Genomic DNA, 55,730 nt, shown 5'->3' on the forward strand with positions numbered 1-55,730 from the left:
ACGACGGGCTCGATGCCGCGCTCGACGAGGTGGGCGGCGGCGGCGAGCCCGACGGGGCCGGCTCCGACGACGACGACAGGGAGCTGCTGGGTGCTCATGATGCTCGGTCTCCTTGAGGGGCCGGGGGGCGGGCGGTGCGACGGGTTCGAGCCGCGGTGAGCACGGAACGGAGGGTGGCCACGACGACTCCTTGCTTCGACATCTGTCGATATCCGTCCACGCCTCGGAGCTTGCCACTCGTATCGACAAGCGTCAACATAGACGCATGTCGAAATCGAAGGTCGCGGAACTCCCCGTCCTGCGGGACGGGGAGGCCGTGCCGTGCTGCCCGCCGATCACCGCCGGCGAGCTGTCCCAGGCTGACGCGGAGAAGATGGCCGCCATGTTCAAGGCGCTGTCGGACCCGGTGCGCCTGCGCCTGTTCTCCAAGATCGCCTCGCATCCGGGCGGAGAGGCGTGCGTGTGCGACATCGCCGACGTCGGCGTGTCCCAGCCGACCGTGTCCCACCACCTGAAGAAACTGCGCGAGGCCGGTCTGCTGACCTCCGAGCGGCGTGGCACCTGGGTCTACTACCAGGTCGCCCCGTCCGTAGTGGCGGCCATGGCCACGATGCTCGATCTGCGCGCCTGACCGCCGCCCACCTCGCCGCAGCCGGGGCGGCAGGCCCGGCATCCGGTTCCCGGTAGCCGTGCGGGCCGGGCCACGGAGTCCAGGCCCCGGCTACGCAGGGGGTGGCCGGCTGCGAGCCCTGCCCGGCCGCTGCCGGCCACCACCACATCCGTGTACTGCGTCAGGACGCCGTCGTCACCGCGCCGACGGCGAACTTCCTTCGCCAGGCGAGCGCAACGTGGACCAGGCCGATCAACACGGGCACCTCGATGAGCGGGCCGACGACACCTGAGAGGGCCTGCCCGGAGGTGACGCCGAAGGTGGCGATGGCGACCGCGATGGCCAGTTCGAAGTTGTTGCCCGCCGCCGTGAACGCCAGGGTCGTGGTGCGGTCGTAGGCGAGCCCCAGGCCCTTGCCGAGCAGGAAGGTGCCGAAGAACATGACCGCGAAGTACATCAGCAGCGGCAGCGCGATCCGCGCAACATCCAAGGGCTGCGAGGTGATGGTCTTCCCCTGGAGGGCGAAGAGGATGACGATCGTGAACAGCAGCCCGTACAGCGCCCACGGCCCGATCTTCGGCAGGAAGCGCTGCTCGTAGCCCTCCCGGCCCATCTTCTTCTCACCGATCCGGCGGGTCAGGAAGCCGGCCAGCAGCGGGACGCCAAGGAAGATGACGACGTTCAGCGCGATCTCCCACATCGAGATGTCCAGGTGCTCGCCGTCGCCCAGGCCCAGCCGGCCAGGCAGCAGATCGAGGTAGAACCAACCCAGCAGACCGAACGCCAGGACCTGGAAGACCGAGTTCAGCGCGACGAGCACGGCCGCGGCCTCGCGGTCGCCGCAGGCGAGGTCGTTCCAGATGATCACCATGGCGATGCAGCGGGCCAGGCCCACGATGATCAGGCCGGTGCGGTACTCGGGCAGGTCCGGCAGGAAGATCCATGCCAGGGCGAACATCACCGCGGGTCCGAGGATCCAGTTGACGACCAGGGAGGAGATCATCAGCTTCCGGTCGCCGGTGACGGCGTCGAGCCGGTCGTAGCGGACCTTGGCCAGGACCGGGTACATCATGATCAGCAGACCGAGGGCGATCGGCAGGGAGATACCGCCGAGTTCCACCTTCGCCAGCGTGTCGTTCAGCCCTGGAACGGCCCGCCCGAGCCCGAGGCCCACGGCCATGGCGATGAGTATCCAGACCGCCAGGTAGCGGTCGAGGGTGGAGAGCTTCCTGACGACCGAGTCGTCGCCGCCCCCGGTCCGCGCGGAGGTGGTGGGCTCGGCGGAGGTCACGGGCAGGCCCTCTTGTTCCCGGCGGCGGTGCGGGCGGAGGCGGCGAGTTCGGCGAACTGCTCGGACAGGCCCTCCAGGACCTCGGGCCGGAGCTTGTAGTAGGTGTAGCGGCCGCAGGGCTCGGTCTCCACGAGCCCTGCTTCGCGCAGCACCTTCATGTGGTTGGAGAGGTTGGTCTGCTTGGCTCCGGTCTCCTCGACCAGGTGCGTCGTGCAGAGCGTCTCGCGCGCCAGCAAGGTCACGATCTTCAGGCGGAGCGGATCGCCCAGCGCCCGGATCAGGTCAGGATCGACTGAAGTCAGCATGCGCTGATATTTTCACATCACCATTCGCTGATATCAGCGAAGGCTGAAGTCACGGGCGGCTGGGTTCCACCGTGCGACGAGAGAGAACGATCATCATGGCCGACAAGCCGTCCGTCCTGTTCGTCTGTGTCCACAACGCCGGCCGCTCCCAGATGGCCGCCGCCTGGCTGACCCACTTGGCCGGCGACCGCGTCGAGGTCCGCTCCGCCGGCTCCGCCCCCGGCGACCAGGTCAACCGGGCCGCCGTCGAGGCCATGGCCGAGGTCGGCATCGACATCTCCAAGGAGACGCCGAAGATCCTCACCGTCGACGCGGTCCGCGAGTCGGACGTCTGCATCACCATGGGCTGCGGTGACACCTGCCCCGTCTTCCCCGGCAAGCGCTACCTGGACTGGCAGCTGGAGGACCCGGCCGGCCAGGGCATCGAGGCCGTCCGCCCCATCCGCGACGAGATCAGGGCCCTGGTCGAGGGCCTGATCACCGAAATCGCCCCGGTGAAGCAGGAGGGGACGGCGTGAACGAGACACGCGAGGTCGCTCGTCATCGCCGGCTCCGGTCCTGCCGGACACACCACCGCCCTCCGCACCGCCCACCTTCGGCTCGGGCGCGCTGTCTCACCGCACACCACGGCAACAGCGCCAAGGCCACCTTCGCCCACTCGGCCCGCTGAGCCGCCATCACCGGATCTGCTGCTGCTCCCCGCCTTCGTCCTCCTCGTCGGGGAGCTTCACGTCGGCGACCGTGATGTTGACTTCGACGACTTCCCTGCTCGCCAACCGCTCCACCGCGGAGATCACGCCTTCCACTGCCCCGTCGGCCGAGGAAGCGCGTCGGCCGATGGTTCAGCTCCTCCGGGCCGGCGAGGGGGGCGGGTGGTGGGTGGCTCCGCGCAGTCGCGCGCCTCGGCCAGGTACGACGCCACCGGGCCCAGGGTGAGCAGGCCGGAGGCGGCGCCCGCGTGTTCCGGGCGGGCGGGCGCGAGCGCCTCGGCGGCGCGGGCCGCGGTGGTGCGGTCGCCCAGGCGGGCGGCGGCGCGGGCGGTGAGGCACCACAGGGCTTCCTGGAGGTGGTCGGGCGGTGGTGCGGGCGCCGCGGCGAGGGCGGCGCGGGCCTCGCCGGTGCGGCCCGCGTCGAGGAGGAGCAGGGGCTCCGCCCAGGGGCGGTACGGGCCCCAGTCGAGGCGGGGTGCGGCGGGCGCGGGCCGGCCGTGCAGCAGGCGCAGGCCCAGCAGGGCGAGCGGGAGCAGGCCGCGGTGCAGCCCCGGCATCCCCGCCGTCCGCAGGACCTCGTCGGCGTCCCGGTACCGCGCGGCGACCGTGGCGGCGGACGGTCCGCCCGGCTGGGTGCTGCGGGTGGCCGCGGCCCGGGCACGGAACCAGCGGGTGAGGACGGGCACGAGGGGCGCCTCGGTGGTCGCGGCGAGCCGTTCGGCCTCCTCGGCGTGCGTGAGCGCGGCGGCCAGGTCACCGAGGGCCGAGGCGGACTGCAGCCGTACGAGCCGTCCGAGCACGGCGAAGGCCGGCAGCCCGTGCCGGGTGGACAGGCCGAGGATCTCGGCGCCGACACCGTCCCGTTCCGCCGCGCCTCCGGGGCGGGTGAAGGACTGCAGGAACACCCCGTTGAGGGCGAACACCAGCAGGGCGGGGTCGTCCAGGTCACGGGCCAGCGCCTCGGCCCGCCGTGCCGCGTCCCGCGCCCGTTCCCGTTCCGGCGCGGACACGTCCGCGCTGCGGCTCTCGACCGCGACCGTGGCCAGGAGGCGGGCCGTCAGGTCGGCGGGGCCGTCGGGGCCGAACGCGGCGAGGGTGCGCTCGGCGGCCGCGACGACCTCCCGGGACTGCGCGGGGTCGTCGGCCCGGCTCCACAGGGCGGGCACGTCGTAGGCGCCGATGATCCGCGCGGTGAGGGTGAGGTCGCCGGTGCGTTCCGCCGCGCGGACGGCCGCGAGGCGGTCGTGCCGGGCGCGGACCAGCGCGTCGCCGCCCGCCAGGGCGAGGGTGCGGGCCAGGTCCACGGTGGTGCGCGGGCCGAGCCGCACTCCGGGGCCGGTCCAGGTGGTGGCGGTGGCGCCGGACGGGGCGGCACCGCCCAGGATGTCCGTCTCCAGCCGCCGGAGCTCGTCGCCGGGGTCGAGTCCGAGCCGGTCGGCGAGCATCACGCGGGCGCGGCGCAGGGTGTCCAGGGCGTCGGCCCGGCGGCCCGCGCGGTGCAGCGCGCGGGCGAGGAGCGTCCAGGCGGGCTCGCGCCACGGGTGCGCGGCGGCATGGTCGCCCAGCTCGGCGACGAGGCCCGCGCCCTCGCCGCGGTCGAGGAGGGCGCGGGCGCGCAGTTCCACCGCCTCCGCCCGCAGTTCCTCCAGCCGTACGCGCTCGCGCTCCGCCCACGCGGCGCCCGTCACGTCGGCGTAGGCGGGCCCGCGCCAGGCCGTGAGCGCCTCGCCGAGTGCGGTCACCGCGCCCGGGGTGTGCCGGGCGCGGGCCAGGGCGTCCTCGAAACGGTGGACGTCCACGTCCTCACGCGGCAGGCGCAGCGCGTAGCCGGGACCTTCGGTGACCAGGACGCGCGACGGGGTGCGGGGCGTGCGGGCGGGTTCGAGGGCCCGGCGCAGCGCGGCGACGAACGTGCGCAGGGCGCCCACGGCACGGGCCGGCGGCTCGTCGCCCCACAGGTCGTCGACGAGGGTGCCGGTGGTGACCATCCGGCCCTCGGCGGCGACGAGCCGGGCCAGGACCTCGCGGTGGCGGGGCCCGCCCAGGGCGGCCGGGGCGCCGTCGTCGCCGAAGGCCCGTACGGCACCCAGCACGTCGATTCGCATGCCCCCATCCTCGCGGCCCGGGCCGGTCCGGCCCAGCCGTACTGATCGGCTGCTGATCGCGCCGGCCGACGCTTCCCGGGTCAGTGCCCCACCAGGAAAGACGGCCCCCTCATGACCCTCTCCCTCCCCGGCTTCGACCATGTCCGCCTGCCCGGCGCGCACGGCGTGGAACTGGCCGCCGCCGTCGGCGGCGCCGGCAGCCCGGTCGTGCTCCTGCACGGTTTCCCCCAGACGCACCTGATGTGGCGGCACGTCGCCGAGCGGCTGGCCGCCGAGCACACGGTGATCTGCCCCGACCTGCGGGGCTACGGCGCCAGCGGCAAGCCGGCCGCGGACACCTCCGACGTCTACGCCAAGCGCACCATGGCGGCGGACGTCGTCGCCGTGGCGGCGGCGCTCGGTCACGACCGCTTCGCCCTCGTCGGCCACGACCGGGGCGCCCTGGTGGCCTTCCGGGCCGGTCTCGACCACCCGGACACCGTCACGCACCTGGGCATCCTCGACGTCGTACCGACGCTCGACATGTGGAACGTCCTGCACGGCGTCTCGGCGGCGGTCGGCTACCACCTCTTCCTCATGGCCCAGCCGCCCGGCCTGCCGGAGGCGATGATCGCGGGCAGCGCGGACGCGTTCTTCGGTTCGTTCCTCGACGCCTGGGCGGCCGACCCCGCCGCCCTGCCGCCGGAGGTGCGGGCCGAGTACCTGCGGGCGAGCGCGGCGGCGGTGCCGTCGATCGTCGCGGACTACCGTGCCTCGGCGGGCATCGACATCGCGCACGACCGGGCCGACCTGGACGCGGGGTCGCAGCTCGCCATGCCCGTCACGGTCGTCCAGCAGGACTGGGGCGCGCAGCTGGGCTACGACGCGGCCGAGGTGTGGCGGGCCTGGGCACCCGACCTGGACCACCGGCTGACCCGGGCGGGCCACTTCATGGCCGAGGAGGCGCCCGACGAGGTCACGTCGGCGGTCCGGGACCTGCTGGCCCGCTGAGTTCCCCGGAAAACCCCCACGAGGGAATACCCCGGGGGGGTATGCTGTTCCGGCGTGGGGGCACACGGCCCCCGCGGCAGCACCTCGAAGGGGGATGAGGTTCATGGACCACGCCATGCACCACCCGGGGCACCACTCCGGCACCGCGCACGGCGCCACCTGGTCGACGGCGGTGCGGGCCACGCTGCACTGCCTGCTCGGGTGCGCCCTCGGTGAGATCCTCGGCATGGCCATCGGCACGTCGCTGATGTGGGGGAACGTCCCGACGATGGTCCTGGCCATCGCCCTGGCCTTCGTCTTCGGTTACTCCTTCACCCTCTTCGCCGTGGTGCGCGCCGGGGTGTCGCCGAGGGCGGCGGTCAGGATCGCGCTGGCCGCCGACACCGTCTCCATCGCGGTGATGGAGCTGGTCGACAACGCGATCATCGCGCTCACCCCGGGCGCGATGGACGCACAGCTGTCCGAGGGGCTGTTCTGGTACGCGCTGCTCGGCGGGTTCGCCGTCGCGTTCCTGATCACCACCCCGGTCAACAAGTGGATGATCGGCCGGGGCAAGGGCCACGCGGTGGTCCACGCCCACCACTGAGCGGTCGGGCGCCCGCGCCGGACCGGGCGCCCGTGCTTGTGGGGGCGCCCGGTGGGTTCGGGCCGCCGGTTCGCACGGCGGCCGGCCGTGGGCGGGCCGAGGGTAAAGTGGGCGGGTCTGCCGGGTCGGGGCCGACGAAGCCCCCGGCCATCGGCCCCGTACGGGACTGCCGCGCCCAGCCCCCTCCGCGAGCCCGCCCGAACAGGGCGCGCCCGAGCACGACAGGTTGCCCTTCTCTTGTCCACGCCCTTCGTTCCGTCCCCGTCCGCCTGGCTGCGCGGCTCCCGGCGCCCGTCCTGGCTGTCCGACCCGAAGGTGCTGCGCACCGAGGTGCTCGGCGGCCTGGTCGTCGCGCTGGCGCTGATCCCCGAGGCGATCTCCTTCTCGATCATCGCCGGGGTCGACCCCGCGGTCGGTCTGTTCGCCTCGTTCACGATGGCGGTGACCATCGCGGTCGTCGGCGGCCGGCCCGCCATGATCTCCGCGGCGACCGGCGCCGTCGCGCTCGTCATCGCGCCGCTCAACCGGGAGCACGGCTTCGGGTATCTGGTCGCCGCGGTGATCCTCGCCGGGGTGTTCCAGATCGTGCTCGGCGCGATCGGCGTGGCCAAGCTGATGCGGTTCGTGCCGCGCAGCGTGATGGTCGGGTTCGTGAACTCGCTGGCGATCCTGATCTTCATGGCGCAGGTGCCGGAGATGACGGACGTGCCCTGGCCGGTCTACCCGATGATCGCCGCCGGACTGGCGCTGATGGTGTTCTTCCCCAAGCTCACCACCGTGGTCCCGGCGCCGCTGGTGTCGATCGTGATCCTCACCGTGATCACGGTCGCGGCCGGGATCGCCGTGCCCACCGTGGGCGACAAGGGCGACCTGCCGTCCTCGCTGCCGGTGCCGGGGCTGCCGGACGTGCCGTTCACGCTGGACACGCTCACCACCGTCGCGCCGTACGCCTTCGCCATGGCGCTGGTCGGGCTGATGGAGTCGCTGATGACGGCCAAGCTGGTCGACGACATCACCGACACCCGCTCCTCCAAGACCCGCGAGTCGCTGGGCCAGGGCGTCGCCAACATCGTCACCGGCTTCTTCGGGGGCATGGGCGGCTGCGCGATGATCGGCCAGACGATGATCAACGTGCGGGTGTCGGGCGCCCGGACGCGGCTTTCGACGTTCCTGGCGGGCGCGTTCCTGATGGTGCTGTGCATCGTGTTCGGGCCGGTCGTCTCCGACATCCCGATGGCGGCGCTGGTCGCGGTCATGGTGATGGTGTCGGTGGCCACGTTCGACTGGCACTCGATCGCCCCGAGGACGCTCCGGCGGATGCCGCTCGGGGAGACGGTCGTCATGCTGGTGACGGTCGCCTGCGTGGTCGCCACCCACAACCTCGCCATCGGTGTCGTCGTCGGCTCGGTCGCCGCGATGGTCGTCTTCGCGCGCCGCGTCGCCCACCTGGCCGAGGTCACCGCGGTCACCGACCCCGACGGCGGCACGGTGGTCTACCGGGTCACCGGCGAGCTGTTCTTCGCCTCCTCCAACGACCTGGTCGGCCGGTTCTCCTACGCCACCGACCCCGGCCGGGTGGTGATCGACCTGTCCGCCGCCCACATCTGGGACGCCTCGTCGGTGGCCGCGCTCGACGCCATCGAGACCAAGTACGCCCAGCGCGGCACGACCGTCGAGATCGTCGGGCTGAACGAGCCCAGCGCCCGCATCCACAAGACACTCAGCGGCGAACTCACCGGCGGTCACTGAGTCGGCGCCGGGGCGGCCGGAGGGACGTCCCGGCACCGGTCGGCGGGGCGTCGGCACGGGTCGGCGGGGCGTCGGCACCGGTCAGTTTCCGAGAAGCGCCGGCGGCCGGTGCGCCCCTACCGTCGTGGGCATGAACTCCATCGACTCCGTCACGCTGGAAGTGGACGACCCGACGGCCGCCGCCCGCTTCCACTCCGACGCCTTCGGCCTCGACGGGGACCGGGTGCGCCTGCGCGCGTCCACCGAGCCCACGAGCGGCTTCCGCGGTTTCACCCTGTCCCTGATCACGTCCCAGCCCGGTGACGTGGACGCGCTGCACCGGGCCGCCCTCGACGCGGGCGCCACCCAGCTGAAGCCCGCCGAGAAGTCGCTGTGGGGCTACGGAGGCGTCGTCCAGGCCCCCGACGGCACGGTCTGGCAGCTCGCGACGTCGTCGAAGAAGGACACCGGCCCCGTCACCCGGACCGTCGACGAGATCGTGCTGCTGATCGGCGTCGAGGACGTGAAGGCGGCCAAGCGGTTCTACGTCGAGCGCGGCCTCACCGTCGGCAGGAGCTTCGGCGGCCGGTACGTCGAGTTCGCCTCCGACCCCGGCACCGTCAAGCTGTCGCTCTACAAGCGCCGGGCGCTGGCGAAGGTGGCGGGGGTGTCCGCCGACGGCACCGGTTCCCACCGCGTCGTCCTGAGCAGCCCCGCCGGCCCCTTCACCGACCCGGACGGCTTCGTCTGGGAGGCGCCCGGTGAGTGGCCGAGGGGACACGGCGCCCGGTGAGTGGCCGAGGACGACCCGCCCGGTCAGAAGCCGAAGACCTGGGTCCAGGTCCAGTCGCTGCTGACCACGCCGACGCCCAGGCTGGTCAGCGAGCAGTTCAGGATGTTGGCGCGGTGACCGGGCGAGTTCATCCAGGCCTCCATGACGCTCGCCGCGGAGCCCTGGCCGCGGGCGATGTTCTCCGCACCCGGGCTCGGATGTCCCTGCGCCCGGGCGCGGTCCACGAACGTGCTGCCGTCGCGTCCGGTGTGGGAGAAGTAGCCGTTCGCCGACATGTCCTCGCTGTGCGCCTGGGCCGCCCTGGCGAGCCGGTCGTCGAGTGTCACGGGAGCGCAGCCCGCCTGGGCCCGCTGCGCGTTGGTCAGGGCCAGCACCTGCGCGGCGGGGCCCGCGGGCGGGGCCGGCGGATCCGGCTCCCGCCTCGGCTGTGCCGGCTGCCGCGGGGGCGTGGACGTGGTCCGCGCGGGTGAGGGACGCGCCTCGGACTTCGTGAGGCGGGGCGTGGCGGAGGGCTTCGGCGTGCGGGACGTCCCGGCGGACGGCGAGGCCTGTGTGGCCCGGGACGCCGAGGCGGTGGCGTCGGTCGGGACGGACGCCTCGGCGGTGGGCGCGGCGGAGACCGGGCCGTTCGTCGGCGCCGTCCGCACCCGGTCCGCGCCGTCGTCCGGCGTGAGGAGCACGGCACCCGATATCACCCCGCCGACGACCAGCAGCGCCGCGGCCGTGACGGCCTGGCCGCGCCGCCGCCGCTCCCGGTTCCGCGTGCGACGGCTGGTACGGGGCCCGGCCGCCCGATCCGTCGCTCCCGGACCGCCGTGCCCCTCGGCCGGACCGGGCGCCCTGTCACCGCGCGGGCTTTCCGCCCCACGGTCCGTCGACGACCACCCCCCGACGACCTCGTCGGCCCCATCACCCGGCGCCGCCGCACCGTCGGCCCACTCCCCCGGCCCGGTCGCACCGTCGGCCCACCCCTGCGGCCAGGACGTCATCGGGCCGTCGGAAGGAGCCTGGGGCCAGGACACCACCGGCTCGCCGGAAGAGGGCTCAGACCACGACACCGCCGCGCCGTCGGGGCCGGGTGTCGCCGTCGGCTCTTCGGCGGCGAAGGCCGCCGGTGTCGCCTCCGCGGTCCCCGCACCGAAGGCGGTGAGCACGGCGGTCGCGGCGAGCAGCCCCGCGCCCACCGGGACCAGGCCCAGCCCCACGAGCAGGCCCTCCGCCGGGACCAGCCCGGACTGGAATCCCGCGCAGACCGTGCAGTCCCGGGCGTGGCGGGCGATCCGTTTGCGCCACAGGGCCGAGGGGGTCAGGTCCCAGCCCGCCACCACGTCGTCCAGCAGGACGCAGCGCGGACGGGCGGACAGTGCCCGCACCACCAGACGAGCCGTCTCCAGCTGAGCCTTCATCCGCTGCACGCGCACCGCCGCGTGCTGCGGCGACAGCTCCAGTGCGGCCGCCACCTCCGCCCGCGTCAGCTCGCCCGCCGCCTCCAGCCACCACAGGGACAGCAGGGCCTGGTCGTCGGGGTTCAGCCAGCGGGTGGCCTCCGCCACCTCCCTGCGCTGTCCCTCGAGACCCAGCCGCACGATCGTCAGGTCGACGAAGTCGGCGCCCGGGTCGGCGAGTTCGCGGGCGTCGTGCAGCCCGGAGCGGGGCGGCTCCGTACGGTGGTCACGCCAGTGGTGGCCGAGCTGGTTCATGGTGACGGCGACCAGCCAGGACCTGAAGCGGGCCGGATCGTCCAGCGACCCGAGGGAGCCCAGGACGCGCAGCATGGTCTCCTGCACCACGTCGTCGACGTCGGGGTGTCCGTTGAGCGCCCGGCCGACGACGTTGTAGACCAACGGCAGGCAGACGGCGACCAGTTCGTCCTGCGCCCGCTGGTCACCGCGCCGTGCCGCCTCGACCGTCCCGCGGCTCGGGTCGCCGCCCCGTCCCCCACCGGGTCCTGTGCTCGCTGCCACGCTCGTCCACGCTCCTTCTCGGTCCCGGGCCGTCCGCCCGTCATGACAGGAGAGCCACCGCCCGGGTCCGGATAACGGAAAGTCCGGCGCTCAGTCCAGGACGTGCCGGAGGTAGGCGGCCGGGTCGGCGAGGTAGCGGCGCCAGTGGTCGACCAGGGCGAGGTCCTGCCAGGCGGTGCGCCGCAGTCCGTGGTCGCCGACCTCGACGATGTCCGCGCCGGGGAGGGCGGTCAGCAGCGGGGAGTGGGTGGCGCATACGACCTGCGCGCCGGCCCGGGTCAACTGGTCGATGTGGCCGAGGAGTTCCAGGCAGGAGGAGAAGGACAGAGCGGCCTCCGGCTCGTCCAGGACGTACAGGCCGGGCCGCAGGAACTTGTCGCGGAACGCCGCGAGGAATCCCTCACCGTGGCTGCGCTCCCCGGGGGCGAGCCCTTCCCGGCCGAGGGCGTCCAGGGCGGTCTCGGCGCGCAGGAAGAAGCCCTGCCGGGCGGACCAGGAGGCGAGCATCCGGCGGCCGCCGGGGGCCGCGTCGAAGCGGATGTGCTCGCCCAGCACCGACTTGGCGCGGTGGCTCGCGTAACGCCACTCGTGGGAGCCGCCCCACGAGTCCAGGCCGAAGCCCTCGGCGAGCGCCTCGACCAGGGTCGACTTGCCGGAGCCGTTCTCACCGACGACGAAGGTCACCGGCGCGGTGAAGCGCAGACCGCCGTCGAGGAGCGCGCGGACGCAGGGCACCGACCACGGCCACTCCCCCGCGTCGTACACGCCCATGTGTGCGTACGCACGTTCGATGATCACGGGTCGAGTGTGTCACGCCCTCCCCGCGCGGGCAGCCCGGCGGCTCACTTCGTCCCCACCGTCCGCAGCACCGTCAGCACGAGGGTCCGCGCGGCCTCCACCACCTCCCGCACGCTCACGTGCTCCCGCTCGCTGTGGGCCACCGCGATGTCGCCCGGGCCGTACTGCAGGGCCGGTATCCCGGCGCCGGTGTAGTGCCTGAGGTCGCTGCCGTACGTCGCCCCGCGCCGCCGGGGCGCCGGGCCGCCCGTCGCGTCGGTGTGCGCGGCGGCGACCGCGTCGGCGAGCGGGTGACCCTCCGGCAGCATGCCGCTCGCGAACTGCCCGCCCGGCCAGGTCACCGTGGCCGGATGCCCGCGCAGCCAGGGGTCGGCGGCGCACGCCTCGGCCACGCAGCGCTCCAGCGCGGCCCGTGCCCGCGCCGGGTCCTCGCCGAGCCGTACGCCGAACCTCCCCTCGGCGACCAGCAGGTCGGGCACGCTGCTGGCCCAGTCCCCGGCCCGCAGCGTGCCCACCGACAGGCCGTACGGGATCGGGTACTCGGCGAGCAGCGGGTCCGGGTCCCGGTTCCGTTCGGCCTCCAGCGCGGCCAGCGCCCGGTGCAGCGGCAGGTAGGCGTCCACGGCGCTCACCCCCTGCTCCCGGGAGCTGCCGTGCGCGGCCTTCCCGGGTACGGCGATCCGGAACGTCAGCGCGCCCGCGTTGGCGGTGATCAGCGTGCCGGCGGTGGGCTCGGCGATGACGCAGGCGTCGCCGGTGTGGCCGCGCCGCAGCGTGCCGAACGCGCCGAGACCGCCGTCCTCCTCGCCGACGACGAAGTGCGCGGCGACGCGGCCGCGCAGCCGGATCCCCGCCGCCCGTATCGCGGCGAGCGCGCCGAGGTGTGCCGCGAGCCCGGCCTTCATGTCGCACGCGCCCCGCCCGTGCACCACGTCCCCCGTCACCCGTGGCACGAACGGGTCCCCGGCCCACGCGGCCAGGTCCCCCGGCGGTACGACGTCGACGTGCCCCTGGAGGATCAGTGTGGGCCCGTCGCCCCCGTCGGGCGTGGTGCCGACCAGGCCCCAGGCCTCCTCGCGCGGCGCCTCCGTGCCGGGGAACTCCGGGTCGGCGCGCAGCGCGGGCAGGTCCATCGACCACAGGTCGACCTCCATCCCCAGCCACTCCAGCCGCCCGGCGAGCTGATGCTGCAGCTCGGACTCGGCGGCGCTCCCCGTGACGCTCGGTACGGAGATCAGTTCCTTCAGCGTCCGCGCCGTGGCCGCCTCGTCGACCGCCGACAGTGCCGCGGCCTCGTCGTCCGTGAGCATGCGCCCCTCCCCTTCCTCCCCGGGGCGACCCGTCACCGCCCCCGCATCCATACCTGCGCCGGGCGCGGACCGGCTACGCCTGCGAGTCCGCCCGGTCCGCCGTCGCCCCGGCGACCGTGAACCCGGTGACCGTGCCGCCGCCCTCCCGCCGGAAGGCGTACGGCGCGCCGCCGTGGGCGAGGGCGATTTCGCGGACGATGGACAGGCCGAGGCCCGAGCCGGGCAGGGAACGGGCGTCGGCGGCGCGGTAGAAGCGGTCGAAGACGCGGGTCAGGTCGTCGTCGGCGATGCCCGGCCCCCGGTCGCGCACCTCCACCCGGACCGTGCCCGGGCGGGCCGGGCCCGCGATGTGGATCTCGACCGGGGCGTGGCCCTCCCGGTCGAACTTCACCGCGTTCTCGACCAGGTTGGACAGCGCCCGGGTGAGCATCCCGGGCCGCCCGTCGGTCGTGGTGTCGCCGCTGGCGTGCACCACGACCTCCCGGCCCATGCGCCGCCGCGCGGTGCCCGCCACGTCCTCGGCGACGTCCGCCAGGTCGACCCGCTGCGGCGGCTCGGTGTCGGACTGCCCGGCGGCGAGGTCGACCAGCTCGTTGACCAGGTCGGTCAGCTCGCGGGCCTCCTCGGCGAGGTCCGTGACGAGTTCCTCGCGGCTGTCCGGCGGGAGTTCGTCGATGCGGCGCAGCAGCGAGATGTTGGTGCGCAGCGAGGTGAGCGGGGTGCGCAGCTCGTGCCCCGCGTCCTGGACCAGCCGGCGCTGGTCCTCCTCGGACTGGGCGAGCCGGCCCAGCATCCGGTCGAAGGCGCGGCCGAGGCGCCCCACCTCGTCGTAGCCGGCCACCGGCACCTGGATGCCGAGCCGACGGGTGCGGGCGACGGCCTCGGCGGTGTGGGTGAGCACCACCAGGCGGCGGGTGATGCGCCGGGCCAGCCACCAGCCGAACAGGCCCGCGCCGATCACCACGGCCGCCATCAGCAGCAGCGTGCGCCGCTGCAGCGCCCGCAGCAGGTCCTCGGTGTCGCTGAACTCCTGTGCGACCTGCACCGCGCCCCTGCCGCCGCCCAGGGAGACGGTCGCGACCCGGTAGACGTCGTCGCCGACGTCGACACCCGCGTGCACGACCACGCTCCCGGCGTCGGCCGAGCCCGCGATCCGGCGGTCGGCGTCGACCACCGGCAGTCCGGGGTCGCCCGGGTCGACGATCCCGCCGTCCGGCCCGAGCACCTGCACGTCGGTCCGTGCCGGGCGCACCAGGTCGTGGCCGGGCGCGGCGGAGGAGAAGTCGTGCGGCGACATCAGGTTCGTCCGGACCTCGCCCCGCAGGTCCCGCACCACCTCGTCGAACACGGACTGCTGGTCCACCCGCACCAGCCGCGCGGCCGCGTTGTACGACAGGAAGCCGATGAGCAGCGTGACGGTGGCGGTCACCGCGGCGAACGCCACCGCGAAGGTGGTGCCGAGCGACAGCAGGCGCAGCCGGTGGCGCGGGACGGCCGGTCCGCGCGCACCGCCGACGGTCACTCAGCCCTCCCGCAGGACGTAGCCCACGCCGCGGACCGTGTGGATCAGCTGGGGGGCGCCGGGCTCGTCGAGCTTGCGGCGCAGGTAGCCGACGTAGACGGCGAGGTTCTTGGAGCCGGGGCCGAAGTCGTAGCCCCAGATGCGGTCGTAGATGGTGGAGTGCTCGAGGACGACGCCGGCGTTGCGGATCAGCAGCTCCAGCAGCTCGAACTCGGTGCGGGTCAGCTCCAGCTCGCGGTCGCCGCGCCAGGCCCGGCGCGCCTGCGGGTCCATGCGCAGCCCGGCCGCCTCCAGGCAGCGCCCGGAGGCGGCCGGTCCGGGGACCTCCGGCTGCTCCGGCTCCGCGGTCACGGGCGCCGCGCGGCGCAGCAGGGCGCGCAGCCGGGCGAAGACCTCCTCGACGTCGAACGGCTTGACGACATAGTCGTCGGCGCCCGCGTCGAGTCCGGCGATCCGGTCGGCGGTCTCCACCAGCGCGGTCAGTATCAGCACCGGGGTGCGGTCGCCCTCGGCGCGCAGCACCCGGCACACCTGGAGGCCGTCGATGCCGGGCATCATCACGTCGAGCACCAGCACGTCCGGCCGGGAGCGGTGGGCCTGCGCGAGGGCCTCGACGCCGTCGGCGACGGCCGTGACGTGGTAGCCCTCCAGGGTCAGCGCGCGCTCCAGCGCGTTGCGGATGGCGCGGTCGTCTTCGGCGAGCAGAACGGTGTGCGGCACCCGCACAGTGTGCCAAGCCGCCGGGGCCGGGCGGCCCCGGCGGCGGCCGGGTGGCGTGCTTCTTACCGCTGTCTCACCCGCCGGGACGCAACGCGGCGAGCCGCTCCTCGAAGGGGGTCACGCTCTCGAACGTGTCCTTCTTGGGCAGGGGCGCACCCGGGGCGGTCCGCCCCGGCCCCCGGCCGGCGGGCGCCTGCCGGGTCCCCGCGTCGCCGGGGCCGGGCGACGGACGGACGGCAGCCGTCCCGTGCCCGGCCGGCACCTGGCCGGCGGCGGCCCCCGCCGACGGGTGACCACCGGCGGTTTCCGTCCCGGCCGGGACCCGGTCGGTCGGCGCCTGCCGGGGCTCCGGGTGGCCAGGCACGCGCGCGGACCCCGGCCGGGAACGACCGTTCACCCCGCCCGGGCCACGGCCCGCCGGGCCGCCGGGCCACGGCTCCGCGTCACCGGGCACGGCGGCGGCCCCCGCCGACGGGTGACCGTCGGCGGTTTCCGTCCCGGCCGGGACCTGGCCCACCGGCGCCTGCCGGAACTCCGGGCCGCCCGGCTCGCGCGCGGACCCCGACGCCGCATGACCGTTCACCCCGCCCGGACCACGGCCCCCCGGCCCGCCGGGCCGCAGCTCCGGGCCGCCCGGGCCGGGCGTAAGGCGGCCCGCCGCAGGCGTCTGGCGTGGGAAGGAGCGGGCCGCCGAGGTGGCCGCCATCAGCGCGGCCAGTTCACCCGCCGCCCGTGCGATCCGCCCGTCGAGGCCCTCGGCGCCCCAGTCCTCGGAGGCCGCGTAGACCCCGGTCGGAACGACGACGGCCCGCAGGTAGGCGAAGAGCGGCCGCAGCGCGTGGTCCAGCACCAGCGAGTGCCGTGCGCTGCCGCCGGTCGCCGCGATCAGCACCGGCGTGCCCGCCAGGGCGTCGGGGTCGGTGGAGCTCAGCGCGTCGAAGAAGGACTTGAACAGCCCGCTGTACGACGCGGAGAACACCGGGGTGACCACGACCAGCCCGTCCGCCCCGGTCACCGCGTCGAACGCCTCCGCGAGCGCCGGGCCGGGGAAGCCGTTGGTGAAGGTGTGCGCGATCTCCACGGCGAGGTCCCGCAGCTCGATCACGCGGACGTCGGCGCGGCCCGGCTCGGGGGCGGTCGCGGCCGGGGCGGCGACCGCGGCGAGCCGGTCGCCGAGCAGCCGTGTGGAGGACGGCACGCTCAGCCCGGCCGACACGACGACGATCCTCATGTCCGCGCTCCTTCCGGGTCCTTCGCGGTGTCCTCGGCGGTGTTCCTCCCGCCGGCGAGCAGCGAGGCGTGGGTGGGCGCCTCGGGCACGTCCGCCGGGCGGTTCTTCGCGAACTCCTTCCGCAGCACCGGCACGACCTCCTCGCCGAGCAGGTCGAGCTGTTCCAGCACCGTCTTCAGCGGCAGACCGGCGTGGTCCATCAGGAACAGCTGGCGCTGGTAGTCGCCGGCGTAGTCGCGGAAGGACAGCGTCTTCTCGATGACCTGCTGCGGGGAGCCCACGGTCAGCGGGGTCTGCGCGGTGAACTCCTCCAGCGACGGCCCGTGCCCGTAGACCGGGGCGACGTCGAAGTAGGGGCGGAACTCGCGTACCGCGTCCTGGGAGTTCTTCCGCATGAACACCTGACCGCCGAGGCCGACGATCGCCTGCTCGGGGGTGCCGTGCCCGTAGTGGGCGTAGCGGGCCCGGTACAGCTCGACCATGCGCTTGGTGTGGTCGGCCGGCCAGAAGATGTTGTTGTGGAAGAAGCCGTCACCGTAGTACGCGGCCTGCTCGGCGATCTCCGGCGAGCGGATGGAGCCGTGCCAGACGAACGGCGGCACGCCGTCCAGCGGGCGGGGCGTGGAGGTGAAGCCCTGCAGCGGGGTGCGGAAGCGTCCCTCCCAGTCGACGACGTCCTCGCGCCACAGGCGGTGCAGCAGGGCGTAGTTCTCGACGGCGAGGTTGATGCCCTGGCGGATGTCCTGGCCGAACCAGGGGTAGACCGGGCCGGTGTTGCCGCGGCCCATCATCAGGTCCACCCGGCCGTCGGCCAGGTGCTGGAGCATCGCGAAGTCCTCGGCGATCTTCACCGGGTCGTTGGTGGTGATCAGCGTGGTGGAGGTGGACAGCACCAGCCGCTCGGTGCGGGCCGCGATGTAGCCGAGCATGGTGGTCGGCGACGACGGCACGAACGGCGGGTTGTGGTGCTCACCGGTGGCGAACACGTCCAGGCCCACCTCCTCGGCCTTCAGCGCGATGGCGACCATGGCCTTGATCCGCTCGCGCTCCGTCGGCGTGCGCCCCGTCGTCGGGTCGGGGGTGACGTCCCCGACGCTGAAGATCCCGAACTGCATGGCCGCTCACCTTCCAGGTTGTTGACGCTTCAACTATACCCCTGGAACGACACCCCGCCCCGTCCTATTCCATCCCTCAGGTCTCCCCCGCCCGCAGCCGGGCCGCCTGCTCGGCGCCGTACTCCGTCGTGCGCCGCATGTGCTCGACGAACCGCTCCAGCTCACCGTCGTCCAGGTCGTCGAACAGCGCGAACCAGCCGCCACCGACCCGCTCCCACATCCGCCCCACCTCGGCGGCCCGCTCCGGCACCGGCGCGACCAGCACCAGCCGCCGGTCCGCCGCGTCCCGCTCCCGGACCACGTACCCCGCCCGCACCAGCCGGTCCACCAGCCGCGTCGCCGACCCGGTCGTCAGACCCGTCAGCTCCGCGATCCGGCCCGTGGTCACCGGCCCGCGCTCCAGGGTGAGCAGGTTCAGACACTGCAGGTCCGTCGGATGCAGCCCCAGACGGTCGGCGAGCGCCTGGTTGAACAAGGCGTACGACGCCATGTACCGCCGGGCCACCACACCGAGCTCCGCCATCAGCCGCGACCGCGCGTCCGTGGGCGACCCCGTCCCCATGACACCCCTCACCCGTCCGTCCGGTCCGTCCGTCACGGGGCATGTATCCCCGGCGCACCCGGCCGCAGGCGCCCTCCAACAGGTGACACGGCCCGGACGTGCGAGGCTGCGGCCATGCTGATCCTCCGCTCCGCCGCCCTGTTCGTCCTCGCCGCGATCCTGGAGATCGGCGGCGCCTGGCTGGTCTGGCAGGGCGTCCGCGAACACCGCGGGTGGATGTGGGCGGCCGGCGGGGTCCTCGCCCTCGGCGCCTACGGCTTCGTGGCCACCTTCCAGCCCGACGGGCAGTTCGGCCGGGTGCTCGCCGCGTACGGCGGCATCTTCGTCGCCGGGTCGATCCTGTGGGGCGTGGTCGCCGACGGCTACCGCCCGGACCGCTGGGACATCACCGGCGCCCTGGTCTGCCTCGCCGGGATGGCCGTCATCATGTGGGCCCCGCGAAGCGGCTGAACCGGCTCACGCACGGGCTCCGCACACCGCCCCCGAGGGCTCCCACACACCCGCTTTATGCTGGCCGGGCGACGGCCCCGCACGCGCCCGGAGCGCGCCCGCGCCGGCCGACCGCCCGCCCGCCCTCACCACCGCCCGCCCGAGGAGCACCCCATGGCCACCGCCGTACCGCCCGCCGCGTCCCGTATCGCCGTCGTCACGGGAGCGAGCAGCGGGATCGGTGCCGCCACGGCGCGCCGGCTCGCCGAGGCCGGGTACCGCGTCGTCCTCACCGCCCGCCGCAAGGACCGCATCGAGGCGCTCGCCGAGGAGCTGACCTCGGCCGGCCACTCGGCGACGGCATACCCCCTCGACGTCACCGACCGCGCCGCCGTCGACGAGTTCGCCACCGCCTTCAGGACCGTCGGCGTGCTGGTCAACAACGCGGGCGGCGCCCTCGGCGCGGACCCGGTCGCCACCGGCGACCCGCAGGACTGGCGCACGATGTACGAGACCAACGTCATCGGCACCCTCAACCTCACCCAGGCCCTGCTGCCCAAGCTCGACGCGAGCGGCGACGGCACGGTCGTGGTCGTCTCCTCCACCGCCGGCCACGCCACCTACGAGGGCGGCGCGGGCTACGTCGCCGCCAAGCACGGCGCCCACGTCCTCGCCGAGACCCTGCGCCTGGAGATCGTCGGCCGCCCGGTGCGCGTCATCGAGATCGCGCCCGGCATGGTGAAGACCGAGGAGTTCGCCCTGACCCGGTTCGGCGGCGACGCCGAGAAGGCCGCCAAGGTCTACCAGGGGGTCGCCGAGCCCCTCACCGCGGACGACGTGGCCGAGACCGTCACCTGGGCGGTGACCCGCCCGCCGCACGTCAACATCGACCTGCTGGTCGTCCGCCCGCGCGCCCAGGCGTCCAACACCAAGGTCCACCGGGAGGCGTGATGACCACGGACGGCGAGCGCCGCCGCCTCGCCCTGGAGAAGAAGCGTGAGCGCTACGTCTGGTACTACCTCGCCTATTTCCTCTTCGGCATCCACATCGTCGCGTTCGTCATGATCTACGCGGTGGCGCACGCCAAGTAGGGCCATCCTGTACGGGTACGGGGACCCCTACCCGAGGAGGACGTGCCATGCGGGACGTGACCTATGCGATGGGCATCTCGCTCGACGGCTACATCACCGGACCGGACGGCGGCCTCGACTGGTCGGCGCCCGACCCGGACGTCTTCCGCTTCTGGATCGACGAGACCCGGAAGCTCGGCGTCCATCTGCTCGGCCGACGGCTCTACGAGACGATGCTCTACTGGGAGACCGCCGCCGACGACCCCTCGCTCGGTGACGCGGAGCGCGAGTGGACCGACGTGTGGAACCCCCTTCCCAAGGTGGTCTTCTCCCGCACGCTGACAGAAGTGAGGGGCAACGCCCGCCTGGCCTCCGGCAGCGTCGCCGAGGAGATCGCACGACTGCGGAAGGAGCCGGGCGAGGGCGAGATCGCGGTCGGCGGACCGACCCTCGCCGCCGAGGCCGCCGCGGCGGACCTGATCGACGAGTACCGCACGGTCGTCCACCCGGTCCTGGTCGGCGGGGGCACCCGCTACTTCCCCCACGACGAGCGCCGCGTCCACCTGGACCTCGTGGAATCCCGCATGCTCACCCCGGACGTGGCATACCTCCGCCACCGCGTACGGAGGTGACCCCGCACGCGGCGGACGCTCAGCCCTTCACGCAGACGACCTGCTTCAGCTTCGCGACGACCTCCACGAGGTCCCGCTGCTGGTCGATGACCTGCTCGATCGGCTTGTACGCGGCCGGGATCTCGTCGACCACGCCGGAGTCCTTGCGGCACTCCACGCCCCGCGTCTGCTCCTCCAGGTCCTTCGCGGTGAAGCGCCGCTTGGCCGCGTTCCGGCTCATGCGCCGGCCCGCGCCGTGCGAGGCGGAGTTGAAGGCCTTGTCGTTCCCCAGACCCTTCACGATGTACGAGCCCGTGCCCATCGAGCCCGGGATGATCCCGTACTCGCCGGACCCCGCGCGGATCGCGCCCTTGCGGGTGACGAGCAGGTCCATGCCGTCGTAGCGCTCCTCGGCCACGTAGTTGTGGTGCGCGCTGATCTCCTGCTCGAAGGTGGGCTTCGCCTTCTTGAACTCCTTGCGGACCACGTCCTTCAGGAGCGCCATCATGATGGAGCGGTTGTACTTCGCGTACTCCTGGGCCCAGAACAGGTCGTTGCGGTACGCCGCCATCTGCGGGGTGTCCGCGACGAAGACCGCCAGGTCGCGGTCGACGAGGTTGTGGTTGTGCGGGAGGTTCTGGGCGACGCCGATGTGGTGCTCGGCCAGTTCCTTGCCGATGTTGCGGGATCCGGAGTGCAGCATCAGCCAGACGGAACCCTCCGTATCAGTACAAACTTCCACAAAGTGGTTCCCGCCCCCCAGCGTCCCCATCTGCTTCGTCGCCCGCTCCTCGCGGAACTTCACCGCGTCCGCGACCCCGCCGAAGCGGGTCCAGAAGTCGTCCCAGCCGCCCGTCGCGAAGCCGTGCAGCCGGCCCGGGTCGACCGGGTCGTCGTGCATGCCCCGGCCGACCGGGATCGCCTGCTCGATCCGCGAACGCAGCCGGGACAGGTCGCCGGGCAGGTCGTTCGCCGTCAGGGAGGTCTTCACCGCGGACATCCCGCAGCCGATGTCGACGCCCACCGCCGCCGGGCACACCGCGCCCCGCATCGCGATGACCGAGCCCACCGTCGCGCCCTTGCCGTAGTGCACGTCCGGCATGACGGCCAGGCCCTTGATCCAGGGCAGGGTGGCGACGTTGCGCAGCTGCTGGAGCGCGCCCTCCTCCACCGTCGCCGGGTCCGTCCACATGCGGATCGGCACCTTCGCACCCGGCAGTTCCACGTACGACATGAGGTCCCCATTCCCCCGGAAAAAGTACAGAAGTCGAATACCGCAAAACCGGCGCCAAGGTCGACGAAAAGGGATGACGGACCGGCGTCCACGGCAGTGCGTGCGATACATATTGTCTGCGAACGGCGCCCCCCTGCGGCAAGCGATTAACCAGCGGGGACACTGGACAGACCCGGCGGGCCGCGGCCCGCACCCACCGTCGAGAGGACCCGACCGTGCAGCGGAAGGCGTACGTACCCGGCGTCGCCGCGCTCCTGGTGGCCGTACTGGCCGGCTGCACCGGAGGCTCCGACAGCGGGGGGCAGTCGGACGACTCCAACCCCGGCAGCGCCGGTACGGCGTCGCCGGCGGCGCAGCCCGGCAGGTACGCCACCCTCCCCGAGCCGTGCGGCGCGGTCGACGCCCGGACGCTGGAGGAACTCCTGCCCGGTCTGGCGGAGTTGACGGACGAGCAGCAGCGGGAGAAGGCGTACGGGGGTGAGGCGACGCTCACCTACGACACCGACCGCAAGGTGGGCTGCCGTTGGAAGGTGGAGTCGACGGCGGCGACCGACCGGCTGCTGGTCGACCTCGAGCGGGTCGTGTCCTACGACAACGCGGTGAGCGACGACGCCCAGGCCGAGGAGCTGTTCGCGCGGAAGCAGACGGCGGCGCGGCTGCCCGTGTCGACGGTGACGGGGTCGGGCTCGCCCTCCCCGTCGGCGACCGGTCCGACGGACCCGGCCGCCACCGGCACTCCCGCAGCGCCCGGTTCGTCCCCGTCCTCCTCGACCGCCTCGCCGTCCGTCGCGCCGTCCGATCTGCAGCCGCGGGTCCTGGAGGACCTGGGCGACGAGGCGTTCCTCGACGACGCTCTCGACAGCTCCGGTTCGACCGCTCAGGAGCGCACCGTGACTGTGGCGTTCCGCACGTCCAACGTCATCGTCACCATCGAGTACGCGGAGCAGCCGGTGACCGTCGGCGCGGTCCCGGACAGCAAGGAAATGCAGGACAGGGCCCGGAAACTGGCCGCCGAGCTGTCCGACGCGCTGGGCGACTGAGCCTCGTTCACCGCCCCTTCACCCTCTGCGCGAAGCCCCCGAAGTACGGCCGTACGGGTGACGGGGCGCGTACCGTGACCCCTCGGACACCGTTCCGACCGCAGGGAACACGAGCGTCATGAGTGAAGGAACCATGCAGCGACGAGCACAGCGAGAGCAGCCCGAGCGAGCCAAGCGCCTGACCCGCGTCCTTGTCTGCGCGGCAGCCGTCCCCGTGATGCTGATCGCCTCCGGCTGCTCCTCGGACTCCGGCTCCGACGGCGGCGGAGACAAGGCCACGAGCACCTCCGCGTCGGCGAGCCCGTCCCCGACCGTGCAGGCGGCGGCGTACCGGACGCTGCCCGAGGCGTGCGGCGTGCTGACGAAGAAGACCCTGAAGGACCTGGCGCCGAAGGCCAAGTCGGGCAAGGAGGGCGGCTCCGACGACGTGGCCTCGCGGGCCAGCTGCTCCTGGAGCAGCCTGGACAACAACGGGGTCAAGGGGTCGCAGTTCCGCTGGCTGAACGTGTCGCTGATGCGTTTCGAGTCGGACACCACGCGCGGCCCGGGCGAGAAGCTGGCCGAGGAGTACTACGACAAGCAGGTGCGTGCCGCCCGGGTGGTGGAGGGCGCGAAGGGCGTTCGTGCGGTGCCGGTGGCCGGCACCGGGGACGAGGCGACCTCGGTGAGCTACGACCTGAAGAAGAAGGAAGGCACCTTCAAGCAGCAGACGGTCGTGGCGCGCGTGGAGAACGTGGTCGTCACCCTCGACTACAACGGCGCGGGTCTGGCCGGCGACAAGACGCCGGACGCGGCCGCGCTGCTGTCGGACGCCAAGAAGGCCGCCAGGGAGGCCGTCCTCTCGGTGACGAGGGCGAACGGCTCGGCGTCGGCGAGCGGTTCGCCGTCCGCGCCGACGTCGGGGAAGCCGTCCGCGCCGGCCTCCGGGTCGGCCTCGGCGTCGACCGCCGGCAAGGGCTGAGCCTCCTCATCCGGAACCGGCCACCCGTTCCCCGCACACATGTGCCACTCTGTTGCGCGCAACAACATGCACTGGGAGGGGAGTACGGGTGGCCGCGCCACTGCAGCTGACACGGATGCACCGGGTTCTCATAGGCGTGGTCGTCTCCGGTGCCGTCGTCATCGCCGGGATCGGCTTCGCCGGTTCGTACGCGGCGGTCCGTGAACTGGCCCTGCAAAAGGGCTTCGGCAACTTCAGCTACGTCTTTCCGATCGGCATCGACGCGGGTATCTGCGTGCTGCTGGCGCTGGATCTGCTGCTGACGTGGATCCGCATCCCGTTCCCGCTGCTGCGGCAGACGGCGTGGCTGCTGACGGCCGCGACGATCGCGTTCAACGGTGCCGCCGCCTGGCCGGATCCGCTCGGTGTGGGCATGCACGGTGTGATCCCGGTGCTGTTCGTGGTCTCCGTGGAGGCGGCCCGGCACGCGATCGGCCGGATCGCCGACATCACCGCCGACAAGCACATGGAGGGCGTCCGGCTGACCCGCTGGCTGCTCTCGCCCGTGCCGACGTTCCTGTTGTGGCGCCGTATGAAGCTGTGGGAGCTGCGCTCGTACGAGCAGGTGATCAAGCTGGAGCAGGAGCGGCTGGTGTACCAGGCCCGGCTGCGGTCCCGGTTCGGCCGCGCCTGGCGGCGCAAGGCACCGGTCGAGTCCCTGATGCCGCTGCGCCTGGCGAAGTACGGCGTCCCCCTGGCCGAGACGGCCCCGGCGGGCCTGGCGGCGGCGGGCATCGAGCCGGCGCTGCTGCCCCCGGCGCCCGAGCGGTCCGAGCAGGCCCGGCCCGGCGTTCCCGCCGAGGCCGGCCGTGCGGCGGCGCCATCCGGCGAGCAGCGCCTGGAGCTGGAGGGGAGCCAGGGCCCCGGGGGCGAGGAGGAGGCCCCCAACAATCCGTGGCTGCACGCCCGCGATCCGCAGACGGTCGAGTACCACGGCGGCTACGACCCCTCGTACGACCCGGACGAGGAGTACGCCCGCTGGATGGCGGAGCAGCAGCAGGCCGAGCAGTACGTGGACCAGTACCGGGAGGAGCCGCCGCTCCAGGAGCCCGCTCCGGAGGAGACCGGCACCTTCCCGATCCCGGTGATCCCGGGCGGCCGCACCCGGGAGCTCGGGGAGGGCGGGAACCCGTCCGCCGATCCGGACGAGGAGGAGTACTACCAGGTGTTCCGCCAGTCCATAGACGGCAGTTACCCCACGCCCCGCGTCCTCGGTGACAACATCCAGGCCACCTACGGCACGTCGCTGGCCCCCGGCGTCCTGAAGGATCTGGTGGACCGTTTCCAGAAGCGCCACATGGCGGAGCTGGAGGAGGACCACATCGCCTGAGGCTCCCGTCAGACGCCTCTGCCCGGCGCACGTGGACGTGAGCCGGGCAGAGGGACGGGCGGAGGAGGGTGCCGGAGCACGTCCTCCGTTACTGCGTGACGCTGTACCAGTCGCGCTGGGGAGCGGTCATCCCGGTCCCGGTGCTGGTGAAGTTCCACAGGCCGTGGCGCGAGCGGCCGTCGGCGCCCGGAGTGGCCTCGTACCAGACGGCGATGTCCGTCCTGCCGTCACCGGTGAGGTCAGCCGGGACCGGGGTGCTGAGGTTCCAGTTCCAGCTGCTGCCGGTGGTGGAGCTGTCCCACGTGGTCTGGGGCGCCGCGAAGGACGCGCCGTTGCCGGTGAACGTGTACAGCCGCGTGCGGTACACAGCGCCCGACGCCCCGAGGTCGTAGAGCACGCCGATGTCGGCCTTGCCGTCACCGTTGAAGTCGCCGGAGACAACCTTGCTGCGGCCCCAGGCCCAACTGCCGAAGGACGAGCTGTCCCAGGCGGTCTTCGGTGCGGCGAAGGAGGTGCCGGTGCTGGTGAAGGTGTACAGCCGCGTGCGGAAACCGCCGTCGGCGGAGCCCAGGTCGTACATCACGCCGATGTCGGCCTTGCCGTCACCGTCGTAGTCGCCGGAGACGACCTTGCTGCGCTCCCAGTTCCAGCTGCCGAAGGAGGAGCTGTCCCAGGCGACCTTGGGTGCCTCGAAGGCGGCGCCGTTGCTGGTGAACGTCCACAGGCGCGTGCGGAAGACGCTGTCGACCGTGCCCAGGTCGTAGAGCACACCGATGTCGGCCTTGCCGTCACCGTCGTAGTCGCCGGAGACGACCTTGCTGCGCTCCCAGTTCCAGCTCACCGAACCGGCGCTGTCCCAAACGAGCTTGGGAGCGGAGAAGGAGGTGCCGGTGCTGGTGAAGGTGTACAGCCGCGTGCGGAAACCGCCGTCGGCGGAGCCCATGTTGTACATCACGCCGATGTCGGCCTTGCCGTCACCGTCGAAGTCGCCCGAGACGACCTTGCTGCGCTCCCAGCCCCAGCTGCCGAAGGACGAGCTGTCCCAGGCCACCCGCGGCGAGCCGTACGCGGTGCCGTTGCTGTCGAAGACCCACAGACCGCTCTGGGAGCGGCCCTGCGCGTCCTTGCCGTAGTCGTAGAAGGCGGCCAGGTCGGCGTCGCCGTCGCCGTCGAAGTCACCGCTGACCGTCTGCGCCTGCTGCGGCAGCGAACGGGTGCGGTCGATCCAGGCGTTGAGGTCGTCGACGCGGGCCGCCACGGCGCCCGTGCGCGTCTCCGCCTCGTCGACGCCCCAGCAGCCGCCCTGCCAGGACCTGCTGCTGATGCCGACGAGCTCGGCGGTGCCGCCGCGCTCGACGAGCATCGGGCCGCCCGTGTCGCCCGGGCATACGGCGTCGCCGTCCTGGCCGGTGACGGCGAGGGTCCCACCTTCGACGGCGTCGACACCGAAGGTGCCGGCGTGCTGCCGGGTCGGGGCCCACTCCGTCGTGGTCCGGCCGAAGCCCACGGCCTGCAGCGTGTCGCCGGCGGCGGCCGGCGTCTTGGCGACCGCCACCGGGGCCACGCCGGTGACCGGCTGGCCGAGGCGCGCCATGACCACGTCGCGCCCCTGGTAGGGAACGAGTTCGACGACCTCGCGCGAGACACCGTCGGGGGCGGCGTCGGTGTGCCCAACGGTCGCGGTCGTCTTCTGCTGCGGGGCGCCGGCCGGCACGGTGAGGTCGGCGGCCGGGTTCGCCGCGAAGCAGCTGGCCGCGGTGAGCAGCCACTGGGGATCGACCAGGACTCCCGAGCAGCCGCGGTCGTGCTCACCGACGACGATCTTCGCGGTGTAGGCGTGCGTGGTTCCCCCGGCCGCGGGCCCGGTGACGGCACCGGCAGGCGCGGCCGTCAGCACGGCCCCCGCAATCAGGGAAGCCGCCGCCAGCGCACCGAGGCGCAGGGGTCTGTCATGTCGCATAAATCGTTTCCTCGCTGGCGAGTTCGACAAGGGCAGGGCAGCAGGGCCCTTCGAGCGGGGTCTTGCCACAGGGCGGTGGCGACGTTCCGCTGGAACGACGGCTCACGACCCCTGTGCGCAAGCCGCTCGATCCCCATGCAATCCACCCCCTTCACCAGCTGTCCATGACAACAACTACTCGAAACGGAACGTAAGACGCAGACCCAATGTGATTCCGGTCACCTACAGAGAAGGTTGTGACGAATGACATGGAGACTTTGTGAAGATCGGTCCGGAGCAACGTACGACGACGAAGAGGGGCGCCCGGTGGATTCCACCGGGCGCCCCTCTTCGTCGTCGTACGCGTTACGCGCCGAGCAGGTGCCGCACCCTCTCTTGCCCCACCGCCAGCAGCAGGGTCGGCAGACGCGGGCCGGTCTCGCGGCTCACCAGGAGCTGGTAGAGCAGCGCGAAGAAGGACCGCTGGGCGGTCTTGATCTCCGGCGGCAGCTCCTTGGGCGTGGCGTCGGCGGAGAAGCCCGCCTGGACCTTCGGGACGCCGTAGACGAGGTGGGTCAGGCCGTCCAGGGACCAGTTGGCGGCGAGGCCGTCGAGCAGCAGCCGCAGGGACTGCTGCGCCTGCTCGTCGAGCGACTTCAGCAGTTCGGCGTCGGGCTCGTCGCGGACGATGGTGCGCTGGTCGGCGGGGACGTGGGTGTTGATCCACGCCTCGGCCTTGTCGTAGCGCGGGCGGGCCTCGTCGAGCGAGCCGAGGGGGTTCGCCGGGTCGAGGTCGCTGAGGATGCGCAGCGCCTGGTCCTCGTGTCCGGCGGTGATGTCGGCCACCGAGGCCAGCGTGCGGTACGGCAGCGGCCGGGGCGTGCGCGGCAGCTCACCGCTCGCCGTCCGCACCGCGCGGGAGTGCGCGGCGGCGTCGGCGGGCAGCGCGGAGCCGTCGGCGACCTTGGCGTCCAGGCGGTCCCACTCGTCGTAGAGGCGCTGGATCTCCTGGTCGAAGGCGATCTTGAAGGACTGGTTCGGCCGGCGGCGGGCGTACAGCCAGCGCAGCAGCTGCGGCTCCATGATCTTCAGGGCGTCGGCCGGGGTGGGCACACCGCCCTTGGACGACGACATCTTCGCCATGCCGCTGATGCCGACGAAGGCGTACATCGGGCCGATCGGCTGCTTGCCGCCGAAGATCCCGACGATCTGCCCGCCCACCTGGAAGGACGAGCCCGGCGAGGAGTGGTCCACGCCGCTGGGCTCGAAGATCACGCCCTCGTAGGCCCAGCGCATCGGCCAGTCGACCTTCCAGACGAGCTTGCCGCGGTTGAACTCGCTCAGCCGGACCGTCTCCGAGAAGCCGCAGGCGGTGCAGGAGTAGGTCAGCTCGGTGGAGTCGTCGTCGTAGGAGGTGACGGTGGTGAGGTCCTTCTCGCAGTTGCCGCAGTACGGCTTGTACGGGAAGTACCCGGCGGAGCCGGAGCTGCCGTCGTCCTCGGCGGCGGCGCCGGAGCCCTCGGCGGCCTCCAGCTCGGCCTCGTCGACCGGCTTCTGCTGCTGCTTCTTCGCCGGCGCCTTCTTGGTGCGGTACTGGGCGAGGATCGCGTCGATGTCGGCGCGGTGCCGCATGGCGTGCAGGATCTGCTCGCGGTAGGTGCCGGAGGTGTACTGCTCGGTCTGGCTGATCCCGTCGAACTCCACGCCCAGCGCGGCCAGCGACTCGACCATCGCGGCCTTGAAGTGCTCGGCCCAGTTCGGGTGCGGGGAGCCCTTCGGGGCGGGAACGGAGGTCAGCGGCTTGCCGATGTGCTCGGCCCACGACTCGTCGACGCCGGGGACGCCCGCCGGGACCTTGCGGTAGCGGTCGTAGTCGTCCCAGGAGATCAGGTGGCGGACCTGGTGGCCGCGGCGGCGGATCTCGTCGGCGACCAGGTGCGGGGTCATGACCTCGCGGAGGTTGCCCAGGTGGATGGGGCCGGAGGGGGACAGCCCGGACGCGACGACGACCACCGGCGCGTCAGCGCCCGACGTTTTCGCGCCCGGGGCCCGACGCTCCGACTCCTCGATGACCTCATCCGCGAAACGGGAGACCCAGTCGGTGGTCTCGGTGCTCTGAGCCACGATCGGCACGTCCTTCTTTCTGCTCGGGCAGCCGGTACGGTCGCACGGCTGACCGTGCCATTCTCCCAGCTCCCCCGGCCACCGCGAAAACGCCATTTCACCGGCCCGCGCGGCGCCCTCGCGGGGCACCGCGCCGCGCGGCACCCCCGGTCGGCGCCCTCGCGCACGGAAAAACCGCTTTACCCCCCATGGGATACTGGCCGTGTCTATCTGAACCCACGAGGAGAACGGCACCCACTCCATGGCCTCGGTCACATCGCTCACCGATCTCGTCAGCGAGCAGCTCACGTCCGCCCTCTCCGCCACCCGGCCGGAGGCGTCCGCGGACCCGCTGCTGCGACGCAGCGACAGGGCGGACTTCCAGGCCAACGGCATCCTCGCGCTGGCGAAGAAGGCGAAGGCGAACCCGCGGGAGCTGGCGACCGAGGTCGTCTCGCACCTCACCACCGGCGACGTGCTCAAGGACGTCGAGGTCTCCGGCCCCGGCTTCCTCAACATCACGATCGCCGACCGGGCCATCACCGGGAACCTGGCCGCGCGGTACACGGACGACACCGGCCGCCTCGGTGTGCCCCTCGCCGCCGAGCCGGGTACCACGGTGATCGACTACGCCCAGCCGAACGTGGCCAAGGAGATGCACGTCGGCCACCTGCGCTCCGCGGTGATCGGCGACGCCCTGCGCGGCATGCTCGACTTCACCGGTGAGAAGACGATCGGCCGGCACCACATCGGCGACTGGGGCACCCAGTTCGGCATGCTCATCCAGTACCTGCTGGAGCACCCGGGCGAGCTGAAGCCGGCGTCCGAGGTCGACGGCGAGCAGGCCATGTCGAACCTCAACCGGGTCTACAAGGCCTCGCGGGCGCTGTTCGACGCCGACGAGGAGTTCAAGGAGCGGGCACGCAAGCGGGTCGTCGCGCTGCAGTCCGGCGACAAGGAGACCCTCGAACTGTGGCAGCAGTTCGTGGACGAGTCGAAGGTCTACTTCTACTCCGTCTTCGAGAAGCTGGACATGGAGATCCGCGACGACGAGATCGTCGGCGAGTCCGCGTACAACGAAGGCATGCCTCAGACCGCGCGGATGCTGGAGGAGATGGGCGTCGCGGTCCGTTCCGAGGGCGCGCTGGTGGTGTTCTTCGACGACATCCGCGGCAAGGACGACCAGCCGGTGCCGCTGATCGTGCAGAAGGCCGACGGCGGCTTCGGCTACGCGGCCTCCGACCTCACCGCGATCCGCAACCGGGTCTTCGACCTGCGCGCGACGACCCTGCTGTACGTGGTCGACGTGCGGCAGTCGCTGCACTTCAAGATGGTCTTCGAGACCGCCCGCCGGGCCGGCTGGCTGGGTGACGACGTCACCGCGCACAACATGGGCTACGGCACGGTGCTGGGCGCGGACGGCAAGCCGTTCAAGACCCGTGAGGGCGAGACCGTACGGCTGGAGGACCTGCTGGACGAGGCCGTGCAGCGGGCCGCCGAGGTCGTGCGGGAGAAGGCCAGGGACCTCACCGAGGACGAGATCCAGGAGCGGGCCGCGCAGGTCGGCATCGGCGCCGTGAAGTACGCGGACCTGTCGACGTCGCCGAACCGCGACTACAAGTTCGACCTGGACCAGATGGTCTCGCTGAACGGCGACACCTCGGTGTACCTCCAGTACGCCTACGCCCGTATCCAGTCGATCCTGCGCAAGGCCGGGGACGTGCGGCCCGCGGCCCACGAGGAGCTCGAACTGCACGAGGCGGAGCGGGCGCTGGGGCTGCACCTGGACGCGTTCGGGGACACGGTGTTCGAGGCCGCCGGGGAGTACGCGCCGCACAAGCTGACGGCGTACCTGTACCAGCTGGCGTCGCTGTACACGTCGTTCTACGACAAGTGCCCGGTGCTGAAGGCCGATTCGCCGGCGCAGGTGGAGAACCGCCTGTTCCTGTGCGACCTCACGGCCCGCACGCTGACCAAGGGCATGGCCCTGCTGGGCATCAGGACGCCCGAGCGCCTCTGACGCTCCTCGGCCCCACCGGCACACGGCCCGTCCACTCCCTCGGGGGGAGTGGACGGGCCGCGGCCGTCGCCGACGTCAGATCCGGGCCTGCACCGTCGTCCCCGAGACGTCACCGCGGGCGGCCCGGTCCGGGAAGAACGATCGTGGACGGCGCCGACGCGGATGCCTACGTGTGCACCGGGATGAAGCGGGCGCGGCTGGCCAGGCAGTGTCATCCGCACCTGCTTCCGGCCCACGGGCGCCGGGCCACGCGAGTGATTCGACGCCCCGGTCCGGCCGGACGGACCACGGGCCGACTAGGTCCTGTCCGGCCCTGCCATGGCCGGACCGATGCCGAAGAGGGAGGCGGCGTTGGCCGAGCGGACCTTGTGCCGGTCGGTGTCGGTGGAGAGGTGACCGAAGAAGGTGTCGATGTCGTCGCGGGTGGGCTGCTGGAACGGATAGTCGGTGGAGAAGATCAGCCGGTCGGTGGTCGTCACGGTCAGCGCGTGCCGCAGGAGGGCCGGGTTGAGCATGCCGGACATGGTGAGGAAGACATTGGTGCGGAGGTAGCCGGAGACGGGTCGTTCGAGGCCGGCCAGGCGGGCGAGGCTGTCGGCGCGGTCGAGCCAGAAGGGCAGCAGTTCGCCCCAGTGGCCCAGCACGATCTGGAGTTCGGGGTGGCGGTCGAAGGTGCCGCGCAGGATGAGCCTCAGGGCGGCGGTGGCCGCCTCGATGTGCCAGCCCCAGCCGAAGGTGGCCAGGCCCAGACCGGTCAGGGGGTCGAACCCGCGGTAGGCGGCGTCACGCAGGGCGTCGGACGGGATCTGCGGATGGATGAAGACCGGCTGGCGCAGACGGGCGGCCGCGGCGAAGAAGTCGTCGTAGGCCGGATCGTCGAGGAAGCGGTCGCCGGAGCGGCCGTAGACCATGGTTCCCACATGGCCCAGGGCGGCTGCGCGTTCGAGTTCGTCGGCCACGTGCTGCGGGGACGACAACGGCAGGCTGGACAGCGACCGCAAGCGCGTGGGATGGGCTCGGACCGCCGTGATGGCGGTGTCGTTGGCCAGGCGGCTGAGCGCGACGGCCTCCTCGGCCGGCAGCGCCTGCGTGCCCGGCGGAGTGAGGGCGAGCACGGCCAGGTCGATGCCCTGGGCGTCCATGGTGGCGAGCCGTCCGGCCCCGAGGTCTTCGAGGCGCTGCGTGGTGTCGCCGCGCTCGTTGAGAAGAAGGCTTTCGTCCGGCTGCCGGGCCGCCTTGAGCGCGGAGGTCAGCTCCGGCAGCATCCAGTGCTCTTCGATGCCGATGAGGGTCATGAGCGGGAGTCCTCTGGTGCGGTGACGGTGCGCGAGTGCGCTTCGGTGGTGGGCCACGAAGCTAGGCACACCCGCTTTGCCTGTCAAATGATACCTATCATCGGTTAGGTAGATTAGAGTAAGGATGTGGACGAGAAGCACGAGGCCAGACTGTTCGAGCTCGCCGATCTGATCCTGGCGATCAGCCGCCATCTGCATGCCGCCAAGGCGGACGCGGCGGAGTCGTGGACGCCGATCGAGGCAGCGGTGATGCGCTACATCGATCACCGGCCCGGCGCCACCCCGACGCAGGCGGCCCGGGCGACTCAGATGATCTCCAGCAACTTCAGCCGGGCCTTGCGCAAGCTGGAGCACAAGGGTCTGGTGCGCCGCGTGGCCGACCCCGGCGACGCCCGCCGTGTACGCCTCTACCCGACCGAGAAGGCGGGCGAGAACCTGAGGTACCTCCAGGAGACATGGAGCCGGCTGCTGGACGAGGCCGTTCCCGACCCTGCCGACGCGGACGCGGTGATCACCGTGCTCCGGCGTATCGAGTCACAACTCCTCGGCGGAGCCGACAGCGGTCCCTGACCTCGGTGCTCTCCACCCGGCCGGCCGCGTCGAACCCCTCAGGCCGAAGCAGCAGGCGGCTACCGCCGTCCCCGCAGCGCCGCCCCCAGCCTCCGCAGTCCCTCCGCGATCTCCTCCGGGGTCTGGGTCACGAAGCACAGGCGGAGGGTGGAGCGGTCGGGTTCGCCCGTGTGGAAGGGGGCGCCCGGGACGTACGCCACGTCGTGCCGGACCACCTCGGGGAGCAGGGCCGTGGTGTCGTACGCCTGCGGGAGCCGCACCCAGAGGAACATGCCGCCCTCCGGGCGGGTCCAGGACGAGCCGTCGGGGAGGGCGTCCGCGAGGCCGGCCAGCATCGCGTCCCTGCGCTCGCCGTACACGGCCGCCACCCGCCGGACATGGGCGTCCAGGTCGCGGTCCGCGAGGTAGCGGGCCGCGGCGAGCTGGTTGACGGTCGGGGTGTGCAGGTCGGCGGCCTGCTTGGCGACGGCGCAGGCGCGGCGCAGCCCCTCCGGCGCACGCAGCCAGCCCAGCCGCAGTCCGGGCGCCATGATCTTGGAAAGGCTGCTCAGCAGCACCGTGCGGTCCCCGGCCCCCGGGTGGGCGGCGATCCACGGCACCCGTTCGCCCTCGTACCGCAGTTCGCCGTAGGGGTCGTCCTCCACGATCCACAGTCCGCGGCGGGCGGCGACCTCGGCGACGGCGGCCCGGCGGGCGGCGGGCATGGTGCGGCCGGTGGGGTTCTGGAAGGTGGGCACGGTGTAGAGCAGCTTGGGCCGCTCCCGCACCACCAGCTCCTCCAACGCCTCGGGGTCCAGGCCGTGTTCGTCGCCGGGCACCGCGACCACCCGCGCCCCGGCCAGCCCGAACGCCTGAAGTGCCGCAAGATAGCAGGGGTCTTCGACGAGGACCGTGTCGCCCGGTTCGAGCAGCGCGGTGGCGAGCAGGGACAGCGCCTGCTGCGAGCCGGTGGTGACGAGCAGGTCGTCCGGGTCGGTGGGCAGCCCGCGCTCGGTGGTGCGTCCGGCGAGGGCGGCCCGCAGCACCGGTTCGCCCTCGGTCGTGGAGTACTGCAGGGCCCGCGCGGGCGTCTCGGCGAGCACCGCCCGGTACGCGGCCGCGATGCCGTCGGCGTCGAACAGCTCCGGTGCCGGGAGACCGCCCGCGAAGTTGATCACCTCGGGGCGGGCGGTGACCGCCAGGATGTCCCGTACGGGTGAGCCGCCGACCGCGGAGGCCCGGGCGGCGAGCCGCGGGGTGGGGGCGAGGGCGGGCTCGGTGAGGGACATGACACGGCTCCTTCGGCTGGGACGGCGCGTGCCCGCAGCCTAGGAAAAAGCGTGCGGTTGACATGCGCCTTTCCGCGATCCGGACGTGCCGCCCTGCCGTCGCGCTACTCGAGCTTGGTGGTCCCCTCCGGCACCCATCCGTCGCCGCCGATCGGGAACTCGTACGCCGGGCGGCCCTTGTTGCCGCTGGTGCGGAACGGGCGGCCCTCGTCGTCCACGGTCAGTGTGCCGCTGCGGTCGCCGCTGGACCACTTCAGCTCCAGGTACCAGTCGACGTCGTACGCGGAGACCGAGGCGGTGATGTAGTACACCTCCGGGTCGGACTCGCTCACCTTGAACGGGAAGTCCTCGTTCCCCGGCTCCGGGGTGAGGGACGGCCGCGCCGAGTCCAGCGAGACGCCGAACGCCCGCGTCCGGACGCCGCCTCCGCAGCCCACGCCGGGATAAGCCATGGTGTAGTCGTTCCAGGCGAGCGGCGCCCGCTTGCCCGCCACCCGCACGGTGAGGCCGTCGACGACCACCGTCTCGGGGCCGGCGCCCTGCACGGTGAGCCGCAGGTACTGCTGCCCCGAGGACACCGCGCCGTGCGCCGCCACCCAGCCCGCGGCACCCTCCTCGACCGGCGGGGGCTTCATCCCGCCCGCCGGCTTGTCGACCAGGTACCGCTGCGAGCAGGGGCTCTCCCAGGCGTACGGGTCCGCCCGCACGGTGACCGGCACCCCGCTCCTCTCCTCGCCCTTGCCCTCCGCCTCGGGGGGCGCGGAGGCGGCGGGCGTCCTCGCCGAGTCCTTGTCCTTGTCCTTGCCCGAGGGGGACGCGGAGGCGGTCGCCCCGGAGGAGGAGGGAGAGGACGACGCGGGGGCGGTCTCCTCGGCGGTCACCCCGGCCGCGCCGACCGGGCGGTGCCGGCCACCGTCGCCGCCCCCGTCCTGGCCGCCGCCCGGGAGCCCGACGGCGAGGGTGACCCCTGCCGCCACGGCGGCCACCGCGATCCCGGCGAGGACGGCCGTACGGGTACTACGGCGCCGGGCGGGGGCCACGGTCACCGTGCCGGGCGCATCGGCGCCTGTAGGGGCGCTCGACGGCGCCCCTGCTCCGGAGGGGCTGGTATGCGTGGGGCCGACCGGGGCGGCGGGGGGCGCATCCGCTGAGTGCGCATCAGCCGAGTGCGTACCGGCTGAAGGGGCCTCAGCCGGGCGGGTCTCCAGCGGAGGACGCGCCTCCCCCGAGGGTGTCTCGGTGGCAGCCGCCCCCGTCGCCCCCTTCCGTCCTCGCGCTGCGTCCGCCAGCACCCACCGCCGGTGCAGCTCGACCAGTTCCTCGGGGCGTGCCTTGCACAGCCGGGCCAGCCGCTCCACCGGCGCGTAGTCGGCCGGCACCGCGTCGCCGTTGCAGTACCGGTGCAGGGTGGACGTACTCATGTGGAGCCGCTTGGCGAGGACGCCGTAACTGAGCCCCGACCGGTCCTTCAACTCCCGCAGAAACGCCGCGAACTCCCCCGCCGCCGTCTCTTCCGCCACCGTTCCTCCATCCCCCGTGTCCCGTTCCACCGTTCCAGGGCAGGTCCGTTTCCCCTGGTCACAGCGCTGTGAGCGTTCCAGCGTCCCGCGTTGCCCGTCGGCTGTGGCGGCCGGGACGGATCACGCCGCACGCTTCTGTCATCCAAGCACGCCGCTCCCGCCGACCGGTCGAGCGGCGGCGTCAGATCCCTTTCGACGACAAGGAATTCGCCATGCGCACGTCTCGCCTTCACCTGCTCGCCGCGGCCGGAGTCACCGTCGCCACGCTCGCCCTGACGGCCTGCCAGGACGGCACCGGCACCCGTGACGAGGGGGCCTCGGCCTCGCAGCCCGCCGCGACCGCGAGCACGGGCACCTCCTCGCAGTCGCCCGCCGGGTCGTCCACGGAGGGCTCCGGCAGCGACGTGAACGGCGGCTCCGCGAACGAGGTGTCCGCGAACGGCGGCTCCGGGGCCGGCGCCGACACGTCCGGGAAGGGGGACTCCGGCGGCGGCAGGAGCGGCCAGGGCGCGAAGGACGAGAAGGGCTCCGGCGACGCCCCCGCGACCTTCACCTCCTGCAACGGCTCCAACACCGCCGTCTCCGCCCAGCCGCTCCCCCGCCCCGTCAACCACATGCTGATCACGGTGGAGAACACCGGTTCCAAGAACTGCAACCTCACCTACTACCCGGTGCTGCGGTTCGACGAGATGCAGTGGGTGCCGCAGCCGATCGAGGAGTCCAAGCCGCAGGCCGTGGTCACCCTGGCGCCGGGCGAGTCGGCGTACGCGGGGGTCGTGCTGTCGGCCGCCGACGGCAGCGGCTCGGGCGGCGCCACCGGCAAGAAGCTCGCCGTCGGCTTCCAGGGCCGCACGCCGAACTCCAGCGGCGGCCCCTCCGCGATCCCCGGCCTGCCGGCCAAGGGCGTGTACTACGACAGCAGCCTGACGGTGACGTACTGGCAGTACTCGATGGACGACGCCCTCACCTACTGAGCGACGGCCGGCGTCACCGTGCGGCGCTCAGCTTCTGGGCCACTTCGGTGGCCCAGTAGGTGAGCACGGTGCGCGCGCCGGCCCGGCGGATGCCGGTCAGCGACTCGATGATCGCCCGGTCCCGGTCGATCCAGCCCTTCTCGGCGGCGGCCTCGATCATCGAGTACTCGCCGGAGATCTGGTAGGCGACCACGGGCACGTCCACCGCGTCCGCGACCTTGGCGAGGACGTCCAGGTAGGGGCCGGCCGGCTTGACCATGACCATGTCGGCGCCCTCCTCCAGGTCGAGCGCCAGCTCGCGCATCGACTCGCGGAGGTTGGCCGGGTCCTGCTGGTAGGTGCGGCGGTCGCCCTGGAGCGAGGAGCCGACGGCCTCCCGGAACGGCCCGTAGAAGGCGGACGCGTACTTCGCGGTGTAGGCGAGGATCGCGACGTCGTCCCGGCCGATCTGGTCGAGGGCGTCGCGGATGACGCCGATCTGCCCGTCCATCATTCCGCTCGGCCCGACCACGTGGGCGCCCGCGTCGGCCTGGACCTGCGCCATCTCGGCGTACCGCTCCAGGGTGGCGTCGTTGTCGACCCGGCCCTGCGCGTCGAGGACCCCGCAGTGTCCGTGGTCGGTGAACTCGTCGAGGCACAGGTCGGACATGACGAGCAGGTCGTCGCCGACCTCGGCCCGTACGTCCCTCAGGGCGACCTGGAGGATGCCGTCCGGGTCGGTGCCCGCGGTGCCCGCACCGTCCTTCTTCGCGTCCTCGGGCACGCCGAACAGCATGATCCCGGAGACCCCGGCGGCGGCGGCCTCGGCCGCGGCCTTCTTCAGACTGTCGCGGGTGTGCTGCACGACCCCCGGCATCGCCGAGATCGGCACCGGTTCCGCCGCGCCCTCCCGCACGAAGGCCGGGAGGATGAAGTCGGCGGGGTGCAGCCGGGTCTCGGCGACCATGCGCCGCATCACCGGGGAGGTACGCAGACGCCGCGGGCGCGTGCCGGGGAAGGATCCGTACGTCGTCATACCACCTACGCTACGCCCGCCCCACCCGTGCCTTTGCCGACGCCCAGTCGGCGCCCAGTCGGCGCCCGGCGGGCGCCCGGCCCGCGCCCGGCCGGCCGCCGTCAACGGCCCGCCGTGCGGGTCCCGCACCCCGGGACCATGCTGGAGACAGGACCCGGCGAGGGGCCGCGGGCCATCGAGGTCCGGCGGCGCCGCCGCCGTCCCTCCGTACGCGCGCCGCGGAGGCCGTGATGACCACCCTGCACCACACGCCCGACCTGTTCGCCCTGTCGGAGATCCGCGGACCCGTGCTGCGCCCCGGCGACGACGGTTACACCGAGGAGGTCACCGGCTTCAACCTGGCCGCCCTCCACACTCCCGACGTGGTCGTGGGGGTGACCGGCGCCGACGACGTGGTGGCCGCGCTGCGCTGGGCGACGGCCACCGGAACGCCCGTGGCCGTCCAGGCGACCGGCCACGGCGCCAACTTCCCCATGGACCACGGGCTGTTGATCAGCACCAGGCGGATGACCGGTGTGCGGGTCGACCCGGAGCGGGGCACCGCGACCGTGGCCGCCGGTGCCCGGTGGCGGGACGTGCTGGCGGCGGCCGCGCCGCACGGCCTGGCGGGGCTGTGCGGCACCTCCACGAACGTGGGCGCGGTCGGCTACACCGTGGGCGGCGGCCTGCCCGTCCTCGGCCGCGCCCACGGGTACGCCGCCGACCTGGTCCGTTCCTTCCACGTGGTCACCCCGGACGGCACGCTGCACGAGACCGGTCCGGACCGCGAACCGGACCTGTTCCGGGCACTGCGCGGCGGCAAGCACGCCGTCGGCGTGGTGACGTCGATGGTCACGGAGCTGCTGCCGCTGCGCACCCTGCTGGGCGGCGGGCTCTGGTTCCCCGGCGAGCACGCGGAGGCGGTGCTGTCCGCCTGGTGCGGGTGGATCCGTACGGTGCCGGAGGAGATGTGCACGTCGTTCGCGCTGCTGCGGCTGCCGCCGATCCCGCAGATCCCCGAGGCGCTCCGCGGCGGCTTCTGGGCCCGGGTCGCGGTCGCGTGGACCGGTGACCCGGCCGAGGGCGAGGAATGGCTGGCGCCGGTCAGGGCGGCCGCCCCGGTGGCCGTCGACGAGGTGGAGGAGATGCCGTACACGGACCTGGACCGCGTCCACATGGAGCCGCAGGACCCGCTGCCCGTCCGGGAGTCCTGTCTGCTGCTGCACGAGCTGACGCCGGTGGCCGTCCGGACGTTCCTGGACCAGGTCGGCCCCGACGTCCCCGACTGCCCGCTGCTGCTCACCGAGCTACGGCACATGGGCGGTGCCCTGTCCCGTCCCGCGCACACCCCGGACGCGATCTGCGCCCGCGACGCGGCCCACCTCCTGCAGTCGGTGGCGGTCGTCGCCACCCCGCCCGACGCGGAGGCCGTCGAACGCGCCACGGCCGCCCTGCACACCGCGATGTCGCCGTACGGCACGGGCCGCACGATGGTCAACATCCACGGCACCCCGGGCGGGCCCGCCGACCGCGCCCGCGCCTGGACCCCGGAGGTCCACGACGACCTGAGGCGCCTCAAGGACACCTACGACCCCGACGGGCTCCTGCGTTTCGGCCACACCCCCTGAGCCGCGCCGTCCCCGTCACGCTCACGCTCCCGTGCCGGACAATTCCCTGGTGTCCGCCCGAGGGGGGCGGGGACGCCGGATCCACGGGAAAGGACCGTCATGCGACTGCGCTGTGCCGTGCTCGACGACTTCCAGGACGTCGCCACCACGATCGCCGACTGGAGCCCCGTACGGGACCGGGTGGACGTCACCTCCTTCACCGAGCACTTCACCACCGAGGACGAACTGGCGGCGGCCATAGCAGACTTCGACATCGTCGTGACCCTGCGCGAACGCGTGCCGTTCCCCGCCTCGCTGCTGGCCCGGCTGCCCCGGCTGAAGCTGGTCGTCGCGTCCGGCATGCGCAACTCGGTCGTCGACTACGCCGCCGCCGAACGCAACGGCGTCACCGTCTGCGGCACCCGCAGCTTCCCCACCCCGCCGGTGGAGCTGACCTGGGCGCTGCTGCTCGGGCTCGCCCGCGGCCTGGTCACCGAGAACAACTCCCTGCGTGAGGGCGGCGCTTGGCAGTCGACGGTCGGTGCCGACCTGCACGGCCGTCGCCTCGGGCTGCTCGGTCTGGGCAAGATCGGCAGCCGGGTGGCGCGGGTGGGTCTCGCCTTCGGCATGGCGGTCACGGCGTGGAGCCCGCACCTCACCGACGAACGCACGGACGAGGTGGGTGTGGAACGCGCGGCGTCCAAGGAGGAGTTGCTGCGCGACAGTGACTACGTCTCCCTGCACCTCGTCCTCGGCGACACCACCCGGGGCCTGCTCGGCGCGCCCGAGCTGGCTCTGATGAAGCCCGGCGCCTACCTGGTCAACACCTCCCGCGCGGGACTCGTCGACCAGGACGCCCTGCTCACGGCACTGCGCGAGGGCCGTATCGCGGGGGCGGCGGTGGACGTCTTCGACACCGAGCCGCTGCCCGCCGGCCACCCGCTGCGCACGGCCCCCCGCCTGCTGGCCACCCCGCACCTCGGGTACGTCTCCGAGCTCAACTACCGCACGTACTACGCCGACGCGGTCGAGGACATCGCCGCCTACCTGTCCGGCGCGCCGGTCCGCCGCCTCCACTGAACACGGGTTGTGGACCTCTCGGCCCGGCTCTCTTTGGCTCTGTCCACCGGACCATGACGACACCAGGCTGGGAGAACCGACGATCTCCCGGAGGTTCCCTTGAGTGTCGCGTTCCTGCTGGCCGCCCTGGTCGTGGTGGTCACCCCCGGCACCGGCGTGGTCTACACGCTCGCCGCCGGGCTGTCCCACGGCCGGCGCGCGGGCCTGGTGGCCGCCTTCGGCTGCACGCTCGCCGTCGTCCCCCACCTGCTGGCCACCGTCACCGGTCTCGCCGCGCTGCTGCACTCCAGTTCCGTCGCCTACGCGGTGGTGAAGTACCTGGGCGCGGCCTATCTGCTGTACATGGCGTGGGCGATGCTGCGCGACAAGGAGGCGTTCTCCGTCCGGGCGGAGTCCGCGCCGCGCCCGGCGCTGCGGGTGATCACCTCCGCGGTTCTGATCAACGTGCTGAACCCGAAACCGGCGCTGTTCTTCGTCGCGTTCCTGCCGCAGTTCGTGCCCGCCGGGTCGTCCGGCTCCGTCGGTCTGATGCTGCGGCTCGGGGCGGTCTTCATGGCACTGACCTTCGTGGTCTTCGCCGCGTACGGGGTGTGCGCCGCGGCCGTACGGGACCGGCTGCTGACCAGTCCGAGGCTCACCACCGGCCTGCGCGGGCTGTTCACCGCCTGCTTCGTCGGGCTGAGCATCCGGATGGCGGTGGCGTGATGCGTTTCCGGCACGCCGACGCGATCTGGTCCGCCCACCCGCTGCTCGCGGCGGGCGCCCTCCACGCCGACGGCATCGACCGGACGGCGGACGTGCGGGCGCGGGTGGAGGAGTACACCGCCCGTGCGCGGGAGCGGCTCACCGGCGGCCCCGAGAGCCAGTTTCCCGAAGTGCTGGCCTGGCGGCGGGCGTTCGCGCGGATGGGGCTGCGGCCGACGCGGTACCGGTGCGCCTCCGAGTCGCTGCTGCGCCGGTTGCGCAAGGAGGGCACGCTGCCGTGCATCCACCCGGTCGTCGACCTGTGCAACGCGATCTCCGTCGCGTACGCCGTTCCCGTCGCCGTGCTCGACGCCGACCGGATCACCGGCCCGCTGCTCGAAGTACGGCCCGCCCACGGCGACGAGACGTACACGACGTTCGACGGCCGCACCGAGCACCCGGCGCCGGACGAGGTGACGTACGCCGACTCCGCGGGACGCGCGCACGCCCGCCGCTGGACCAGCCGGCAGAGCGGCCACTCCGCGGTCGGCGACCGTACCCGCCGCGTCCTCGTGGTGACGGAGGCCCTGCACGACGGCGCGGCGGACACCGTCGCACGGACCCTGGAGACGATCGCCCGGGAGCTGGCCGCGCACTGGCCGGTCGCGCCCGAGACCGCGCTGATCGACGCTCTCGACAGGGAGTTCACCCTCGAAGCTCTCTAGGGTCTCTCGTTTGGATCAGGCCGGATCAGGGAGCGGAGTCCGGTGCCGTGCATCGCAAGGCGGAGGAGGGCGGCAGGGCGGAGCCCTGACAACCGACGACAACGCAGCGAGGCACGGTGCCAGACCCCGCGAGCCCGGCCTGATCCGAACGAAAGGCCCTAGGTCAGGCGCCCGGTCCGGGGTCCGGCTCCACCGGCGTACGGATGCCCGCCCGGGCCGCCTCCAACTGGGCCGAGAACGCGATGCCGAGGAAGAGCGCCACGGCGGTCAGGTTGGCCCACAGCAGCAGGGCGATGAAGGCCGTGAGCGGGCCGTACACGGCGCCGAAGGCCCCGCTCCGTCCGACGTACAGCGCGAGCAGCCAGGTAGCCGAGACCCACAGCACCAGGTGGACCGCCGAGCCGAAGGCCAGCCAGGTGTAACCGGGCTGGCCTCGGCGGGGCGACCAGCGCAGGATCACCGCCGACGCGACCCAGGCCAGCAGCAGTCCGGCCGGCACGTCCAGCACGGCCCACCACGCGGCCCCGCCCGTCCCGTGGCCGAGGGTACGGGCCACGGCGTCGCCGACCGTCTCACCCGCGACGAGCACCAGGAACCCCAGGACCATCGGCAGGCCGGCCGTGCACGCGAGCGCCAGGGCCCGGCCGTACTTGCGGACGAAGGGGCGGTCGCGCTCGATGCCGTAGATGCGGTTGGCGCCCCGCTCGATCTGCGCCATGGCGGAGGCGAGGTTCAGCACCGCGAACCCGAGGCCCAGCCAGAGCGCGACCGTGCTCCACACGTCGCTGCCGGCGCTGCGCCGGGTGCCCTCGAAGGCCTTCTCGACGACGTCCGCGCTGGCGCCCGGCACGATCCGGCCGAGGGTCAGCTCGATGACCCGGCCCACGCTCTCCGTGTGCACCGACGTGGCGAGACCCACGAGCACGACGGTGAAGGGGACCAGGCCGAGCACGACCTGGAAGGCGAGGGCCCGGGCGTTGGTGAAGCCGTCCGCGTAGCGGAACCGGGTGAAGGAGTCGGCCAGCAGCCTGAGGCCCCCGTACCGCCGCAGGGCGGTGAGGGCTTCGTCGCCGGAGAGTTCGTCTCCGAGCATGTCCCGGGTCTGCGGAACGTGGACGGCGGTTCCCACGATGCGGCTGCTCCTCGTGTCGGGGCGTGCGAGGACGTCGTCCTCCACCCGTGCGCATGCCCCGTGAACGAGACCGCAGTGCGCAGGGGGACGGCCTCGTGAGCCGGGGCGGCGCGGGCCGGGCAGTGCGACGCCACGCTGTCGCACCGGATGCGACACATGCAGGAGCGAGTCGACGTGCCGGGGCACACGCGACTGGAACGCCCACTTCCTGCATGCCCAGGCACAGGGCCGGCGGATCGAAGGCCGTTCGTTCTGCAGCCGCGACCAGCTCCGTAAGGCCGGCAGCCTCGGAAGTCCCGGCCACAAGGCGAACGTCGAACGTGTAGCCCGAGAGAGCCCCTAGCGGTACATGGCAGCATGAGTGCGGTGACCGACAGGGACGAGACGGCGCACGGCCCGGCCGCCGCTCCGCACGGCTCGGACTTCCTCCAGCTGCGGGCCGACGACGTACCCGCCGACGGCAAGGCCGACTGGCTCGCGCGGCGGCTGCGGCAGGCGATCACCGACCGCCGGCTGACCGTGGGCAGCAGACTGCCGGCCACCCGGCTGCTCGCCGCCGAACTGCGCGTCTCCCGGGGCGTGGTCACCGAGGCGTACCGGCGGCTCGCGGAGGACGGCCATGTCGAGGGCCGCAGGCGTGGCGGCACGGTGGTGGTCGCGGCGCCCCCGCCTCCCCCACCGCCCCGTGCCCAACGAGCCGTCGTGGACTCCCCGTTCGCGCACGCGCCCGACCCCCGCGTCTTCGACGCGCTGCGCGCCGCCGACGCCCGCATCGACCTCACCCCGGGCCGTCCGGACCTCTCCGCCTTCCCCCGCACGGCCTGGCTGCGCGCCGAGCGGGCCGTGCTCGCCGAACTGTCCAGCGCCGACCTCGGATACGGCGACCCCCGCGGTGCCCCCCGGCTGCGCCGGGCCGTCGCCGGCTGGCTGGCGCGCAGCCGGGGGATCGCCGTGGAGCCGGACGGCATCCTGATCGTGGCCGGCATCGCCCAGGCGCTCGCCCTGCTGCATCCGGTGCTGCGGGCGGACGGCGTCACGGCCGTCGCGGTGGAGGAACCCGGCTCGCTCGGCACCCGCCAGCACCTGGCGAGCGGCGGGCTGGCCACCCCGCCGGTGCCGGTCGACGCGTACGGCCCGGACGTCGGCGCGCTGCGCGCCTGCGGCGCCCCCGCGGTGCTGCTCACCCCCGCCCACCAGTTCCCCACCGGCGTGGTGACCAGCGGGGAGCGCCGCCGCGAGCTGGTGCGGTGGGCGGCGGACGGCGGACTGATCCTGGAGGACGACTACGACGCGGAGCACCGCTACGACCGCCCGCCGGTGCCCGCGCTGCGCTCCCTGCTCGCCGACCGGCTGTGCTACATGGGCAGCGTCTCGAAACTGCTCGCCCCCGCCCTGCGGATCGGCTGGATGATCCCGCCGCACCGCCACCTGCGGGCGCTGACCGACGCCAAACGCTTCACCGACCTGGGCAGTGCCGTACTTCCCCAACTGGTCCTCGCCCATCTGATGGAGTCGGGCCACCTGGAGCGCCACCTGCGGCTGCTGCGCGCCCGCCACGTCCGCCGCCGGGACGCGATGATCGCGGCGCTCACCGCCCATCTTCCGGGCGCGGTGGTCCACGGCGCGGCGGCGGGCCTGCACCTGACGGTGACGTACGACGCCCCGGACGTCCCCGACACCGAACTGGCCGCCGCCGCACTCTCCTTGGGCGTCAAGTGCCACCCCCTGTCCTGGCACCGCCAACTCTCCGGCCACCCCGGCCTGGTCCTCGGCTACGCCGCCGACCCCCCGGACACCCTCACAGAAGGAGTCACCCTCCTCGCCCAGGCCCTACGGTCCCTGACCTGAGCCCCGGGACACATGGCGAGCCGCCCGACGCTCATCCGGACGAAGGCTCTGATTCTCCTCAAGGTCCTTCACTCGGCTACTGACAGGTAGCTACGGTCGTTGCGACCACAGAGGTGGACATCACCTCACAACTGAACAGAAGTACGGGGACTCTGGCATGACCACCAGACTCAGTACGAACACCGAGCGACGCGGTGCCAGGCGCCTGACGAGCGCCATGATCGTCGCCACCGTCACCGCCGGTGCCCTCTTCGCTGCCACGAGCGCGCAGGCCACGGCACAGCAGCCCGTCATGGGAAGCACCGCCTCCTCGGTCGGCGACTCGGACCTCACGCCGACCGACGAGGCCCAGGGCGCGGCACTTGCGCAGGGGATGGCCGAACTCGGAGTGACTGAGGCCCAGTTCGCAGCAGCGCTCGAGATCGCCCTCACCAGGCCGGCTCCGGACGCGGACTCCCTCCGCGCACGCCTCGGGGCGCTCCCCTCCCAGCCGACCGCGGAACAGGTCGCACAAGCTGCCTATCCGGACGACCACCAGGCCCAGGCCGCGCTGCTGCCCGTCCTCGCCAGGAAGGACGTACGGACAGCCGTCCTGACCCAGTTCGGTGCGTCTCCCGCAGTGCATCCGACCGGCGCGAAGATGCCGATGGCCGCGGCGATGGGCTGGTGGGACGAGACGAAGTTCGTCGTGAAGTGCAGTGCGGCTGTCGCGGCCGTGCTGATCAGCTTCGCCCCGGCCGGTTCCAGCATCAAGGTGGCCCGGGCCGTCGCGTTGTTCAAGCGGTACGGCGCCAAGAAGACGGCGAACATCATCTGGCGCTTCGTGAACGGCAAGCGCGTCGGATCCACGGAGCGTGAAGCCGTGAAGGCGTTCATCGGTATCTCCGCCATCTCGTCCGCGTGCAGCAAGTGAGGGGGAAGCTGTGACGATCGAGCACATCGCGGTGATCGCCCTGGCGGTCGAAGTGATCATCATGGTCTCGGCGCGGGTCGGCACCGAGCGCCGGCACTGGAAACACGCCAAGGGCCGCGGTACCGCTCCGTCCAGGACCGACGACGTCACCGTCGTGTCGGGAGCGTTGTACGCGATCGCCGCGACGGCGATGGCGGTGGGTGCCGTCACGGCATCCGTCGAACCGACATTGAAGGCGCTCGGCACCTTCGCCCTGTTCGGCATCCTGCTCCCCGCGTTCGCCGCGAACGCGGTACTGGTGCTGACGACGCGGGGCAACCCGGCAACGGCCACCACGGGGCGGCGCGGGCTCGCCTTCGCGGTCGCGGCGTGCGGCGGCATCCTGTCCGTCGGCTTGATCTGACGATCCCGCCTTCGGGCCAGGGAACGGCCCCCGTCCCATGCAGGGGGGGCCGTTCTCCGGTGCACCCGCCCCGCCGCCCCGAACCCGCTATGATCCCTCCGTCAGCCTTCGGCGCCCCCAACAGGGCAGCACGAAGGCTTTTTTCATGCCCGACGACAACGCCATCGACACCCCCGACCCCACGCCCGGCTACCGCGCCCTCCTCCGCAACAGGGAGTTCGCCGGTCTGTACGCCGGCTTCACGCTCACCGTCGCCGCGAGCACCCTCTCCGGCTTCGCGCTCGGCACACTCGTCGACCGGTCGACCGGCTCGCCGTTCCTGACCGCCGTCAGCATGTACGGCGCGACCTTCGCGACCGTGCTCGGCGCGACGACGCTGATGTCGGTCGCGGACGGCGACCGCCCCCGCCGCACCCTCGTCGCGCTCCAGTTCGTCGCGCTGGCGGGCGCCTGCGCGCAGGCGGTCCCCGGGCTGCCGCTGGCCGCCCGCTTCGGCCTGCTCCTGCTGCTCGGCTTCTTCCAGTCCCTGAACACCGGCACGCGCATGGGCCTGCTCGCCGAGGTGGTGCCCGCCTCGGCGTACGTCCCGGCGCGGTCGCTGATGAACATCACCGCGGGCGGCACCGCCGTCCTCGGCTTCACCCTCGGCGCGGTGCTGCTGCGCCATCTCACCCCGCAGGGCCTGTTCCTCGCGGCGGCCTCCCTGACCGCGGCCGCTCTGGTGGTCACCGCGGTGACCGTCCGCGAACGCTCCATCCGCCCGCCCCGCCGCCCAGGCCTGCGCGAGACGTGGACGACCAATGCGGCCCTCCTCTCCCGCTCCGGCCCTCGCGCCCTGCTGCTCAACCTGTGGGTCCCGAACGGCCTGATCGTCGGCTGCGAGGCCCTGTTCATCCCCTACGCCCAGGGCCACGCCGGTGTCCTGCTGGCCGCCGCGTCGGCGGGGATGCTGCTCGGCGACCTGACCGTCGGCCGGCTGCTCACCGCGACGTGGCGGCGCCGCAGCGCGTTCGCCCTGCGTCTGCTGCTCGCCGCGCCGTACCTCCTCTTCGCCCTGCACCCGTCGACCCCCGTGGCGGCGGTCGCGGTGTTCCTCGCCAGTGCCGGTTTCGCCGCCACGCTGCCCCTCCAGGAACGGCTCCTCGCCCTCACCCCGGAGCAGGTGCGTGGCCAGGTGCAGGGCGTCGAGTCCGCCGGCCGCATGACGTGGCAGGGCATCGGGGCCGCGCTCGCGGGCGCCACCGCCCACTTCCTCTCCCCCGCCACGACGATCACCGCCCTGGCCGCGCTCTCCCTCACCGTGACGGTCCTTTCCCGCCCCTACGTGGACCGCACCGGCCCTCTCTCCTTCGCGCCACGGCCACCGCGACGATGACCGTGCGACGGAGCGTCGCCGTCGTCGTCGGCGCGTGCGGCTAGGTTGCGCGCATGAACGACATCACCGGTGACGACCGCCGCCTGCCGCCCGCCCTCGCCGAACTGGCCCGCACACGGATCGACTACGCCGACGGCGAGGGCATCGACTTCGAGCCCTACGACGCCTTCGACTCGGCCGAGGCGACCACCGAGTGGCTGCGCCAGTGGACGGGGAACCCTGAGCTGAACGGCGATGCCTTCCGAGTGTTCGGCCAGGACGGCACCGGCGGTCTCGCCGCCCTCTGGCGGGTGCGCGCCGGCCGGCCCCTCACCGAGCAGCCCGTGGTCTTCTTGAGCTCGGAGGGCGAACGCGGGGTCGTCGCCGGCAGCCTGTCCGACTTCCTGTGGGTGCTGGCGGAGGGCATCGGCCCGCTTGAATCCGTTCTGTACGACGACCATTCCCCGCGTCCCGACGGCGCCCTTCCCGCCCTGGCCGCCCGCCACGCCACGACCCCCCGCCGCCCGGCCCGCACGATCATCGCCGAGGCGCGCACCGAGTTCCCGGCTTTCGCCGAGTACATCGACGCCCTGTGCCGCTGACCTCCTCCGAACGCCCGTCAGGCCGACTCGCGAGCGTCACGGTCCGGTTCAGGCCGCACTCGCCGTCCCGCTCGCTGTCACCTGCTCGTGCCGGCAGTCGCGGCAGCGGCCCGGTTCCGGGGCGCGGAAGACCCGCTCGCAGCCGTCGCAGTCCTGCAGGGGGTGCGGGCGGTGGGTACCGGCCGTGGGTGGTGGAGGTTCCTGGGCGGCGGGGAGCGGCGGGGGCAGCAGTTCACGCAGGCGGTAGGCGAGCACACCCGCCGGGTGCTTCATGACGACGGGCAGGTCGGCGGTCAGGGTGTGGCGCAACGCCACCGGGCCGACCCCCCGTTCCAACCAGTCGACGACTGCCGGGGCCAGTCGGTAGACCTCCCGCAGCGACAACGTGAGGCGCTCGTCGGCGCGGCGCAGCCCCGCGAGGAGCGCGACCGCCTTCTCGTGCAGCGGTCCGGGGCGAGAGGGCTCCTGAGGCGGCATCTCGGAAGCGGCGGAGACGGACGCCTCACGTACCGGCGCCTCCGGCACCGTACGGGCTGTCGGACCGGCCGGGACCAGCGGCTCGGCGGCGGCTTGGTCGTCCTCCTGAGGTGTCTCGCCGCCCACGGCCTCCACCGTGTGACGGGTACGGGCACGAGCCGCCCCCGAACGCCGTCCCACCGGCCGCACGGGGTCCGCGACGGTGGCGGACGCCGCGTCCACCGGCGTGTGGTGGGCGTAGGTCCGCGTGACCAGCCGCCCGTCCTCCGTGTGCTCCCGGACCCGCCGCAGATAGCCGTGCGCCTCCAACTCCCGCAGGGCGAAGGCGATCCGGTCCCGCCCCTCGGGGAAGCGCTCGGCGAGACTGCGGATGTCGACCGGGGTGCTCTCGGGCACCGAGAAGATGTGGGTCGCCAGTCCGATCGCGGTCAGCGACAGCTCACGGTGCTGGGCGAGGTGGTTGCCGACGACCACGTACTGCCCGGATAGGCACGTGCGTACGTGGGTGACACCGGACGGGGTGGCGGATCGTCGAACGCCCTGAATCGGGCGCGGGGCGGCACTAGGCTTCTGTTCAGCCATGGGGAAGGGTTCGCTTCCTCTTTGGTCAGGCCCTCGCCCGGGAGTCCTACGTCCCGGCGGGGGCCGACGTCTGTACGGGGGTGGGGGAGGCCCGAGTTGGTCCGCCCCTCTGAGCTGAGAGTGCCCGCCCGCACCACCGCCGCGCCAGCCAGTTCGACACGTTTCACCCGGCCGAGTGATCAACACCGGGTTTGGTCAGGTTGGTTGGTATTTACCCTAGGTACTTAGGTCTTTTTACGGCCCGCGGCCCCGCCGGCCAAGCCACCGAAGCCCGCCCCGCCCGGCTCCGGCCCACGGCCCGTCGGCAAGCCGAGAGCCCAGCGCCATCACGCCGGTGACCTGGCCCGACCGCCCCGCGTTGAAGCCGTCAAGGGCGCGCGGCGGGAGGACGGCGGGATGACCGGATGGGAAGCGTGGCTGGACGACGAGGAGGCCGGGGCCGTCATGCGCACGGTCGTACGGCAGCTCAAGCTGTGGCGCGAGGCGGCGGGACTCACCCAGGCGGAACTGGGCGCGGCCATCGGCTACGGCGAGGAACTGGTCTCCTCGGTGGAGCGCGGCCGCCGCATTCCTCGCCCCGAGTTCCTCGACGCGGTCGACGCGGCGCTGGGTGCGGGCGGGAAGATCTCCGCGATGGCAAGGGACGTCGCGGAGATCAGGTACCCGAAGACCGTGCGCGACCTGAAGAAGCTGGAGGCGGAGGCCGTCGAACTGGGTGCCTACAACAACTCCGTGATTCACGGCCTCTTGCAAACCCCGGAGTACGCCCGCGCCGTCTTCAGTGCCAGGCGGCCTCCGTTCACCGCGGATGAACTCGAACAGCGGCTGGCCGCCCGCGTCGCGCGCCAGGAGATCATCAGCGAGACGACTTCCCGCCCTCTGTTCAGCTTCGTCCAGTGCGAGTCGACGCTGCGCCGGCCCCTCGGGGGCAGGATGGTGATGCGCGGGCAGCTCGAACACCTGTTGACCGTCGGCAGGTTCCCCCACGTCGACCTTCAGGTGCTTCCGCTGAGCCACGAGGAGAACCCGGGCCTCGCCGGGTCGTTCCGGCTGCTCAGGCTCAGGGACGGCACCACGGTCGGGCACCTGGAGGTGCAGCACATCAGCCGTGTGGTGGCGGACCGGAAGGAAGTACAGCTCCTCGACATGCGTTACGGAGCCATCCGGGCGCAGGCTCTCAGCCCGCGAGAATCACTGGCCCTCATCGAGAAAGTGCTGGGAGAGACATGACCCTCAAGGCCGACACCCACATCGTGTGGACGAAGAGCAGCCACAGCACGGACGAGGGCCCCGACTGCGTCGAAGTCGCCGCCACCCCCGCCCACATCCTCGTCCGCGACAGCAAAACCCCCGAGGGCCCCCGCCTCACCCTCGCCCTCACCACTTGGGCGACCTTCCTTACGCAGTGCGCTGCGAAGCCGTCCGAAGCAGTGCTGGAGGAGTCATGACCGTCAAGCCCTCCCACGGCGAGCCGGCGTGGACGAAGAGCAGCTACAGCTCCGACGACGGCCCCTCCTGCGTCGAAGTCGCCGCCACCCCCGCCCACATCCTCGTCCGCGACAGCAAAACCCCCGAGGGCCCCCGCCTCACCCTCACCCCCACGGCCTGGACGGCCTTCCTCCCCTACGCGTCCCGGCGCTGAACCGGCCGGGGCCGGCCCCGGAGAGCACGACGGCGGGGCGTGCCCGAAGGCACGCCCCGCCGTCACAACCCGCGGCTCACCTCACGTCGTCGACCGACGTCTCCGCGCCCCCGGCCGCCGCTCGCTCGGCCGGGTGACCGGGTCGCCCGCCTCCAGCGCCGCCAGCCGGCGCCGCGCGCCGAAGTCGGCGAGGGCCTCGGCCAGCTTGTGGACCGACGGCTCGGGAGCCATCACGTCCACCCGCAGCCCGTGCTCCTCGGCCGTCTTCGCCGTGGCCGGGCCGATGCACGCGATCACCGTCACGTTGTGCGGCTTGCCCGCGATGCCGACCAGGTTCCGGACCGTCGACGACGAGGTGAACAGCACCGCGTCGAAGCCGCCGCCCTTGATCGCCTCACGGGTCTCCGCCGGCGGCGGCGACGCGCGCACGGTGCGGTACGCCGTGACGTCGTCGACCTCCCAGCCCAGCTCGATGAGGCCCGCGACCAGCGTCTCGGTGGCGATGTCGGCGCGCGGCAGGAAGACACGGTCGATCGGGTCGAAGACCGGGTCGTACGGCGGCCAGTCCTCCAGGAGACCGGCGGCCGACTGCTCGCCGCTCGGCACCAGGTCCGGCTTCACGCCGAAGGCGATCAGCGCGTTGGCGGTCTGCTCGCCCACCGCCGCGACCTTGATCCCGGCGAAGGCACGGGCGTCGAGCCCGTACTCCTCGAACTTCTCCCGCACCGCCTTGACCGCGTTGACCGAGGTGAAGGCGATCCACTCGTAGCGGCCGGTGACCAGGCCCTTGACCGCGCGCTCCATCTGCTGGGGTGTGCGCGGGGGTTCGACGGCGATGGTCGGCACCTCGTGCGGCACGGCCCCGTAGGACCGCAGCTGGTCGGAGAGCGACGCCGCCTGCTCCTTGGTGCGCGGCACGAGCACCTTCCAGCCGAACAGCGGCTTGGACTCGAACCACGCCAGCCGGTCCCGCTGGGCGGCGGCGGAACGCTCACCGACCACGGCTATCACCGGCCGGCCGCCCTCCGGGGAGGGCAGCACCTTCGCCTGCTTCAGCGTCTGCGCGATCGTGCCGAGCGTCGCCGTCCAGGTGCGCTGGCGGGTGGTGGTGCCCGCGACGGTCACCGTCAGGGGGGTGTCGGGCTTACGTCCGGCGGACACCAGTTCGCCCGCGGCGGCGGCCACCGAGTCCAGCGTGGTGGAGACGACCACCGTGCCGTCGGAGGCGCCGACCTCCGTCCAGCACCGGTCGGACGCCGTCCGCGCGTCGACGAACCGCACGTCGGTGCCCTGGGCGTCCCGCAGCGGCACACCGGCGTACGCGGGCACGCCGACCGCGGTGGCGACACCGGGCACGACCTCGAACGGCACCCCGGCCGAGGCGCACGCCAGCATCTCCTCGGCGGCGTACGCGTCGAGGCCGGGATCACCGGACACGGCACGGACGACCCGCTTGCCGCCCCGCGCGGCCTCCATGACAAGATGTGCGGCATCCCTCATCGAGGGAATTCCGGCGGTTGTTGACGCGCCGTCAACGACCGTCAGCTGGGGCGTGCCCGTGCCCGGCGCGGACGTGTCCGCGTCCGTGTGCACCTCGGAGACGCCCTGCCTGGCGTGCGTCCGTACGACATCGAGCACGTCGTGCTCGGCGACGAGGACGTCCGCGTTCGCCAGGGCCTCCACGGCGCGCAGGGTCAGCAGTCCCGGATCCCCGGGTCCGGCACCGAGGAAGGTGACGTGCCCTTGTTCCGGAGGGGCGGGAAGAGTGGTGGGGCTCAAAGTGCTCGCTCCCCCATCAGACCGGCCGCGCCCTGCGCCAGCATCTCGGTGGCGAGTTCGCGACCGAGCGCCATCGCCGCCTCGTGCGTCTCGGGCACGGGACCGGTGGTGGACAGCTGCACCAGCGTGGAACCGTCGGTCGAGCCGACGACGCCCCGCAGGCGCATTTCCTTGACAATCTGCCCGTCGGCGTGGGGGTCCCCCCGCTCGAGCGGAGCCGAGAATGGGGGAAGGTCGGCGAGCGCCCCCACGGGTGCGCTGCAGCCGGCCTCCAGGGCGGCGAGCAGTGACCGCTCGGCCGTCACGGCGGCCCGCGTGAACGGGTCGTCGAGCTGGGCGAGCGCGGCGATGAGGTCCGCGTTGTCCGCGGTGGTCTCGACCGCCAGTGCCCCCTGGCCGGGGGCGGGCAGAATCGTGTCGACCGACAGGAAGTCGGTCACCTCGTCGCTGCGGCCGACCCGGTTGAGCCCGGCGGCCGCCAGCACCACCGCGTCCAGGTCGCCCTTGGTGACGTACCCGATGCGGGTGTCGACGTTGCCCCGGATCGGGACCGTCTCGAAGTCCAGGCCGTGAGTGCGCGCGTACGCGTTCAGCTGCGCCATGCGGCGCGGCGAACCCGTGCCGATGCGCGCCCCGCGCGGCAGATCGGTGAGCTTCAGCGCGTCCCGCGCGATGATCACGTCCCGCGGGTCCTCCCGTACCGGGATCGCCGCCACGACCAGCTCGTCGGGCTGCGTGGTCGGCAGGTCCTTCAGGGAGTGCACCGCGAAGTCCACCTCGCCGCGTGCCAGCGCCTCCCGCAGGGCGGCGACGAAGACGCCCGTGCCGCCGATCTGCGCGAGGTGCTCGCGCGAGACGTCGCCGTACGTGGTGATCTCGACGAGCTCGACGGGCCGTCCGGTCACCTGGCTCACGGCATCCGCCACCTGCCCGGACTGGGCCATGGCGAGCTTGCTGCGCCTGGTCCCCAGCCTCAGTGCCTTCTCAGTCATCCCGGCCCTCGGTTCTCTGCGTTCTTCTCGGTGCTTTCCTCGGCGCGGGAGACGGAGGCCACCGTCTCGGGGTCGAGGTCGAACAGGGTGCGCAGCGCGTCCGCGTACCCGGCTCCGCCGGGCTCGGCCGCGAGCTGCTTGACCCGGACCGTCGGGGCGTGCAGCAGCTTGTCGACCACCCGGCGCACGGTCTGGGTGATCTCCGCGCGGTGCTTGTCGTCCAGGCCGGGGAGCCGCCCCTCCAGGCGGGCCATCTCTCCGGCCACCACGTCGGCCGCCATGGTCCGCAGGGCGACGACGGTCGGCGTGATGTGCGCCGCCCGCTGTGCCGCGCCGAACGCGGCGACCTCGTCGGAGACGATACGCCGGACCTGGTCCACATCGGCAGCCATCGGAGCGTCCGCGGACGCCTCCGCGAGCGATTCGATGTCCACCAGCCGCACGCCGGGCAGGCGGTGCGCCGCCGCGTCGACGTCCCGCGGCATGGCGAGGTCCAGCAGGAAGAGCACGGGCTCCGGGCGCGGCGGCGCGGCCACCGGCTCGGGGCGGCGGCGCTCGGGAATGCGGCCGATCGCGGAAGCGGTCGCGGCGAGCGCGCCGATGACCTCGGCGTCCGCCTCTGGTCCGGTGCCGCGGGCGGCGTCCCGGCGGTCGACGGCGGAGCCCGCGGCCCACGCGCCGTGCTGCTCCAGCGTGGCCGCGTCCATCCCGGCGACGGCCGCCTCCCCCATCACGGAGAAGCCGGGCCGCACCGCGGGCAGGTCCACCGGGCAGCCGTCCTCGGTGGAGGGCTGCGCGGGCGGGGCGCTCTCGCGGGCGTCCTCCTCGGCGACGACGTCCAGGTCGACGACCGGCGACGTCACCACGCGTCCCTCGACGCCCGCGGCAACCGTCTCGGCCGTCAGGACCAGGCCCGTCGCACCCGTGCAGGAAACGACCACATCGGCACGTGTCAGCTCGAACGGCACCGATGTCATCGGGACCGCGCGGGCCGCCACGTCCGTGTCGTCCCCCTCGGTGAGGATCCGCACCAGCCGTTCGGCGCGGTCGGGCGTGCGGTTGGCGACGACGACCTCGGCGACCCCGGCACGCGCGAGGGTGGCGGCGGACAGCGAGGACATCGACCCGGCGCCTATGACGAGGGCCTTCTTGCCGCGGGCCCAGGACTCGACGGGGGTGCCGAGCGCGAGCTGCTCCAGGCCGAAGGTGACCAGGGACTGCCCGGCGCGGTCGATGCCGGTCTCCGAGTGGGCGCGCTTGCCGACCCGCAGCGCCTGCTGGAACAGGTCGTTCAGCAGGCGTCCGGCGGTGTGCGTCTCCTGCGCCCGGGCGAGCGAGTCCTTGATCTGGCCGAGGATCTGCCCTTCGCCCACGACCATCGAGTCCAGTCCGCAGGCCACCGAGAACAGGTGGTGCACGGCCCGGTCCTCGTAGTGCACATAAAGATAAGGAGTGAGCTCCTCCAGGCCGACCCCGCTGTGCTGGGCGAGCAGCGTGGACAGCTCGGCGACACCGGCGTGGAACTTGTCCACGTCGGCGTACAGCTCGATGCGGTTGCAGGTGGCGAGGACCGCGCCCTCGGAGGCGGGCTCCGCGGCGACCGTGTCCTGCAGCAGCTTGGTCTGCGCGTCCGCGCTCAGCGACGCCCGCTCCAGCACGCTGACCGGGGCGCTGCGGTGACTCAGTCCGACGACGAGGAGGCTCATGCCGGCATCACGGCGGGTACGTCCCCGTCGGGTCCCTGGTCGGTGGCGGACTTCTCACGCGCGGCGGCGGAGGCACCGGCGGCGGCCTGGGCGGCCACCTCGGCGGCCTCCTCGCCGGCCTTGCGCTGCTCGTGGAATGCGAGGATCTGCAGCTCGATGGAGAGGTCCACCTTGCGCACGTCGACGCCGTCCGGGACGGTCAGCACGGTCGGCGCGAAGTTCAGGATGGAGGTGACACCGGCGGCCACGAGCCGGTCGCAGACCTGCTGGGCGGCACCGGCGGGGGTGGCGATGACACCGATGGACACGCCGTTGTCCCGGATGATCGCCTCGAGCTCGTCGGTGTGCTGCACCGGGATCCCGGCGACGGGCTTCCCGGCCATCGCGGGGTCGGCGTCGATCAGCGCGGCGACCCGGAAACCACGGGAGGCGAACCCGCCGTAGTTGGCCAGGGCGGCGCCGAGGTT

At 72.9% G+C, this 55,730-nt stretch carries 52 protein-coding genes and 2 pseudogenes (2 of these 54 cut by a window edge); 28 read left to right on the forward strand and 26 right to left on the reverse strand.

The window, feature by feature from the left end:
* Positions 1-98, reverse strand: partial view of an NAD(P)-binding domain-containing protein gene (locus ACIF8S_RS25615; protein WP_400002017.1) — the beginning only. Its footprint begins 1,300 nt before the window's first position; 98 of the gene's 1,398 nt are visible here — the first part of the coding sequence; it begins with the start codon at positions 96-98; the stop codon falls past the left edge of the window.
* Between the two features lie 167 nt (positions 99-265).
* Between ACIF8S_RS25615 and ACIF8S_RS25620 the strand changes: the two genes are divergently transcribed.
* Positions 266-631 (forward strand): ArsR/SmtB family transcription factor, encoded by a 366-nt coding sequence (locus ACIF8S_RS25620; protein WP_400002019.1) that lies wholly within the window; start codon positions 266-268, stop codon positions 629-631.
* Positions 632-791: 160 nt separating this feature from the next.
* Here ACIF8S_RS25620 and arsB read toward each other — a convergent pair whose 3' ends face one another.
* Both arsB and ACIF8S_RS25630 read right to left on the reverse strand, forming a co-directional pair.
* A complete protein-coding gene (gene arsB / locus ACIF8S_RS25625) occupies positions 792-1,901 on the reverse strand; it encodes an ACR3 family arsenite efflux transporter (RefSeq protein WP_400002021.1) in 1,110 nt (369 codons plus the stop codon).
* The gene (locus tag ACIF8S_RS25630) at positions 1,898-2,206 is read right to left on the reverse strand and encodes an ArsR/SmtB family transcription factor (protein WP_400002023.1); all 309 of its coding nucleotides are present in this window, start codon (positions 2,204-2,206) and stop codon (positions 1,898-1,900) included. Before ACIF8S_RS25630 ends, arsB begins: the two co-directional genes overlap by 4 nt.
* 95 nt (positions 2,207-2,301) lie before the next feature.
* Between ACIF8S_RS25630 and ACIF8S_RS25635 the strand changes: the two genes are divergently transcribed.
* Complete coding sequence (locus ACIF8S_RS25635; RefSeq protein WP_400002025.1) at positions 2,302-2,724, forward strand: arsenate reductase ArsC; 423 nt, start codon at positions 2,302-2,304, stop codon at positions 2,722-2,724.
* Between the two features lie 159 nt (positions 2,725-2,883).
* Here ACIF8S_RS25635 and ACIF8S_RS25640 read toward each other — a convergent pair.
* Together ACIF8S_RS25640 and ACIF8S_RS25645 are read right to left on the reverse strand one after the other, a co-directional pair.
* Positions 2,884-3,009 (reverse strand): annotated as a pseudogene (locus ACIF8S_RS25640) (Asp23/Gls24 family envelope stress response protein); the annotation flags it as partial.
* On the reverse strand, positions 3,000-5,021 hold the full coding sequence (locus ACIF8S_RS25645; RefSeq protein WP_400002026.1) for a BTAD domain-containing putative transcriptional regulator: 2,022 nt from the start codon (positions 5,019-5,021) through the stop codon (positions 3,000-3,002). The pseudogene ACIF8S_RS25640 and the gene ACIF8S_RS25645, both read right to left, overlap by 10 nt.
* Before the next feature lie 111 nt (positions 5,022-5,132).
* Between ACIF8S_RS25645 and ACIF8S_RS25650 the strand changes: the two genes are divergently transcribed.
* The 4 genes from ACIF8S_RS25650 to ACIF8S_RS25665 all read left to right on the forward strand — a co-directional run bounded on the left by ACIF8S_RS25650 (position 5,133) and on the right by ACIF8S_RS25665 (position 9,118).
* Positions 5,133-6,011 (forward strand): alpha/beta fold hydrolase, encoded by an 879-nt coding sequence (locus ACIF8S_RS25650; protein ID WP_400002028.1) that lies wholly within the window; start codon positions 5,133-5,135, stop codon positions 6,009-6,011.
* Positions 6,012-6,114: 103 nt separating this feature from the next.
* Entirely contained in the window at positions 6,115-6,597 is a 483-nt protein-coding gene (locus ACIF8S_RS25655) for a DUF4396 domain-containing protein (RefSeq protein ID WP_400002030.1), read from the forward strand.
* A gap of 237 nt (positions 6,598-6,834) precedes the next feature.
* The gene (locus tag ACIF8S_RS25660; protein WP_400002032.1) at positions 6,835-8,346 is read left to right on the forward strand and encodes a SulP family inorganic anion transporter; all 1,512 of its coding nucleotides are present in this window, start codon (positions 6,835-6,837) and stop codon (positions 8,344-8,346) included.
* A gap of 130 nt (positions 8,347-8,476) precedes the next feature.
* Entirely contained in the window at positions 8,477-9,118 is a 642-nt protein-coding gene (locus ACIF8S_RS25665; RefSeq protein ID WP_400002034.1) for a glyoxalase, read from the forward strand.
* Positions 9,119-9,141: 23 nt separating this feature from the next.
* Here the strand turns inward: ACIF8S_RS25665 and ACIF8S_RS25670 are convergent, their stop codons facing one another.
* The 8 genes and pseudogenes from ACIF8S_RS25670 to ACIF8S_RS25705 all read right to left on the reverse strand — a co-directional run bounded on the left by ACIF8S_RS25670 (position 9,142) and on the right by ACIF8S_RS25705 (position 18,340).
* A complete protein-coding gene (locus ACIF8S_RS25670; RefSeq protein WP_400002036.1) occupies positions 9,142-11,082 on the reverse strand; it encodes a sigma-70 family RNA polymerase sigma factor in 1,941 nt (646 codons plus the stop codon).
* A 90-nt stretch (positions 11,083-11,172) separates the two neighbouring features.
* A complete protein-coding gene (locus ACIF8S_RS25675) occupies positions 11,173-11,880 on the reverse strand; it encodes an AAA family ATPase (protein WP_400002038.1) in 708 nt (235 codons plus the stop codon).
* Between the two features lie 44 nt (positions 11,881-11,924).
* Positions 11,925-13,190: an ArgE/DapE family deacylase gene (locus ACIF8S_RS25680; RefSeq protein WP_400002040.1), complete on the reverse strand. Its 1,266-nt coding sequence runs from the start codon at positions 13,188-13,190 to the stop codon at positions 11,925-11,927.
* 73 nt (positions 13,191-13,263) lie between these two features.
* A complete protein-coding gene (locus ACIF8S_RS25685) occupies positions 13,264-14,712 on the reverse strand; it encodes an ATP-binding protein (RefSeq protein ID WP_400002042.1) in 1,449 nt (482 codons plus the stop codon).
* Entirely contained in the window at positions 14,713-15,432 is a 720-nt protein-coding gene (locus tag ACIF8S_RS25690) for a response regulator transcription factor (RefSeq protein ID WP_400002044.1), read from the reverse strand. It lies immediately after the preceding gene.
* A 607-nt stretch (positions 15,433-16,039) separates the two neighbouring features.
* A pseudogene (locus ACIF8S_RS25695) lies at positions 16,040-16,663 on the reverse strand (CE1759 family FMN reductase); the annotation flags it as partial.
* Positions 16,660-17,778, reverse strand: a complete 1,119-nt coding sequence (locus ACIF8S_RS25700; RefSeq protein WP_400002046.1) for an LLM class flavin-dependent oxidoreductase — start codon at positions 17,776-17,778, stop codon at positions 16,660-16,662. The pseudogene ACIF8S_RS25695 and the gene ACIF8S_RS25700, both read right to left, overlap by 4 nt.
* Before the next feature lie 76 nt (positions 17,779-17,854).
* Complete coding sequence (locus tag ACIF8S_RS25705) at positions 17,855-18,340, reverse strand: MarR family winged helix-turn-helix transcriptional regulator (protein ID WP_400002048.1); 486 nt, start codon at positions 18,338-18,340, stop codon at positions 17,855-17,857.
* A 114-nt stretch (positions 18,341-18,454) separates the two neighbouring features.
* Between ACIF8S_RS25705 and ACIF8S_RS25710 the strand changes: the two genes are divergently transcribed.
* From ACIF8S_RS25710 to ACIF8S_RS25725, 4 genes are all read left to right on the forward strand, one after another.
* Positions 18,455-18,790, forward strand: a complete 336-nt coding sequence (locus ACIF8S_RS25710; RefSeq protein ID WP_400002049.1) for a YnfA family protein — start codon at positions 18,455-18,457, stop codon at positions 18,788-18,790.
* Between the two features lie 153 nt (positions 18,791-18,943).
* A complete protein-coding gene (locus tag ACIF8S_RS25715) occupies positions 18,944-19,720 on the forward strand; it encodes an SDR family NAD(P)-dependent oxidoreductase (RefSeq protein WP_400002051.1) in 777 nt (258 codons plus the stop codon).
* Positions 19,720-19,860 (forward strand): hypothetical protein, encoded by a 141-nt coding sequence (locus ACIF8S_RS25720; RefSeq protein WP_400002053.1) that lies wholly within the window; start codon positions 19,720-19,722, stop codon positions 19,858-19,860. Before ACIF8S_RS25715 ends, ACIF8S_RS25720 begins: the two co-directional genes overlap by 1 nt.
* A gap of 47 nt (positions 19,861-19,907) precedes the next feature.
* Entirely contained in the window at positions 19,908-20,471 is a 564-nt protein-coding gene (locus tag ACIF8S_RS25725) for a dihydrofolate reductase family protein (RefSeq protein WP_400002055.1), read from the forward strand.
* 19 nt (positions 20,472-20,490) lie between these two features.
* On the opposite strand, the gene ACIF8S_RS25730 is transcribed toward ACIF8S_RS25725, so the two are convergent.
* Positions 20,491-21,684: an RtcB family protein gene (locus tag ACIF8S_RS25730; protein ID WP_400002057.1), complete on the reverse strand. Its 1,194-nt coding sequence runs from the start codon at positions 21,682-21,684 to the stop codon at positions 20,491-20,493.
* A gap of 215 nt (positions 21,685-21,899) precedes the next feature.
* On the opposite strand from ACIF8S_RS25730, the gene ACIF8S_RS25735 reads away from it, so the two are divergent.
* The 3 genes from ACIF8S_RS25735 to ACIF8S_RS25745 all read left to right on the forward strand — a co-directional run bounded on the left by ACIF8S_RS25735 (position 21,900) and on the right by ACIF8S_RS25745 (position 25,054).
* Complete coding sequence (locus tag ACIF8S_RS25735) at positions 21,900-22,724, forward strand: DUF3558 domain-containing protein (protein ID WP_400002059.1); 825 nt, start codon at positions 21,900-21,902, stop codon at positions 22,722-22,724.
* 133 nt (positions 22,725-22,857) lie between these two features.
* Positions 22,858-23,685 carry a DUF3558 family protein gene (locus ACIF8S_RS25740; protein WP_400002060.1) on the forward strand — a complete coding sequence of 276 codons (828 nt, stop codon included), beginning with the start codon at positions 22,858-22,860 and terminating at the stop codon, positions 23,683-23,685.
* Positions 23,686-23,773: 88 nt separating this feature from the next.
* Positions 23,774-25,054 (forward strand): DUF2637 domain-containing protein, encoded by a 1,281-nt coding sequence (locus ACIF8S_RS25745; RefSeq protein ID WP_400002062.1) that lies wholly within the window; start codon positions 23,774-23,776, stop codon positions 25,052-25,054.
* A gap of 88 nt (positions 25,055-25,142) precedes the next feature.
* Here ACIF8S_RS25745 and ACIF8S_RS25750 read toward each other — a convergent pair whose 3' ends face one another.
* On the reverse strand, positions 25,143-27,014 hold the full coding sequence (locus tag ACIF8S_RS25750) for an FG-GAP-like repeat-containing protein (protein ID WP_400002064.1): 1,872 nt from the start codon (positions 27,012-27,014) through the stop codon (positions 25,143-25,145).
* Between the two features lie 345 nt (positions 27,015-27,359).
* Positions 27,360-29,126, reverse strand: coding sequence for a lysine--tRNA ligase (lysS, locus tag ACIF8S_RS25755; RefSeq protein WP_400002065.1), 1,767 nt, complete (start codon positions 29,124-29,126; stop codon positions 27,360-27,362).
* A 232-nt stretch (positions 29,127-29,358) separates the two neighbouring features.
* On the opposite strand from lysS, the gene argS reads away from it, so the two are divergent.
* Positions 29,359-31,116: an arginine--tRNA ligase gene (argS, locus tag ACIF8S_RS25760; protein WP_400002067.1), complete on the forward strand. Its 1,758-nt coding sequence runs from the start codon at positions 29,359-29,361 to the stop codon at positions 31,114-31,116.
* Between the two features lie 296 nt (positions 31,117-31,412).
* On the opposite strand, the gene ACIF8S_RS25765 is transcribed toward argS, so the two are convergent.
* Entirely contained in the window at positions 31,413-32,411 is a 999-nt protein-coding gene (locus tag ACIF8S_RS25765) for an amidohydrolase family protein (RefSeq protein ID WP_400002069.1), read from the reverse strand.
* 126 nt (positions 32,412-32,537) lie between these two features.
* Here ACIF8S_RS25765 and ACIF8S_RS25770 point away from each other — a divergent pair, with 126 nt between their 5' ends.
* Complete coding sequence (locus ACIF8S_RS25770; protein WP_400002071.1) at positions 32,538-32,981, forward strand: MarR family winged helix-turn-helix transcriptional regulator; 444 nt, start codon at positions 32,538-32,540, stop codon at positions 32,979-32,981.
* A 59-nt stretch (positions 32,982-33,040) separates the two neighbouring features.
* On the opposite strand, the gene ACIF8S_RS25775 is transcribed toward ACIF8S_RS25770, so the two are convergent.
* Both ACIF8S_RS25775 and ACIF8S_RS25780 read right to left on the reverse strand, forming a co-directional pair.
* Positions 33,041-34,249, reverse strand: coding sequence for a PLP-dependent aminotransferase family protein (locus tag ACIF8S_RS25775; RefSeq protein ID WP_400002073.1), 1,209 nt, complete (start codon positions 34,247-34,249; stop codon positions 33,041-33,043).
* Positions 34,250-34,353: 104 nt separating this feature from the next.
* Complete coding sequence (locus ACIF8S_RS25780) at positions 34,354-35,769, reverse strand: helix-turn-helix domain-containing protein (protein ID WP_400002075.1); 1,416 nt, start codon at positions 35,767-35,769, stop codon at positions 34,354-34,356.
* Positions 35,770-35,981: 212 nt separating this feature from the next.
* Between ACIF8S_RS25780 and ACIF8S_RS25785 the strand changes: the two genes are divergently transcribed.
* On the forward strand, positions 35,982-36,743 hold the full coding sequence (locus ACIF8S_RS25785) for a DUF4232 domain-containing protein (RefSeq protein ID WP_400002076.1): 762 nt from the start codon (positions 35,982-35,984) through the stop codon (positions 36,741-36,743).
* 13 nt (positions 36,744-36,756) lie between these two features.
* On the opposite strand, the gene hemB is transcribed toward ACIF8S_RS25785, so the two are convergent.
* Positions 36,757-37,758 carry a porphobilinogen synthase gene (gene hemB, locus ACIF8S_RS25790; protein ID WP_400002078.1) on the reverse strand — a complete coding sequence of 334 codons (1,002 nt, stop codon included), beginning with the start codon at positions 37,756-37,758 and terminating at the stop codon, positions 36,757-36,759.
* A 230-nt stretch (positions 37,759-37,988) separates the two neighbouring features.
* On the opposite strand from hemB, the gene ACIF8S_RS25795 reads away from it, so the two are divergent.
* From ACIF8S_RS25795 to ACIF8S_RS25810, 4 genes are all read left to right on the forward strand, one after another.
* Positions 37,989-39,365 carry an FAD-binding oxidoreductase gene (locus ACIF8S_RS25795; protein WP_400002080.1) on the forward strand — a complete coding sequence of 459 codons (1,377 nt, stop codon included), beginning with the start codon at positions 37,989-37,991 and terminating at the stop codon, positions 39,363-39,365.
* A 99-nt stretch (positions 39,366-39,464) separates the two neighbouring features.
* Positions 39,465-40,424, forward strand: coding sequence for a D-2-hydroxyacid dehydrogenase family protein (locus tag ACIF8S_RS25800; RefSeq protein ID WP_400002081.1), 960 nt, complete (start codon positions 39,465-39,467; stop codon positions 40,422-40,424).
* Between the two features lie 99 nt (positions 40,425-40,523).
* Complete coding sequence (locus ACIF8S_RS25805) at positions 40,524-41,129, forward strand: LysE family translocator (protein WP_400002083.1); 606 nt, start codon at positions 40,524-40,526, stop codon at positions 41,127-41,129.
* On the forward strand, positions 41,129-41,833 hold the full coding sequence (locus ACIF8S_RS25810) for a B3/4 domain-containing protein (protein ID WP_400002131.1): 705 nt from the start codon (positions 41,129-41,131) through the stop codon (positions 41,831-41,833). The genes ACIF8S_RS25805 and ACIF8S_RS25810 overlap by 1 nt, the downstream gene beginning before the upstream one ends.
* Positions 41,834-41,996: 163 nt before the next feature.
* Here ACIF8S_RS25810 and ACIF8S_RS25815 read toward each other — a convergent pair whose 3' ends face one another.
* Entirely contained in the window at positions 41,997-42,962 is a 966-nt protein-coding gene (locus ACIF8S_RS25815; RefSeq protein ID WP_400002085.1) for a YihY/virulence factor BrkB family protein, read from the reverse strand.
* 360 nt (positions 42,963-43,322) lie between these two features.
* Here ACIF8S_RS25815 and ACIF8S_RS25820 point away from each other — a divergent pair, with 360 nt between their 5' ends.
* The 5 genes from ACIF8S_RS25820 to ACIF8S_RS25840 all read left to right on the forward strand — a co-directional run bounded on the left by ACIF8S_RS25820 (position 43,323) and on the right by ACIF8S_RS25840 (position 48,085).
* Entirely contained in the window at positions 43,323-44,813 is a 1,491-nt protein-coding gene (locus ACIF8S_RS25820; RefSeq protein WP_400002087.1) for a PLP-dependent aminotransferase family protein, read from the forward strand.
* 157 nt (positions 44,814-44,970) lie between these two features.
* Positions 44,971-45,726 (forward strand): hypothetical protein, encoded by a 756-nt coding sequence (locus ACIF8S_RS25825; protein ID WP_400002089.1) that lies wholly within the window; start codon positions 44,971-44,973, stop codon positions 45,724-45,726.
* Between the two features lie 10 nt (positions 45,727-45,736).
* Positions 45,737-46,129, forward strand: coding sequence for a hypothetical protein (locus ACIF8S_RS25830; protein ID WP_400002091.1), 393 nt, complete (start codon positions 45,737-45,739; stop codon positions 46,127-46,129).
* A gap of 145 nt (positions 46,130-46,274) precedes the next feature.
* On the forward strand, positions 46,275-47,504 hold the full coding sequence (locus tag ACIF8S_RS25835) for a hypothetical protein (RefSeq protein WP_400002092.1): 1,230 nt from the start codon (positions 46,275-46,277) through the stop codon (positions 47,502-47,504).
* A gap of 53 nt (positions 47,505-47,557) precedes the next feature.
* On the forward strand, positions 47,558-48,085 hold the full coding sequence (locus ACIF8S_RS25840) for an SMI1/KNR4 family protein (protein WP_400002094.1): 528 nt from the start codon (positions 47,558-47,560) through the stop codon (positions 48,083-48,085).
* A gap of 48 nt (positions 48,086-48,133) precedes the next feature.
* On the opposite strand, the gene ACIF8S_RS25845 is transcribed toward ACIF8S_RS25840, so the two are convergent.
* Positions 48,134-49,036, reverse strand: coding sequence for a helix-turn-helix domain-containing protein (locus ACIF8S_RS25845; RefSeq protein ID WP_400002096.1), 903 nt, complete (start codon positions 49,034-49,036; stop codon positions 48,134-48,136).
* A 504-nt stretch (positions 49,037-49,540) separates the two neighbouring features.
* On the opposite strand from ACIF8S_RS25845, the gene ACIF8S_RS25850 reads away from it, so the two are divergent.
* The 3 genes from ACIF8S_RS25850 to ACIF8S_RS25860 are packed head-to-tail and all read left to right on the forward strand — an operon-like array spanning position 49,541 to position 50,786.
* Positions 49,541-50,374: a helix-turn-helix transcriptional regulator gene (locus ACIF8S_RS25850; RefSeq protein ID WP_400002098.1), complete on the forward strand. Its 834-nt coding sequence runs from the start codon at positions 49,541-49,543 to the stop codon at positions 50,372-50,374.
* Complete coding sequence (locus ACIF8S_RS25855; RefSeq protein WP_400002099.1) at positions 50,371-50,592, forward strand: DUF397 domain-containing protein; 222 nt, start codon at positions 50,371-50,373, stop codon at positions 50,590-50,592. The genes ACIF8S_RS25850 and ACIF8S_RS25855 overlap by 4 nt, the downstream gene beginning before the upstream one ends.
* A complete protein-coding gene (locus tag ACIF8S_RS25860) occupies positions 50,589-50,786 on the forward strand; it encodes a DUF397 domain-containing protein (protein ID WP_400002101.1) in 198 nt (65 codons plus the stop codon). The genes ACIF8S_RS25855 and ACIF8S_RS25860 overlap by 4 nt, the downstream gene beginning before the upstream one ends.
* A gap of 81 nt (positions 50,787-50,867) precedes the next feature.
* On the opposite strand, the gene ACIF8S_RS25865 is transcribed toward ACIF8S_RS25860, so the two are convergent.
* The 4 genes in view from ACIF8S_RS25865 to ACIF8S_RS25880 are tightly spaced (each overlapping or abutting the next) and all read right to left on the reverse strand, a layout consistent with a single transcriptional unit that may run on beyond the window.
* On the reverse strand, positions 50,868-52,565 hold the full coding sequence (locus ACIF8S_RS25865; RefSeq protein ID WP_400002103.1) for a uroporphyrinogen-III synthase: 1,698 nt from the start codon (positions 52,563-52,565) through the stop codon (positions 50,868-50,870).
* On the reverse strand, positions 52,562-53,557 hold the full coding sequence (gene hemC / locus ACIF8S_RS25870) for a hydroxymethylbilane synthase (protein WP_400002105.1): 996 nt from the start codon (positions 53,555-53,557) through the stop codon (positions 52,562-52,564). Before hemC ends, ACIF8S_RS25865 begins: the two co-directional genes overlap by 4 nt.
* On the reverse strand, positions 53,554-55,263 hold the full coding sequence (locus ACIF8S_RS25875) for a glutamyl-tRNA reductase (RefSeq protein WP_400002106.1): 1,710 nt from the start codon (positions 55,261-55,263) through the stop codon (positions 53,554-53,556). Before ACIF8S_RS25875 ends, hemC begins: the two co-directional genes overlap by 4 nt.
* On the reverse strand, positions 55,260-55,730 hold the 3' portion of the coding sequence (locus ACIF8S_RS25880; RefSeq protein ID WP_349791168.1) for a redox-sensing transcriptional repressor Rex. The gene runs 306 nt beyond the window's last position; the window shows 471 of its 777 coding nt (coding positions 307-777); the start codon falls outside the window, past its right edge — the gene reads right to left on this strand; it ends in the stop codon at positions 55,260-55,262. The genes ACIF8S_RS25875 and ACIF8S_RS25880 overlap by 4 nt, the downstream gene beginning before the upstream one ends.

This window comes from Streptomyces sp. NPDC085937 (assembly GCF_044540535.1).
GTDB lineage: Bacteria > Actinomycetota > Actinomycetes > Streptomycetales > Streptomycetaceae > Streptomyces.

Bases quoted from the DNA above. Each gene is read 5' to 3' on its own strand.
- ACIF8S_RS25620 (WP_400002019.1), top strand. From the start codon at position 266: ATGTCGAAATCGAAGGTCGCGGAACTCCCCGTCCTGCGGGACGGGGAG.
- ACIF8S_RS25630 (WP_400002023.1), bottom strand. From the start codon at position 2,206: ATGCTGACTTCAGTCGATCCTGACCTGATCCGGGCGCTGGGCGATCCG.
- ACIF8S_RS25635 (WP_400002025.1), top strand. From the start codon at position 2,302: ATGGCCGACAAGCCGTCCGTCCTGTTCGTCTGTGTCCACAACGCCGGC.
- ACIF8S_RS25645 (WP_400002026.1), bottom strand. From the start codon at position 5,021: ATGCGAATCGACGTGCTGGGTGCCGTACGGGCCTTCGGCGACGACGGC.
- ACIF8S_RS25650 (WP_400002028.1), top strand. From the start codon at position 5,133: ATGACCCTCTCCCTCCCCGGCTTCGACCATGTCCGCCTGCCCGGCGCG.
- ACIF8S_RS25655 (WP_400002030.1), top strand. From the start codon at position 6,115: ATGGACCACGCCATGCACCACCCGGGGCACCACTCCGGCACCGCGCAC.
- ACIF8S_RS25665 (WP_400002034.1), top strand. From the start codon at position 8,477: ATGAACTCCATCGACTCCGTCACGCTGGAAGTGGACGACCCGACGGCC.
- ACIF8S_RS25680 (WP_400002040.1), bottom strand. From the start codon at position 13,190: ATGCTCACGGACGACGAGGCCGCGGCACTGTCGGCGGTCGACGAGGCG.
- ACIF8S_RS25700 (WP_400002046.1), bottom strand. From the start codon at position 17,778: ATGCAGTTCGGGATCTTCAGCGTCGGGGACGTCACCCCCGACCCGACG.
- ACIF8S_RS25705 (WP_400002048.1), bottom strand. From the start codon at position 18,340: ATGGGGACGGGGTCGCCCACGGACGCGCGGTCGCGGCTGATGGCGGAG.
- ACIF8S_RS25710 (WP_400002049.1), top strand. From the start codon at position 18,455: ATGCTGATCCTCCGCTCCGCCGCCCTGTTCGTCCTCGCCGCGATCCTG.
- ACIF8S_RS25715 (WP_400002051.1), top strand. From the start codon at position 18,944: ATGGCCACCGCCGTACCGCCCGCCGCGTCCCGTATCGCCGTCGTCACG.
- ACIF8S_RS25720 (WP_400002053.1), top strand. From the start codon at position 19,720: ATGACCACGGACGGCGAGCGCCGCCGCCTCGCCCTGGAGAAGAAGCGT.
- ACIF8S_RS25725 (WP_400002055.1), top strand. From the start codon at position 19,908: ATGCGGGACGTGACCTATGCGATGGGCATCTCGCTCGACGGCTACATC.
- ACIF8S_RS25730 (WP_400002057.1), bottom strand. From the start codon at position 21,684: ATGTCGTACGTGGAACTGCCGGGTGCGAAGGTGCCGATCCGCATGTGG.
- ACIF8S_RS25740 (WP_400002060.1), top strand. From the start codon at position 22,858: ATGCAGCGACGAGCACAGCGAGAGCAGCCCGAGCGAGCCAAGCGCCTG.
- ACIF8S_RS25750 (WP_400002064.1), bottom strand. From the start codon at position 27,014: ATGCGACATGACAGACCCCTGCGCCTCGGTGCGCTGGCGGCGGCTTCC.
- argS (WP_400002067.1), top strand. From the start codon at position 29,359: ATGGCCTCGGTCACATCGCTCACCGATCTCGTCAGCGAGCAGCTCACG.
- ACIF8S_RS25765 (WP_400002069.1), bottom strand. From the start codon at position 32,411: ATGACCCTCATCGGCATCGAAGAGCACTGGATGCTGCCGGAGCTGACC.
- ACIF8S_RS25775 (WP_400002073.1), bottom strand. From the start codon at position 34,249: ATGTCCCTCACCGAGCCCGCCCTCGCCCCCACCCCGCGGCTCGCCGCC.
- ACIF8S_RS25785 (WP_400002076.1), top strand. From the start codon at position 35,982: ATGCGCACGTCTCGCCTTCACCTGCTCGCCGCGGCCGGAGTCACCGTC.
- hemB (WP_400002078.1), bottom strand. From the start codon at position 37,758: ATGACGACGTACGGATCCTTCCCCGGCACGCGCCCGCGGCGTCTGCGT.
- ACIF8S_RS25795 (WP_400002080.1), top strand. From the start codon at position 37,989: ATGACCACCCTGCACCACACGCCCGACCTGTTCGCCCTGTCGGAGATC.
- ACIF8S_RS25800 (WP_400002081.1), top strand. From the start codon at position 39,465: ATGCGACTGCGCTGTGCCGTGCTCGACGACTTCCAGGACGTCGCCACC.
- ACIF8S_RS25810 (WP_400002131.1), top strand. From the start codon at position 41,129: ATGCGTTTCCGGCACGCCGACGCGATCTGGTCCGCCCACCCGCTGCTC.
- ACIF8S_RS25820 (WP_400002087.1), top strand. From the start codon at position 43,323: ATGAGTGCGGTGACCGACAGGGACGAGACGGCGCACGGCCCGGCCGCC.
- ACIF8S_RS25825 (WP_400002089.1), top strand. From the start codon at position 44,971: ATGACCACCAGACTCAGTACGAACACCGAGCGACGCGGTGCCAGGCGC.
- ACIF8S_RS25835 (WP_400002092.1), top strand. From the start codon at position 46,275: ATGCCCGACGACAACGCCATCGACACCCCCGACCCCACGCCCGGCTAC.
- ACIF8S_RS25840 (WP_400002094.1), top strand. From the start codon at position 47,558: ATGAACGACATCACCGGTGACGACCGCCGCCTGCCGCCCGCCCTCGCC.
- ACIF8S_RS25850 (WP_400002098.1), top strand. From the start codon at position 49,541: ATGACCGGATGGGAAGCGTGGCTGGACGACGAGGAGGCCGGGGCCGTC.
- ACIF8S_RS25855 (WP_400002099.1), top strand. From the start codon at position 50,371: ATGACCCTCAAGGCCGACACCCACATCGTGTGGACGAAGAGCAGCCAC.
- ACIF8S_RS25860 (WP_400002101.1), top strand. From the start codon at position 50,589: ATGACCGTCAAGCCCTCCCACGGCGAGCCGGCGTGGACGAAGAGCAGC.
- hemC (WP_400002105.1), bottom strand. From the start codon at position 53,557: ATGACTGAGAAGGCACTGAGGCTGGGGACCAGGCGCAGCAAGCTCGCC.
- ACIF8S_RS25875 (WP_400002106.1), bottom strand. From the start codon at position 55,263: ATGAGCCTCCTCGTCGTCGGACTGAGTCACCGCAGCGCCCCGGTCAGC.